Source organism: Amycolatopsis sp. MtRt-6, from assembly GCF_017308975.1.
GTDB lineage: Bacteria > Actinomycetota > Actinomycetes > Mycobacteriales > Pseudonocardiaceae > Amycolatopsis.
In genome coordinates, this window is record NZ_JADWPD010000045.1 from 1 (window position 1) to 54,461 (window position 54,461).

A 54,461-nucleotide genomic window follows, 5' to 3' on the forward strand; every position below is an offset into this window, starting at 1 on the left:
CTGCCCCCAGCCAGCCCCTGAACCACCGCCAGTTCCCCAACCGACGCGCTCGCACACCGCCATCCACATCGGACACACGTCAGTTCCCTCTCAACCGGCCTTCAGAATTCGTGAACTCACGGTGGTTGGCTCCGTACCGATCGATCGGCGAGCGGAACTCCGAGCGAAGAGTCTTCGAGCCGATCCCCGGAACGAGGTCGACGAGAGCCACGACGCAGGTCACCGTGGCGATGACGTATCCCGTCTCGCCGAGTGACTTGGCGAAGTCGCGTGCGTCCACGTTCACGCTCAGACTGCTGCACGCCAACCTCTGCTCGACCAGCACCTCGCGGGCGCGCCGGTCCGCCGTGATCGCTGCCGCCTGACCGTCGTGGGCTATCGATGCTGCCCGACTTGCTGCGCGGGCTGCATCGTCGATGGCTGCGTCGGCCACGAGCACCCGCAGACCGACCACGCCCAGTTGGAAGATCAGGAAGAGCGCAACGACGCCGACCACCGCTTCGATGGTGATGTCGCCCCGCTCGGACGGCTTCATGGCCGCAGCTCCTCGATCGGGCCGGACGAGGTCTGGCTGATCGGGAACTGCGCGAACGGCACCAGGGACACGGCTTCCCCCGTGACCGTCACCGACACGTTGCGTCCGTCGGTCTCGGCGTGTGCGGCAACCTCGTTCAGCCATGAGCCCGTGGCTCGGGTGACGTAGCCGGCCGCTGCCGAGGCGGCGGCCGCGGTGTCCACCGGTGGGAGCCGGGCCGCGTGGACGCCGTCGCGGGCAGCTTCGAGCGCGACGCCGCGGCCGACCAGTACGACAGCGACCTGGAGGATCGCCCAGGCGATCAGCAGGATGGCGCTGAAGATGATGGCTGCGGTGACGTTGTCGTCGCCGCGTTCGCCCGCCAGCATCAGTGGCCGCCGATCAGCGGGAGTTTGCCGTTGACGAATGCCGTGATGCCGGCGCCGATCAGCGTCGCGACCGTGATGCCGAGCGCGGCGTAGAAGGCCTTGGTGATGTTCTCGTCGCCGCGTTCGCCCTCGTCGGCGAACTGGCTCAGGCGAGTCTGGATGTAAATCCACCAGAACGTGATCTTGCCGAGCATGATCTTCTCCTCTCAAGTGTGGAGCATCAGGTAGAGGCCGGGGAACGCGAGGAAGGCGATGAACGCCAGGCCGAGCAGGGCGACGGGCATGTCCATGCGGTCCGAGCGGACCGACGAGCCGGTCTTGCGGTCGGCGAGCTGCTTCTCGTCCAGCGCGGCGGCCTTGGCGCGGAGAGTGTCGACGATGCCGGCGCCGTCCTGGCCGGCGCTGGCGATGATGTGCCCGATGTCCTTCAGCTCGCGGACGCCGGTTTCCTCGGCCAGCTCGGCGAAGCCGTCCCAGGGCATCCGGCCGCGCAGGGTGGCTTCGTCGATGGCCAGCTTGATCCGCCGAAACGCCCAGCCTGAGCCGAGCGTGGCCGGGTAGCGCAACGCCTCGACCGGCCCGCGGTCTCCCAGGCGTCCCAACGCGACGAGCCGGCAGTAGGCCGCCAGAGCGCCGGCGAACGCCGCCCGGGCGTGCTTGACCTTGCTCTTCAGCACGATCACCGGCAGCTGCCAGCCGAGGAGCGCGCACCCCACGGACGCCGCGCCGGTCAGCACGATCGGCGGTGCCGCGCCGACCAGCGCCAGGACGAGGGTCAAGACTGGGATCCACAAGGCACCGATGAGCAGCAGTCCGATCCGCTGGACCACAAAGGACTCCCGGGACTGCCCGACCAGCGCCAGATCAGCGGGTTTCGCGACGAGCTTCATCCGATCCGCACGCGCGATGAGGGCATGGCGCAATCCCTGCGGCGTCTCGTGCAGCACGTCGGCAAGCCGCGGCCGCGTCGGCGCGAAGGCTGCCACGATCAGTGTCACGCCGATCGCCGCCGTGATCGCCAAGACGATCAGGGCCGCTTCGGTGCTCATGGCCGTTCCCGGGGAAGGAACCGCGGCGCCGGGGGCTCGACGCCGAGCCGGCGCAGCCACACCACTGCGGCGCCGACGATGCCCAGCACCACGGCGAGCACCAGCTGTCCGCCGACCGAGCTGTACACCGAGGTGTAGCTGTCGCTGCCGAAGGCGGCGAAGCCGACGAACATCACCGCCCAGAGCCCGAGCAGGATCCGGGCGGCGAACCGCCGCCGGGCCCGCTCTGTTTCCGCGTCTCGGCGTGCCGCGACGTCGGCGGCGATTTGCTTGGCCAGAGTGGTCAGGAGCTCGGCGGTGCCGGTGCCTTGCCGGTAGGCGACGCAGAGGCCGGCCGCGGCGGCGTCGCCGATCTGGTCGTCGAGGTCGTCGGCGAACTGCAGGAGGGCGTCGGCGACGTCCCAGGTGCGGAGGCGCTGCCCCAGCGTGGTGATCTCGGTGCTGATCGCGGGCGGCGCGTCGTGAGCGGAGCTCTGCAGGGCTCCGACGAGGCCGGCGTTGCCCGCGCGCAGGACGTCGGCGAGGCGTCGCAGCCAGTCCTCGAGCGCTTCCAGCCGCTCGATCCGCTCGGTGGCGACCTTGCCGGCGCCGAACAGCCACGGCAGGAAGACGCCGGCCGCGGCGATGGCAAGACCGGCGACCGGCCAGCTGCTGACCAGCCAGACCAGCGCACCCGCACCGCAAGCCACCGCCCATCGTGCCGAGCTGCGTCGCCGAGCCGACCACCAGGTGAGGAACCGCCGGCCGCGCCGGAACGCCGGCACGTCGTTCGGCTCCAGGCCGTGGATGCCGAGGACGGCCAGGGTGAGACCCAGGCCGGCACCTGCGCCGGCCAGGGTCAGGACGAACTCGGTCATCGCGGGCTCCGATCGGTCAGCCAGCCGCCGTCGCCGCTGCTCGTCAGCCAGCTGCGGTCGAAGCCGCCGCGCTCGTAGTCCGCGATGTCGGTCGGCAGGTTCCCTGTCGGCTCGGAACGCCGGCCCTCCGCCGGGACGAAGAGGAAGGTCTTGGCCGGGCGCCCGTACTCCCCCGGCTCGACAGCAACGATCTCGGCAACGTGGCGATCGAGACGACCGGGCTCGTGCACCAGATCGACGTGGACGATCAGGTCGATGGTGTTGGCAACGACCTCGTAGGCGAACTCGGACGTCCAGGCCGCGTTGGTCTCCAAGCAGAGCAGGACCATGCGGTGGATGGCCTGCGCGGCGCTGCGCGCGTGCAGGGTGGACAGCGACCCGGCGCCGCCGGCGGCGAGCGCGTTGAGCATCGGGACGATCTCGCCCCCGCGGACTTCGCCGACGACCGTGCGCGCGGTGTGCATCCGCAGCGACTGCCACACCAGCCGCGGAAGATCGACGCCGCCGACCGGCCGGCCGTTCTCCCAGCGCTCGGTGTTGCCCTCCCGCTCCTCGAACGCGACCACCGCGGGGAACCGGTCCCGGTGACGGTGCAGGCCCAGCTCGAACTCGGTCTCCAGCGTCGCGAAACGCTCGGTGGGCGGCACCTCCCAGCACAGTGCGCGCAGCAGCGTCGTCTTCCCGGCCTTCTGCCGCCCGCAGATGACGATGTTCTTCTCCGCCCGGACCGCCGCCCGCAGGAGCGCCAACTGGGCGGTCGAGAGCATGCCTCGCTGCTGCAGCGCTTCCAGGCCCGCGGTCGGCAGCCGGTGCCGGCGGATCGAGACGTGCGGCCGGTCGGTGACGCCGATCGCCGCGGCCAGCCGTTCACCGCCCGGGAGCTCCATGTTGAGCAGTGGCCGGGCGTCGTTGATCGTGTGCTCGGTGCGGCCCATCCGGGCAGCGATCCGCTGCAGCCACTGGACGACGGCCTGGTCGGTCGCGGCGATCCGCGGGGCCCGGCCGACGCGGCCGTCCTGGTAGGACAGCCAGACCGGGTCGCTTCCGATGATGTCGATGTTCTCGACCTCGTCGTCGGCCAGCAGCGCCTCGAGCCGGCCGAGGCCGAACATCTCGGCCAGCACGGCCGACCTGACCGTCTGCTCCTGCTCGAAGTCGAGGAACGGCCGCCCGGAGCCTGCCCACTCCTTGATCACCGTCGCGAGGACGTCGTCGAGCAGGATCTCCGCGACCGCGCGCTCGTCGCCCTCCCCGGCGGCGATCTGCTGCTGCACGAGCGGGGCCAGCCGTTGCTGCACCCGGTCGACGACCTCGTCGATGCCCGCAAACGCGGCGACGTCAACGGACATGGCCGTTCACCACCGGCGGTGGCTTCCGCAGCCAGCTCATGCGCTCCATCGCGCGGCGGCCGATCTCGTCCGCGGCCCGTCGTGCGTGAGTCAGCAGGGGCGACGTCTCGAACTTCCGGCCGGGCCGATGCAGGTCGGTGAACTGGGCCGCGGTGCGCGGGTCCCAGGGCAGCGCTCCGACGACGTGCAGACCGAGTTCCTTCCCGATCTCGCCGTGCGGGAAGCGCTGATGGATCCGCGGGTCCGGGTCGGCGATCAGGACCACGAGCCCTTCGTGGTCGAAGACGCCGTGCTCCTCGCGGACGACGTCCACGGCCTTCGCGAAAGTCTGTAGCGAGCCGCGGCAGTTGCGCACGACCGCCACGACGAGGTCGGCCTCGGACAGCACTGCGGCTGGTGTGGCGCGGCTGCGGAACCGGCCGCAGTCGGCCAGGACGTCGACCGTTTCCAGGTCCAGGAACAGCGAGGTCAGCCGCCGCCAATCGAGGCTGTCGGCCTCCCGCGGGGAACTCACGCCTGCCAGCAGGTGGCGGCGGCCGGTGCCGTCCGGGAGGACGAGCAGCTGGCTGGACATCGCCCGGTGTAGCGGCATGTTCCGCGCCTGCAGCATCAGCTCGAAGACGCCAGTCCGGCCGTGGTTGCCGTCCGGGTCGAAAACACCGAGCGCACGCCCGCCGGCCGGGTCGCACTCGGCGACCACCGCATGGCGCGGCCAGGCCCAGGTCAGCGCCAGCGCAGCCGTCGAGACTCCCGGGCTGCCGTTGACCGAGACGAAGGAGATCAGCACGTCGATCACCGGCCCTTCGGCAGCACGACGATCGCGACACCGCCGGCTGAGGCTCGAGAGGCCAGCTGAACGCCGCTTGCCTCCGGTACGACCACGTCCACCACCTGCGTCGAGGTGGCGTCACGTTCGCTCACGCTGATCACCGCGCCGCGGACGGGCGGCCACGCCTCGGCGCCGGCAGGGACGAGCAGGATCGGCTGGCGGGGTTGCAACGGCGCCGCGGGCAGCTGCCCCGGCTTGACCGGGACGCCGATCAGCTGCTGGCCGACAGCCGGCACCGTGGCCGCGTCCGACACCGCGTCGGGCGTCACGATCTCGCCCGGCTGCAGATCGGTCGGTGACGTCCGGCCGACGACGTCGAACCGCCGCTCCCAAGGCAACGGCCGAACTCCGGGATCAGGCCGGACTCGGACTTCACGCAACGCCTCGGCGGAGATGGTCTCGCCGTACCGGACCGGACGGGCTACGCCGACCGCGGCGACCGCGTCATCGGTCGCGCGGAAAGCCCAGACCACACCGGCGGCCGAGAGCGCGGACAGCACCACGCCGAACAGCACGAGCAGCTTCGACCGGCGACGGCGCGGCGGCCGGAGCGGAACCGGCGCCGGCGGCGGGGTGTCGGGCACTCCACGCAACTGCTGCACCCGGGTGGTCATCGCACGCTCCTGGTGTTCAGCGTGCGGATCTCGCGGACGGGCAGGCTGGCCGACGAGGTCAGCGCCATCGTCCGGAACGCGCTCTGGCCGCCGCCGGACCAGCGGATCTCCCAGCGGCTCGTCGCGTTGATCCCGGCCACTCCCCCGGCGACGAGGCCGCGATAGACGTGACCGCAGGTCGGCGACGGCTGCCCAGCCCGATCATCGCTGAACTCGGTGCCCGGCCCGGCGCAGGTGGCGGTTGCTCCATCGCCCATGGACCAGTCGATCTTGGCCAAGGTCGCCGTGGCGGTCACGGTGATCGAGCCGGCGCTCGCGGTCCGCGTGATCGGGCCGACGGTGGCTTCGCGGCGGGCGGTCCACATCCAGACCGGGAAGCCGATCGTCGCACCGCGCGGGGAGTCCGCCGGGGGCGCGAGCCGGATGTCCGGAGCCGACAACCCCATCTCCGAGATGGCCTGTTCGGCCAGCTCGGCGGGCGACACCTGGGGAACGACGACGGGTTGTCCGTTCGGCGCGAAGACGACCCGCGGCCAGCCCTGCAGGGCTCCCCCGCCCTGGCAGATCAGCAGCTTCAACGAGCCTTGGGACGGCGAGTGGCCACCCCACAGCGGGTCGCCGGCGGGCGGCGGTGTCCACGGCTGGTCGACGCAGGCGAACTGCGGCCTTCCCGCGGTGTGGCCGCCGGCCCGCTGGCCCGGACCGTTCCCGCGCTGCGGGACACCGCCGGCCGGGCTGCCCGGGCGTCCGGGGTCGGTGGCCTCGACCCAGCACATCCCGCGGGTGCCGGCCGACTTGCATCCTCCGGGGCCGGTCTGGCCGTGCGCCGCCGTAGGCAAGGTGGCGACGACCAGGCCGGCGGCCAGGAGGCAGCTTCCTTTCAACATGGTTTCTCCAGGCGTGGTTGGACTTGCTGCACCAGCCAGCGGTCGGGGTTCGGGTAGCGGACGATCTGCGCTTCGAACTCGTACCGCCGCGGCTGGTCGGGATTGTCGAGATTCCGGCCGGACTCGCCGGCCTTGTCGCTCACGAGGTGCTCGTCGGTGGCGTCGAGGCAGTCGGTGACGACCACCCGCGGCGGCTGGCCGAGGGACACCGACGTCACCTTCGGGGCGCGCCCGTACCGGCCGACGGTGTGCGCCGGGACGGAGGCGAGGTTGGCGACCTCGTTCACGTAGTCGGTCAAGGCCGGGTCGGCCATGGCCTTCGCCAGCTCGGGCCGCCAGTCCTTCTGGCGGGGCGCGTGCCCGGCCTGCTCGCTGATCTGCCAGTAGAGCTCGTAGGCGGCCAACGCGGCTTGGGCGGCTTCATCCTCGGGCCGGGCGGTCTTCGAACCCGGCGGCAACGACACCGCGGAAGGCGATGCGTGCGGCGCCGTCTCCGGTGGGTTTCCCGCACAACTCGCCAAACCCGCCGACACGAGAATGAGCGCCGCAACCGAGAACCAGCTTTGCACCATTGTTCAACCTTCCTGATGAGCGTTGATCAGGTTCATCAAACCGGGCAAGCGCGACGACTTGAGCCGTCGCAGTTCTGTTCACTCGAATGTGTGTTTCACGCCGGCCCGTAGTAGCCGGGCGAACAGCCCACGCCGCCGTTCCACCAGGCTCCGGTGACGCGCCATCTGATGACCGGCTGGAGGTCAGTCACGCCCGGCCCGACGCAGTAGCGGTAGATGTTGCCCCAGATGTCTTGCACGTCGAGCATGATCGTCGACCCCGTGCCGCCGTCGCAATGCCGGTACTGGCCCCAGCCTTGGTATCCGCACGGATCCTTCAGATCGTGGCGCACAGCAGCATCCGCGGCCGGCGCCAGTACGGCGCCGAGCATGGCGATCACAACCGACCCGACGGCGATGCCCCGGCTTGCCCAGTGGAGATTATTCGAATTTGACATTGGACCTCCAGATCAGTTGTTGTTCTGCACTGAATCCGGTCTACAGGCGGAGGTCCCACGCACTGCAAACGGCGCATGAAGCGGACTTTGAAGTACGTATGAACAACCTGACTGAATTCACTCGATCACGTCGAACCCGCCACGGTTGCCCAGCCGGACAAACGGAAAGCGCCCCAGTGGGTACTGGGGCGCTTGGGTTGGCGATCGAGCTGCCGCCTCACGGTCAGGCAGCCTTGCGATGCCGCCCATGTGGCTTCCGATGCTTCCTGGCCCGCCGATCGTCCAGGCGGACGACCACTGCGATCTCCTGGCCGCGAACGAGCGGTTCGGGGTCCGGGTCCGGGTCAGTGGTGCCATCCTGGATGGTGTCCAGTTTGGCGCAGATCTCCGCGAACAGTCGAAGCGCCCGCTGAACGTGGTGAGCCACGTACTTGACAAACCACAAAACCAGGAGGCCAGAGGAGCATCCCAGCGGCTTCACAGCGGCAAGATCGTGGACCCCGAGCACTTGATACGCGTGGTAGCCGACGCTCGCGGCGAGACTCACCCACGTTCCGACTTCACGCCACTGCGACGTTCTGGTTACATCTGATTCCTTGAGTCTCGCGCGCGCATCGGTGTACTCCGTCAAGAGAAGACCGGCGAGCGTCACCAGGCAATAGGCCAGCCACGACTGCGGGACACCGACCGCCGCCAGCGCGAGCCAGCCCGCGCCCACCACCGGCCAAGCGTGCATTGTGGGCATCATGACGGTCCGGATGACGTGCCCGCTGCCGGTCACGGTGACGTTGAGACCCATCAGACCCCAAAGGGCCGATTCCCAGGGACTCGTTTCGATCGTACGATGAAGCTTCGACATGTGCTGCTCCCTCCACGGGCGGCGTGTCGAGGCCGCTCCGGCGAGCACCGGGGTGGCCTGCGGGTGCGGCCATCGAGACGGGATGGCCGCACCGCAATTTCAAGGTTGCCCTCGACTGTAGCCGCAGCCCAAGCTCCGAGCAGGCGTTCTTGGGATCTTTCTTCTGACCTCTCGCCCAGTATATGAATAGCTGCCCAACGGTGCAGATTTCAAGAATCCTCCCAGCCGTGCCAGTGTGCGAAATCTTGCCAAAGCCGGCAGTGTCCGAAAAGTTGCCGACATCGCGAAACATTCTGACGCCTCGAACGACTCCGAAGGACATGACAGAACTCAAGTACAAGATTCCGGACCGAGTCACCCTGGACAGACTGGCCACTTTGGTGGCTCTCCACGACCACGCCGGCTCCGTGGCGGACACCGCGGGCGCGATCAAGCGAAGCGAGTCCAGCGTGAAGAACCACATTCGCGAGCTGGAGCAGGACCTCGGTGGCGGCCACCTGGTCGTCCGCACCAACGGCTCGATGCCGATCACGCCGCACGGCGAGGAAATAGTCCGCCGCGCCAAGGAGCTTCTGGAACGCGCCAGCGGCCTGGCACGGGTGGGGCGCAAGGAGTGCACAGTGGCGTTCCTGCCGCAGCACGCCCACATCGTCGCGAAGGCAATGAAAGAACTGACACGGACAACCGACATACTCCTGCGCCTGGAAGTCCTCGCGGAGCACCACCGCTCCCGAGTCGGTTTCGAACAGCACGTGCTTGCTCCGTTGGCGCATGGGGCGCTCGACCTGGTCATCGGCCTTCCGACCACGGGGAAAGGGCTCGCGACGCGCCCGCTTTACCGCACCCGGCTCGTCGCGATGGTCCCCCGCCGGAATGCCCCCGAGCATCTGCCGCTGGCTCGGCTCGTCCGCGAGCACAAGCTGCTCGTCCCACCGGCTGATACACGGTCAAGGGTGCTTCTCGACGGTGAAATCGAAGCACATATTCCGGCGGAGCTGAGGAGCCGGAAGCACATAGAGCTGGAAGCTTATGGCACCAAAGTGCTGACAATCTTCGCTTACGAGGGACACGGAACCGTCGTGGCGCCCGAAGACATAGCTCAGCCGTTCATGTCCGACAAGGCGTTCGGGGGCAGCCCGGCCGCGGACTTCGCGTGGGTACCCGTCACCGTGGACGAGTCCGGCGAACCACTCACCCACCGCGTCGTGGTAACGATGCCGGCCAACGCAGGTCAGCGCCAACGAGACCTGGAGAGCATCGTGAAGGCGCTCCAAGATGCGTCCGCCGCGCTCGATGTGGGCACCGACGGCCACAGCTGCAACCGAACGCCTGGACTCCGGCGCGATCCCCAGGGGTCACAGGAATGACAGGATGCTTGGCTGGAGAATTTGCCGCTCGCACGAGGAGGTCTACTGGCCGTCCGTGATCTCCGTATCCCAATCGATGTGGTACTGAGTCAGCCACGCCGCCGTGTTGCGCGGGCCGCCCTTGAGCCGCTTGGAGATCGCCATGTCGCGGATGAGCCGCTTGATCGGTCCGGGTGTGGCCGTGCCGCCCATCCTCGCGCTGGTCGCCACCAAACGCTCGACTCGCTCCCGGCGCTGCTGCTCGTAGGCCCGGAACGCCGCCGCCGGTTCCCGTAGGTCGCGCAGGCACTTGGCTAGGACGACGGCGTCCTCCATGGCCATCGACGCGCCATGCCCGGCGTTCGGCGCCGCAGCATGGGCGGCGTCGCCGATGACGATCATTCGGTCGGCGTGCCACCTCGGCGTGGATGCGATGTCGTAGCCGTTGCTCGCGCGGATCTGCTCCGACGCCTCGACGATCGCCGCCGCCGGCGACCGATCTCGCCGAAGCAGCGTCGTCGCCTGCCGTTTCCACTCCTCGAGCGAGGTCGACGCGAGTTCGGCCTTGGACAGTTCCGGGCGCGGCAGGTTGACGAACCACCAGGTCTCGCCGTCCGGCGCGGTGGTGTAGGCGAAGAAGACACGCTTGCCGTAGATCATCCGATACACCCCGGGCAGCGGGTCGACCGGCGCTTGCCGGGCATAGCCGCACAGCACGACCGTTCCGGTGTAGCGCGGCTCGGGCGCCTCCGGGTCGATGAGGATTCGGGTGGCCGAGTGGATGCCGTCGGCACCGATCAGCAGGTCGCCTTCGCGGCGGGAGCCGTCTGCGAAGATCGCCGCTATGCCGTGGTCGAGGTTGGTGTCGACGTCGTCGAGGCGCTCGCCGTGCGCGATCTGGACCCCGCGCCGGGTGGCTTCCTCGTGCAGCACCCGGTACAGCTCGGCCCGTTTGATGGTGTGCGGCCCGTACGCCCCGGCGGTGCCGCCGCCGATGGGTGCTTCGCCGAGCTTCTTGCCCGAGCCGCTCCAGAAGAACGCGCGATCGGCTGGGAAGGACGCCTGCAGCACTGGCTTGTCGGCGTCGATCGCGTGCAGGGCGTCGAAGCCGTTGTTCATGATCGTCATGAACGCGCCGACGTCGTCCGCGCCCGTCTCGTAAGCCTCGTAGACGACGGAGTCGATGCCCGCCTTCTGCAGGGCCATGGCCGTGACCGGACCCGCGATGCCTCCGCCGATGATCAGCGCCTTGGTCATCCTGCTCCCTTCGTCTCCAGGCCCCGGGCCAGTTGCACCAGCTCGCGGACGTCAGCGTCGAGCCCGTCGCCTTCCGGCAGCGCGACCGGGACCGCCTTCGCCGGAACAGGCTCACCGGCCGCGTGCGCGGCGAGCGCCTGCCGCAGACGGCTAGGCAGGCCGTCGGCGCTGTCGGTCTGGGCCAGGTACGGGCTGATCCGCACCAGGCCGTCGCGGCATTCGACGACCCGGCGGTAGTACCGACGGTGCGTCCCACGCAGACGCAGCGCATCACGCCACGGCGCGGCCGGCACCCGGTCCAGCGCGTCATCCGGAAACTCCGCGTGCAGCACCGTCCACAGTGGTGCCAGCTGCCGATACCCGCGGCGATGCCGCCACCAGACCCGCACCGCACCCACCCGGGTCATCACGGCGGGATAGCTGACTCCGGCCAGGAACAGCAGAACACCCGGCATCAACAGGACCGTGACGGCGATCGCGCCCGCCACCGTCCCGGCGGATCCGCCGCGATCAGCAACCCCGACGCGGTAAAGCAAGCCCAACACGATCGCGGGCACGAAGACACAGTTCGCCAGCACGATCGCGACCAGGCCGACGGCCGCGATCCGCAGTCCCCGGCCGAGCCTGCCGCCCGCCTCGCGGGCGTACCGCCAAGCCCAGACCGCCGCTGCGGCGAAGCCGAGCGCCATGAAGACGTCGGCCGCGATGAAGAAGACCGCCACGCTCGGCACCGACTGGTCGTTGGTCCGCGCCGACGCCGACGTCACCAGCGCGGCGACGAGAAGCACGATCTCGGCGGCCAGCAGCAGGCCGGCGTACCAACCGGCGCGTCGCCGCGCGACCGCGCGCTCCCGCGCCGAGAAAAGGAAGAAGCACACGAGGCTGTACACGCCGACCAGCAGAAGACCGTGCTGAATCAGCCGCGCGATCATCGGCGGCAGGCCCAGCACGTAGGCCCCCTTGTTAGCCGCGGCACCGAACGGGAACGCCACGGCCAGGCACGCCACGAACGCCGTCACGGCGCGCAGGGCGGCGTTCCGCGGGTTCCGCGCGAGTCTCCCGGCCAGCCACAGCAGCAAGGCGGCCGACGTGATCCCGTACGCAAGGACCAGAGGTGTCACAGCCACCCCAAGCGGCCTTCGAGCGCGGCTCCCATCTCCTGGGCGGCATCGCCCGATCTTCCGCGGGCACCGACCTGGTCGAGGACCGATGCCCACTCCAGGATGATCGTCGCTGTTGTCTCGGCCTCGCGCTCCTGGTCGGTGTCGTAGGAGGTGCGCCGCAGAGCCCGGCGAACGGCGTCCGGCTCGAGATCCGGGTACCGCTGGCGCAGGCTGTCCGGCGACATGTCCGGGTAGAGCCCGGCGAGGAGTTCGTCGTCGCACGGATCGCTTTCGTGGCCGGCCAGCAGGTGGCCGAGCTCGTGCAGGATGATGTGGTTCTGGTGCGGTCGGCTGGTTTCCCGCTGGTACAGGATGTAGTCCGCCGGGCGGGTGCTGATCCACACGCCGAACGGGCCGGGCACCGGAATCGAGTGGGCGAGCAGGCGAATCGGCTTGCCGCGACGTTCGCCGACGCGCCGGCACAGCTCGACGACGTCCAGCGGAGGCCGGATGTCCAGCTCCTTCAGCAGCCGCCGGCACCGGCGGCGCAGCAGCCGCTCGTTCACTGCTCCCCTCGCTCTCGCGCTGCCTGCTGATCGCGGTAGACCACGTCGAGCAGGTCCATGACTAGCTGACGGCGATCCGGAGTCAGCTCGCCGGCTCGCATCGCGATCCGCTGTGCTTCCTGGTCACCGACGTTCGCCTTGAGGCGTTCCTGTTCCGCGGCCAGGTCGCGCAGCTGCTGGTCGACGCGGTCGGTCACGTCGTCGTCGAAGAAGTAGTTGACCGGCACCCCGAAGAACTTGGCCAGCCCCTCGACGTGCTTGATCGTCGGGTTGTCCCGCTTGCGCTTGCGCAACTGCCAGATGTACGTGCCGGAGATCTTCGTGCCGGCGACCGTGATCGAGTCCGCGGCGAAGTCGTTGCTGTACTCGTCGCCTTCCGGCGATTTCGTGACGGCGAACAGGTGGTTCAGCTTGTCCGCGAAGTCACGTCCGCGTTCGGCCATCACCCCTCCTCAGCTCCCCTCGAAACTACCGCCGAACAGGCCTCTTAACTCAGATTAAGACCCGATCAGGTGAACACCCGTCCGATAGTTGAGACACGACCTGCGGAAACTTAAGATCAACTGCCTGGGGTGATCGAACCGGGGAGGGAACGATGACTCGACCGAGCACACAGGCGATCACCGCCGAGGACGCCGAGCGCCTGCGCAAGCTGCACGACGCGAAGCAGCTCTTCGGCGGCGACTGGATGACAGCGATCCTGCTGGCGTTGAAGAGCGGTCCGAAGCATTACACCGAGCTGCTCGACATGGTCGGCTCGCTCAACGATGCCGCGGCCGCGAACAACTGGTCGGGACGCCCGCGCGTGCTCCACGCCAGCGTCCTGACGCGCACGCTGAAGACGATGACAGCCGACCGCCTGATCGTCCGCAACCAGGAAGCGGGCGTCTTTCCACCGTCGGTCGTCTACTCGCTGGCGCCGGCAACCCGGGAAGCGCTCGAAGCAATGCAGCCACTGGCCGACTGGGTCAGCCGGCACACGGACATCGTCGACCAGGCGCGACACCGCCGAAGCCCGGATGCGGAGAACGGCCGCCGCTCAGCCTGAGATCGCGGCAAGCGTGCCGCAGGCGAAGGCGACCGCGATCATGGACGGCCCCATAGGCACCTGCCCCTCCCGGAACGAGTACCTGCGAAGCAGCACGCCGACCAATCCCGCCACCGCGGTGAACACGTACGTCGCGAGTAAGCCGCCCAGGACCCACGGCCAACCGAACCAGCCGAGCAGGATGCCGACGCTCGGAGCGAGCTTGACGTCGCCCGGTCCTGGCTGACCGGTGACTAGGTAGGACAGCAGCAACGCGGCGCTCCAGGCCGCGCCGCCGGCGACGGCTCGCAAGCCGCTGCCGAGGTCGTTGCCGACGATCGCGGCCGCGAGGGTGGTGACGACGGCGGCTCCGCCGAGCGGCAGGCTGAAGCGGTCCGGGATGCGGTGCTCGACAGCATCGACGACGGCCGCGGGAATACCCAACGCCACGAAGGCCGCTCCGAAGGCGATGGTGGCCGGCACCCACGCCGCCACCGCGGCTCCGGCAGCCGGGACAGCTACAGCGGCCACGACTACGGCCCAACGCGGCAGCCTCGTGTCCGCAGCCCGGCGCACGAGAAGGATGACCACGGGCGTCAGCACCAAGCCCACCGCCAGCCCGACAGCCAGACGCAGCATCCGGCACCCACCCCACGATCGTAAGACCCAGAGATGATCATCGTAGGGATCAGACCGCGGGTCCGCCTCCGCGTCAGCCCTTACAGGCCGAGGCCAAGGGCGAGCCGTCGGGCGCTCCGCTGACGTCCTCGTCGAGAACGTGCAGCTCGAACCGTGCCGTGTCGTAGCCACCGGCTTCCCAGGCGAGGTCGCTGTCGCCGAAGCGCCACTCCCGGCCGCTCGCCCGTTCCCTCAGCAACCACGCCACGGCAACCTCCCGGCTCAGCGATCCCGATCTCGGCTCCGACGAACCTATCAGAGTCATAGAACATGCGTTCGATGAACGTTCCCGAGCCTCCCGAAGCCCTAAGCTGACGAGCGTGAGCTCGAGCGACGGCGGAACGACCGGCCTCCCTCGCTTGCCGTCGCCGCTGCACGAGCTACCGGACGAGCGGCTCGAACGCCACGGCGTCCACCTCCAGCTCAAGCGAGACGATCTCATCGACCCGGAGATACCCGGCAACAAGTGGCGCAAGCTTCGCTACAACCTCCAGGCTGCCCAGGAGCAGGGCTACACCAGGCTTCTGACCTTCGGTGGCGCGTACTCGAACCACATCCGAGCGACAGCCGCGGCCGGGCGGCTATGGGGCTTTGACACGGTCGGCATCATCCGAGGTGAAGAGCACGAGCCACTCAACGACTCCCTTGCCCACGCTGCCGAATGCGGCATGACTCTGACGTACCTGGACCGGACGACGTATCGTCGCAAGACCGAGCCCGATGTACTTGCGGACCTCGCCCGGCAGTTCGGCCCCTGCTACGTCTTGCCCGAAGGCGGCAGCAACGGCCTGGCCGTACGCGGCACCGCCGAACTCGTCGACGAGATCACCACGGAATTCGACGTCATCTGCTGCGCCACCGGGACCGGCGGCACGCTCGCCGGCATCGCCTCCGGCATGTCCGGTCCAGAACGAGCGCTCGGCTTCGCAGTCCTCAAAGGCGCGAGGTTCCTGGAAGAAGAGGTCCGCCGACTTCAACAGGAGGCATACGGAACGGCTACCACGAACTGGGCAGTCGACCTCGACTTCCACTTCGGCGGCTACGCGAAACGCAACACCGTGCTCGACGACTTCGTCATCGACTTCACCGAACGCCACGGCGTCACCCTCGACTGGGTCTACGAGGCGAAGATGATGTACGGGATCTTCGCCCGAACCGAAGCAGGCGACTTCCCGCCAGGTACCAGGATCATCGCGGTGCTGAGCTAAGGACTACGCCTTGCCGTGGTACGCCTGCTGGGTGGCCGGCGAGACGTCAGTCTCACACCGCTCCAGACGCCATTCGCCGCTGTTGATGGCGAAGTCCCGCCCGAACCCGAGCCACATCCCGCTCATCCGGCGCCCCGCCGGGTCGATCACCATCTGCAGTGTGCCGTGGTACGAGGCTCCTTTGTAGTAGCCGGTCGGTGATGTTTCTTCACGCCACGTGCCGGTGGCGACCGCCATGTCCCTGCTCAACTCCAGCCGCAGGCGCGAGCCGGTCGAATGGGGCAAACTCTGCCCGGCCAGCCGGCCGCCGTGCGCACGCAGCACAACGTAGTGCTCCCCGGTGAATACCTTGCGACGGCCGGAACTGGGGTACTTGTATTGGCTGTGCCAAATCCCGGACAGGTCGGTCTCTGCCTCGGTGCCACCGGGCAGCGAATCGGCCCCCGCAGCATCGGTCGTCAACGCCCATCCCGCTGACGCCAGCGAAAGCGCCGCGCTCACCTTCAGCAGCACAGACCTCCGGCTGACCGCGTTTCCACCGGATTGAGACCATGTCGAGGCCATCTGCGCCAGCTCCCGCACGTCGATACCGTCAAGCCGAGCCACGAGTTCCTGAAACCCGTCCTCGTCCGTCGGCTTGAGTTCAACGAGCTGCTGCCGTACCCGCTGCGCGTCGTCTGCAGCGCGGAAATCGGCAGCGTCTGCCACCAGATCGGCAACGCTGCACTCGTAGAGCTCAGCCATCTTTTGAAGCACCCCAAGGGAAGGCGCATGCCCGGTATCCGCCGGCCACAACTCCCAGTACGAGAAGTTCTTGAACGTCTTCGGTTCGTCGGGCCATCGCTTGTTCCAGTGCTCGGCAACGTCCCGCTGGCTCCAATCGCGGACAAGCCGCAGCGCCACACGCATGTTGACGTGGTAACGCCCGGCGAACACTTGCGCGATCTCGACCCAGGTCTTTGACTGGGCCCGAAGCTCGGCAGCCAATTGCCGCTGCTCCTGCCGCAGGCTGCGCGTCGCGGATGGCATCTCGTACAGGCCCCTTCTCCTGGGTGCTGCGCACCGTACCCAACCTGAAGTGTCTCCCAGAACGTCCCGGTTGAACAGGGACATCCTGCCCGTCAAGATCACGGTAGAACTGGGTGGTTTGGTCGTCTGATCTGCGGTTTTCTGGTTTCGGACACCGCGACAAACCGGTCTACGCAATCACCCGACCGAGTCGGTGGACACCCACTCGACTTCGACCTCGAAGGCTTCAAGGAGGTACAGGACATTGGACAACACGTCACCTGTGGAAGTCAGCCGCGTCGGCTCTCCGGTGACGGCCACCCCGCGATGGCCCACTGCGGCCGACCTGGCCATGGCCGAGGAACCGTATTACGTCCTCCTCAGCCGCGTCCTCCACGGCTTGCGTCACCTTCCGCGAACCCGCGAACGGAGCTACGAGCCCGCTACAACCGCGGTACCGACGGCCGCATGACCTGGACCGGCAACTCAACAAGGAAAAACCATGACAGCGCACGAAATTCGCACACCGGCATCACTTACGATCAGCAACGGCCTGCGCGAGGTCCGAGACCGCCAGGGTATCGGTCTGCGCGAACTGGCCCGGCGGCTGGAAATCAACCCGTCGAAGTTGTCCGGCATGGAAGTGAACGGGAGGCGAGCCAAGCCGACGACCGTCTCGCGCATCCTCGGCTGCCTTCAGGTCAAAGCCACCGAGTACGAACAGCTGATGAACGTCGCCGAGCACGTCGACGTCAAGAACTACATCGACCAGTCCACGTCACCGGTCGCCGACCTGTGGGCGATCTACGAACAGCTGTCGACTTCCATCCTGGAGTGGGCGCCGTTCCGCATTCCCGACTTTCTCCGGACACACAGGTGGCTCGAAGCGACAGTACACGGCGACGTGACGCCGACGACGAAACTGGACCAAGAGCTGTTTCACCGGCGATGCCGCCGGCTCCCGGCGAACCAAGGCGAGCGTCAGTATGTTTTCCTCCTCGGCGACCAGGCTTTGCGCATGCTCAGCGAGGAGTCTGGTCACGCGGATCAGCAGATCGACTTCATCCGCGAAGTGAGCAAACGCAGGGACGTCTCCATCCGGATCATCCCCTCGACACCGGCGCCCCGGCATCCGACTGATGCGTTCACGGTCTTCGCAAGCGAAACGACACCGATAGCCATCGCTCTCCAGCATGACCACTGCACCGCATACCTGACCAGCACATCACTGCGAACCAGCTACCACCAGGCGGCAAGGGCTCTCCTACGACACGCTTCCGATCACGGCTCAACGATCGACGCCTGGATGTCCGCGGTTCGCGCCCGGGCGTCGTGATGATCGTCCTCGGCCCGCAGCTCCGGGCCCGGTTCCCGCCATGACCGCCCCGCGCTGGACATCCGACCCGGAACACATCACCGCGGCACTCCAGCGCGGAAAGTGGATCGTCACGCCCTGGGAACACCTCGGCCCGGACAACGACCCCGCACGATGGCAGACCGCCCTACGTGAACTCTGCGAGCACACCGACATCGATCCGCTATTCATCGACATTCGCCGACGCAGCCTCACGGTCGTGGTCAACGCGGCCCTGCCCGTCCCAGACGAGGAAGAGATTCACGACTCGATCGCCTTCGTCGAACAGCGCCGCTTCACCGGACACCCGATCCGCTAACCGCGAGAAGGAGTTCTCCGTGTTCGAACTCATCGTCAGCCCCTTCCTCGACGAGTACCTCGTCCTGCGTCCTGGCAGCGAGTCCGGCATCCGGCTGCCGGCGCGGTTGTGGACCGAGTTGTCGTCCGCCGAAGGCGGAAGTCCGTGTCCGGGCTGGCTGGTCGACGCGGCCCGCCATCGCTGGCCGGATCTGGATCTTTCCGGCCGCCGACTCACCGACGTGGTCCTGGTGCGCGCGCCATCCGGCCACGCCTACGGTCGGGCCTCCTACGAGCTGAACCTGGGCTGCAACTACGACTGCGAGCACTGCTACCTCGGCCTGAAACGCTTCGAAGGCCTGCCCTGGAGCGATCGGGAACGGCTGCTGCAGCTGCTCGCGGACGCGGGCGTGCTGTGGCTGCAGCTCACCGGCGGAGAACCGCTGATCGACAAGCTGTTCACCGCGGTCTACCAGCGAGCGTTCGAGCTGGGGATGATGCTGTCGATCTCGTCCAACGGCTCCCGCCTCGCCCAGCCGGACATCCTCGAGCTGCTGACCCGGTACCGGCCGTACCGGCTCCCGATCAGCGTCTACGGCGCCACTGCCGAGGCCTACGACGGGCTGACCCGCCGCCGCGGGTCGTTCGAGAAGTTCTCCCGCGGCCTGGCCGCCGCGCACGAGGCCGGGCTACCGCTGAACCTGAACCTGATCGTCACCCAGCACAACGCCCACGAGCTGGACGCGATGAAGGCACTCGCTGAGCGCTTCGAGCTGCCGCACCACGTGTTCTCGAACATGTCGCCGACGATCTACGGCGGCGCAGAGAGCCTCCCGGCGCAGTCGCAGGAGTACCTGCGCAAACGGAAGCCGTTCACCGGCTGCAACGCCGGGCACACGTTCTTCCACGTCGACCCGCACGGCATGGCCAGCATCTGCAAGGTCGGCCGCGACCCCCAGATCCCGCTCCTGGAGGAAGGCCTGGCCGGGCTGGCGCAGCTGGGCGGGATCGCGGACCGGCTGCTGCTGCGCCAAGGCGGCTGCACCGGCTGCCAGCTGCAGGGCAGCTGCGGCACCTGCATGCCGCTGGTCACGCTCTACCGGAAAGCCAAAGCCCCGCTGAGCAGCTACTGCCAGCACTGATCACCCGAAAGGAGGAAATCATGACCGCTGTCCTCGTCCCGCTCGAACGGCGCGAGCCGAGCGGCGCCACCGTCCCCGTGCCGCTCACCGCGCCGACTGGCCCGGTCGAGATCGAGTTCGTCGAGCACCTGGACGATCTCGTCGAGTCGTCGAAGTGCAGCTGCAACGCCGGCGACGACAACCCGTACTAGCCGCGCGTCCACCCGCTCGGTGACCTCCGGCGTGTCTCCTACCGGGGGGTCACCGAGCGGCCTGCTGGCGGCAGGTAGCGTGCCGGAATGCGATTCCGGCCCAGCTGGTTGCGCCGCGTCCTGCAGGTGCCCGTCGTCCCCACCCTGGGGCTGGTACACCCGGACACGCTCGGGCCGGAGATCTTCGAGGAGGTCGTCGCCGCCGCGCGCACCGGGCAGATGCTGCCGTTCGACAAGGAGCGCCGCTGGTCGGCAACGAAGTCCGAGACCGTCTTGGTCGGCGAAATCGTTCACCGCCCTGACCTGACGATCATTCCCACGCTCAACCACCGCGGAACCGGCATGATCAAAATCCACGTCTACGGCCCCGCCGAGCCCGACACCACAGCTCTGCGCGCGGCGACACACCGATGGTGCGCCGGCTACGGCGCGGCGACCGGCCGCGTCATCTGGTTCACCCCCGAGCCACCTCCGACCGACACCGCCACAGGAACACGGGCCCTAATCAAGACGTTCGCCCAGGAGGACAGATCCGGCGCTGCCGAACGAATCCGCGAACTCGACGCCTGCCCTCCGTCCACCCAGGACACGTTCGTCCAGCTGGCCCAGCAGGTACCGGAAACCGGGCTCGGGTTTTTGTGCCGGCGCTGGCGTGAAGGCCGCGTCGACGGGCCGATCTTCGCCGCCGTCGACGACGGCGTGGTGCTCGGAGCGATCGGTCCGCTCGCCGTGATGCCCGATCGAGATGGGGCAGCGGTCCTGCTGCCGCAGTACTTCGGGGTCGCTCCCGGGCACCGCGGCCGCGGGCACGGCCGCGCCCTGTGGCGGGCTGCCATGGCCTGGGGCGCCTGGCACGGCGCGCACTACCAGCTGCTGCAGGCCGCCGCCGGCGGGCCGTCGGAATCGCTGTTCTGCTCCGAAGGGCTGACCACCCTCGGCTTCACCTGCGCGGTGGCCGCGTGAACCAGCTCGGCAGCACAGCGGCGTCCATGGGCACCCGCGACCGCGTCACCCTCCCTCCGGCAGTCCGCGCCGCGGTCGAGGCCGAAATCGGCGAGATCCGTCACGTTGAGCCGGTAAGCAGTGGGTTGAACTCCGCGTTCGCCGCCGTGCTGCACACCGCCGACGCCGCTGTATTCATCAAAGGCATGCCGGAGGACCACCCCGGTGTCCGCGGCCAGCACCGCGAAGCCGCCATCGCACCCCACATCGCCGGGATCGCTCCCCGGCTGCGCTGGCACCTGAACACCGCCGGCTGGGACCTGCTCGGATTCGACCACCTCCCCGGCCACACCGCAGACCTCTCCCCCACCTCCCCCGACCTCGCCGGCCTGGCACGCACCCTCGCCCGGCTGCGCGAACTCGAACCACCAACGCTGCCCCTGCCCCGGATCGAACAACGGTGGACCGGCCTGGCCGACGACGCCGACCTGGCCCTGCTCTCCGGCGAGCACCTGCTGCACACCGACCTCAACCCCAACAACATCCTCATCAGCGTCGGCCAAGCCTGGCTGGTGGACTGGGCCTGGCCCACCCTCGGCGCACCCTGGATCGACACTGCCTGCGCCGCACTCTGGCTCATCGCCGAAGGCCACACCCCCACCGCCGCAGAAACCTGGGCCCGAACGCTTCCTGCCTGGAGCCGCGCCCCGCGAAACGGCCTCGACACCTTCGTCGCCGTCAACGCTCGCCTCTGGACCACCATCGCCGCCGACGACCCGCAGCCGTGGAAGCTCGCACTCCGCAACGCCGCCAATCTGTGGTTGACCCACCGGAGCTCATGAACGCCGCTTCGCTCGGGCACGCAGACAAACGTTGACGCGCGCGAATGGCAGGTCGGGCGGTGCGGGGTAGGACCCGGATCGTGTGCCGGGCGAACCGTCCGTGGCCGTGTCGGTGCGGCTGCCAGCGATCGGGGGCGTTGCCAGGAAGGGCGTCGGAGGCGTCGAACAGCGCACGCCGATTCTCCTTGACCGGGAACACGAACTGGCCGCCACAGGAGTGGATGAGCTCGGCGGTGGCCAAGACCTTGTGCAACGCGTCCGCAGTGACTGTGCTGCCCTCGATATCGAGGGTTCCAGCAGGTCACGGGCCGGTTCGGCGCGACCGCCACCGCGGCCGGCAGTTGCACCTGGCCGCCGTCAGGGGCGACAGCCCTACGTAGGGTCTTGCCGTCCAGACGCAGCGGGTCTGCCGGCGGCTGCGGTACCTGGTTATGGATGTCCTGCGGGCCGACGGCCGGCCTACCGGCGAAGCACCAGCCCGCAGGTACAAGTGCGTGACCCCTGCTTGCGGGACACGGGACCGCCAGTCTGGATCTCAGAACTCGATCACCAGGCGCGCCGGGACGCGATTGGCCAGCACCTCCTCAAACGCGTCGTTGACGTCCTCCAGCTTGCGCGCCTCGGCCGTCACGGTCGTCCGGCCCGCCGCGTGCAGGGCGAACACCTCGGCCAGATCCTTCCGGGTACCGACGATCGAACCGATCACCGAGACGCCCTTGATCACCGCCTCGAAGATCGGGACCGGAAGCACGCCGCCCGCCGGGATGCCGACGCAGACCAGGCGGCCGCCGCGGCGGAGGGAACGCAGTGCCTGCTCGAACGCGCTCGGCGCTGCGGCCAGCACGATCGCCACGTCCGCCCCACCCTGGGCCTGGATGGCTTCGGCCGGGTCGCCGTCGCTCGCGTCGACCACGCGGTCCGCACCGAGCTCGCGGGCGAGGTCGAGCTTTCCGGGCTCGATGTCGACTGCCGTGACGAAGCCGCCCGCGATGCGCGCGTACTGGATGGCGAGGTGACCGAGGCCGCCGACGCCGAAGATCGCGACGCGGTCCGCCGGGCGGACGTCACCGACCTTGACGGCCTTGTAGGTCGTCACGCCCGCGCACGTCAGCGGGGACGCCTCGATCGGCGGGACACCTTCGGGCACCGGGACCGCGTAGTGGGCGTTCGCGACGGCGTACTCGGCGTAGCCGCCGTCGATCGAATAGCCGGTGTTCTGCTGCGCCTCGCACAGCGTTTCCCAGCCGGAGACGCAGAACCCGCACTCACCACAGGCCGAGCCGAGCCACGGCAGCGCGACCCGCTGCCCGATCCGGGTCTCCGGCACGCCGGCACCGACGCGTTCGATGATGCCGACGCCTTCGTGGCCCGGAATCAGGGGCAGCGTCGGCTTCACCGGCCAGTCCCCGTGAGCGGCGTGGATGTCGGTGTGGCAGATCCCGCAGGTCTCCAATCGGACCAGGATCTGCCGCGGGCCGGGCTCCGGGGCCGGTACCTCGCGCAGCTCGAGCGCGGACGAGAAATCCGTGACGACTGCAGCCTTCATGTTCGCTCCCATTGCGACGGGTGATTTTGTGACCGTGTCGACGGTCGCGGATCGGTGGATGCGCCGCTGTGGCCGACGGTCACGAGCCGGCGGGACTTTGGTCATCCCGCCGGGTGCGGCCGGGCTGGCGGGCGAACCACTCCCGCTGCCAGCGGGCGAGGCGGAACCGGTCGAGTGCGAAGACGAGGCCGCGGTAGGCCAGGGCGAGGACGAACACCACGCCCACCCAAAGCCCGGTCGCGACGACCACCGCGTCGACGGCCGCCGAAATCGGGGTGAGCGGGCGGTCGACTGGCCTGCCTGTGCCGTCGAGCCAGACCGGAATCTCGTTGCCGGCGACCGTTCCGGCCGCAGCGTCCACCTCGCCGGTGTGCCGCTGCCCGTCACGTGTCAGCCAAAAGGCCTTGGCTGGACCGGATTCGCCCAGGGTGCCGCTGCGGCCAACGGTGCCGGGCGCCGGTCCGTCGGCCAGCAGAACCGCCGTCGCCTCGTAGCGCGAGGCGATCTGGTCACGGGACTCGGCCGCTTCCGCCGAGTGAATGCCGATTCCGAGTAGGACCGCACCCACGCCGGCGAGCAGCGACGCCAGAACCACGACGAGCAGCACGGCCGCCTGGATCCGGTCCGACGGCCGGGCCACGGTGTCACGCCCGGGCAAGAGACTGTGTCGCAACCGGGTCAACCACATCGACGCGTACATCGTTTCCTGCCTTCCGCAAGGTCCGGAGAACGTGGGGTGCGCCCAGCATCACGGACGCCCACGGTCACGGCGCAGGGCACACAGTCCCGCGTCCGCGGGCCTTGCGGCCGTTTCCGCCGCTGCCGATCCGGTGACTTTGTGCCCTGGCGGCACCGGTTCGGCGGACCGACGCTGGAACCCTCCGGCCCGCCGAGCGAGAGGTCTCCAGATGCAGACGGTCGACGTCGGTGAACTCTCTTTGTCCGCGTACCGGAAGGTGGCACCGGACTGGGTCGTTGAGCCGCTGCTCACCGTGGCGGACCGGCTCCGCGGCGCGCGCGTGCTCCACCTGAGCGCCACGCCCTACGGCGGTGGCGTCTCCGAACTGCTGCGGTCGGCGGTCCCTCTTTACAACGACCTCGGCATCCGGGCGAGCTGGAAAATCATCAGCGGCGAGCCGGCTTTCTTCGCGGTGACGAAGAAGCTGCACAACGCTCTCCAAGGCGGCACCGAACCGATCACGGACGCCGAAATCCGGCTCTACGAGGAGACTTCTCGCCGCAACGCCGAGGAGCTGTCGGCCGATCCGGATTTTGCGGACTGTGACTTCGTGTTCGTGCACGATCCCCAACCAGCGGCGGTGTTGTCCTTTTCGGAAGCTCCGCGGGCCCGGTCGGTGTGGCGGTGCCACGTCGACACGTCCCAGCCCGCGGCCGGCGTCTGGGACTATCTGGGGAAGTTCGTCGAGGGCTACGACGCGACGGTGTTCACGCTGCCGGAATTCGTGCCTCCGACGCTTTCGCGCGACCGCGCCGACATCATCTGCCCGGCGATCGACCCGCTCAGCCCCAAGAACATGTCCCTGGACGACCGGACCGCGCACGCGGTGCTCAACTGGATCGGAATAGAACCCGACCGACCGCTCGTCACGCAGGTGTCCCGGTTCGATCCGTGGAAGGACCCACTGGGCGTGATCGAGGCCTTCCGCTTGGTGCGGCCCGAAGTGCCCGGCCTGCAGCTGGCCCTGGTGGGATCCATGGCGCTCGACGACCCGGAGGGCTGGGAGGTCTACCGCAGCATCGGCGACGCGAGCCTGGACGACCCGGACATCCACGTCTTCACCAACCTGACCGGCGTGGGTAACGTCGAGGTCAACGCGTTCCAGCGGTTTTCGTCGGTGATGATCCAGAAATCGATCCGCGAGGGCTTCGGGCTCGTGGTCTCCGAAGCGCTGTGGAAGGGCACGCCGATCGTCGCGGGCCGGGCCGGCGGGATCCCCCTGCAGGTCGCCGACGACGCGGGCGGGGTATTGATCGACTCCACCGAAGACTGTGCGCGGGCGCTGCTCGACCTGCTGAAGGACCCGGGCCGCGCGGCCGCGCTGGGCGCGTCCGGCCGCGAACGCGTCCGGCGGCACTTCCTGCTCCCCCGGCTCCTGCTCGACGAGCTGACGCTCCTCGACGGCCTCGCCCATGGCGATCCGCCCGGCGCGCTGATGACCCGGTCCGACCACCGCGACCCCGTCTGCGGGCTGGCGGTTCCGCCCGGCGGCGGAACGCCCACCGTCGTCGACGACGGCCGCACCTACTCCTTCTGTTCCCAGCGGTGCCGCACCGCCTTCCGCCCGGGGACAGCATCGTGACAACCCATGCCTGGCACGGCGGTGAACTGCGCTGGAACGCCGAGACCGAGGACTGGACGATCCTCGCGCCCGGCCGCCGGGCGCGCCCGCACAGCGCGGCCGGCGCCGCGTGCCCGTTCTGCCCGGGTACCGAGGACACCCCGCCCGAGACCTGGCGGCTGCCCGGCGACGGACCGGGCTGGCGTGTCCGCGCGGTCCCGAACCGGTACGCGCTGTCCGACAAGCACGAGATCGTCATAGAGTCGCCCCGGCACGACTGGGACCTCGCGACCGGTACCGACGCCGAGGTCGCCGACGTACTCACCGCCTGGCAGCACCGGTACCGCGCGTTGCGGTCCGCGGCCGCCCAGGTCATCGTGTTCCGCAATCACGGCCTCGCGGCCGGCATTTCGCTGGCCCACCCGCATTCGCAGGTGGCAGGCCTGCCGGTGCTGTCCGCGGGAACGCGGCGCGAGCTGGAGACGGCGCGCGTCCACCACCGCGACCACGGCCGTCGGCTCGCCGACGAGCAGCTTGAAGCGGCGTTGAGCGACGGCAAACGCATCGTCTTCGCCGACGACCACGTCGTCGCCTACACGCCGTTCGCACCGATCGCCGCCTACGAGGTCCGGATCCTCCCGCACCGGGCGGAACCGGACTTCGCCGCCGCGAGCGCCGAAGAGATCCACGCGACGGCCCGGTGCCTGCGGGCGGTCCTCGCCGCCTTGCGCGCCGAGCTGGGTGACCCGGCCTACAACATCGTCGTGCGGACCGCGCCCGGCGGGTACGAGACCGCGCCGTTCCTCGCCTGGTCGCTGCAGCTCGTGCCGCGCCTGGAAATCCCGGCCGGGCTGGAGCTGGCGACGGGTGTCCCGGTGACGACCGTGGCCCCGGAACACGCCGCCGCGCGCCTGCGCGCCGCGGTCGAGGCGGCCGCGCTGAGGTGACGCGCTCAGCAGCCGAATTCGCCGCGGATCGCACGGACGACCTCGGGCACCGCGGCTTGCACGGCGGGCGTGAGCCCGACTCCCAAGTCCAGCTCCGCGGCTTCGATCGCGTACACCACGAGTTCGTCCGGCACCCGGCCGAGCGCGGCGCCGAGGCGGACGGCGTCGGGGATGCCGAGCGCGTGGGAACTCGCGGTGCCGCGGCTGGACGGCAGTCCGTCTACTGTGGACCGCCAGATCCGGCCCGGCGTGCTCGGTTCGCACAGCACGGCGTCGACGACGACGGCGAGCTCGGCCCCGGTCCACGCTTCGAGCAGGGCCGCCGGCTCGCCGTCGCAGAGCACGGTGACGACGCCGGGGATCGGGTTCGCGTCGAGTTCGGCCAGCACGGCGAGCCCGACGCCGTCGTCGTGGCGGTATTCGTTGCCGACGCCGATCACCACCGCCCGGCTCATCGGCGCTCCCACGTGATGTCGAGGAAGTGGGCCGAGCAGGAGATGCACGGGTCGTAGTTGCGGATGGTGCGCTCGCAGAGACCGGTCAACGCCGCGTCGTCGAGATCGAGGTTGCCGCTGACGACGCGGCGCAGGTCGTCCTCGATCGCGGCCTGGTTCTGCGAGGTCGGCGGCACGATGTCCGCCGCGCGGATCAGGCCGCCGTCGTCGAGTTCGTAGCGGTGGTACAGCGTGCCGCGCGGCGCTTCGCTGATCCCGTGCCCGATCCCCGCTCGCGGTGGGACATCGACGGATGGGCGTGCTGGCTGTTCGTACTCGTCGATCAGCCGCAACGCCTCTTCGACGGCGTAGACCAGCTCGACGCCGCGGACGAGGATGCTGCGGAACGGGTTGCGGCACTCGCCGCCCAGCCCGGCTTCCGCGGCGACCTGCCTGGCCGTCGCCGAGAGCTGCGCCGAATTGAGGGTGTAGCGCGCCAGCGGTCCGGTCAGGTACCGGTGCCCGTCGAGCGAGGCGTGCAAGGCGGTCGAATGCGGCACCTGTGCCTCGACGACGTGCGCGGAGAAATCGCGCGGCGGAAAGGCCAACCCCGACGTGGTGCGCAGGGTTCCGTCGGCGATGGCGTAGCGGCCGGGCTCGTACGCGGCGAGGAAGTCGTGGTCGAGCTCGAGGTCGGGGTACTCGAACCCGGCCGCCCAGCGGACGGTGCCGATGGCGTCGTCGAGGGCCCGCCGCAGCACTTCGGCCAGTGGCGTCAGCTCGGCGCGGGTGGGCAGCGAATAGAACCCGCCGACCCGGACGTTGACCGGATGGATCGCCCGGCCGCCGAACGTTTCGAGCAGCGTGTTGCCCGCCTTCTTCAGCGCCAAGCCTCGCTCGACGATCTCGCGGTGGCGGGTGGCCAGGCTGATCGCGTCCGGGTGCCCGAGGAAATCGGGGGCGTGCAGCAGGTAGATGTGCAGCGCGTGGCTGGAAATCCACTCGCCGCAGTACAACAGCCTGCGTACATCCGCGAGCTGCGGGTCGAGGGTGACGCCGCAGGCCTGCTCGATCGCGTTGCACGCGCTGGTCTGGTAGGCCACCGGGCAGATGCCGCAGATCCGCGCGGTGATGTCGGGTGGTTCGGTGTGCGCGCGGCCGCGCAGGAACGCTTCGAAGAACCGCGGTGGCTCGTAGATATTCAGTTCGACGCGCTCGACCTCGCCGCCGGTGATCCGCACGTGCAGCGCGCCTTCGCCTTCGACCCGGGCCAGCGAGCTGACCTTCAATTGCCGGCTTCGGTGGCTCATCGTTCCTCCCGCCGGGTTTCGGCGACGGTGAAGGTGCTGAACACGCGGTCCACCGCGTCGTCGCTCATCCCGCGTGACCGCAGCAGCGGGATCAGCACCGGCGTGTTCGGCTGCGCCATGGGACCGAAGCAGCCGAAACAACCCCGGTGGACGCCGGGGCACAGCGCGCCACACCCGGCGCGGGTGACCGGGCCGAGGCACGGGGTGTCCTCGGCGACCAGCAGGCAGGTGAGCCCGCGACGCTTGCATTCGGTGCACACGCTCGTGTCGGGCAGGTCCGGCTTGCGTCCGGCGAGCAACGCCGTGATCGTGCCCAGCAGCTGGCCGCGATCAATGGGGCAGCCGTGCAGCTCGTGGTCCACCGGGACATGGGCCGCGATCGGGGTCGACGTTCCCAGTGCGTCGATGTACTGCGGGTTCGCGTAGACGACGGAGGTGAATTCGGTGACGTCGGCGAAGTTCCGCAGCGCCTGGATGCCACCCGAGGTGGCGCAGGCACCGATCGTCACGAGGACCTTCGACTGGGCCCGCACTTCGTGGACGCGCCGCAGATCCGCCTCGGTGGTGATGGATCCCTCGACCAGGGACACGTCGTACGGGCCGGGTAGGACCGTGCTGGAGGCTTCGGGGAAGTGCGCGATCCGCACCTGCCCGGCGAGTGCGAGGAGTTCGTCTTCGCAGTCGAGCAGGGTCAGCTGGCAGCCGTCGCAGGAGGCGAACTTCCAGACGGCGAGAGTCGGGGCGGGCATCACAGCTCCTTCACGGCGAGCAGGGGTCCGGCGACCGTGTAGTCCACGACCGGGCCGTCCCGGCAGACGAGCAGTGGGCCGAGCTGGCAGTGCCCGCAGAGCCCGATCCCGCACTTCATCGCCCGCTCCAAGGAAACCCGGATGTGGTGTGCGGACATCCCTTTCGCGAGCAGGATTTCCGCGCACGCCCGCATCATCGGCTCCGGCCCGCACAGGAAGGCCCGGGTGCGCTCGGGATCGAGCGCGAGACCGGCCAGGGGTTCGGTGACGAAGCCGACGGGCCCGGTCCAGCCCGGCGCCGGGCGGTCGATGGTCCGCAGCAACTCGACGTCGTGGCGGCCGGCCCAGGAGGCCAGCTCGTGCGGGAACAGGAATTCGTCCGGCTTCCGGGCGCCCGCCACCACGACGACCCGCCCGTAGTCGCCGCGGTGGTCCAGGACGTCGGCGAGCACCGGGCGCAGCGGGCAGAGCCCGGCGCCGCCCGCGACGATCACTACGTCGTGGCCGGCCGCGTCCTCGACGTCCCAGCTGGTCCCGAACGGCCCGCGCACTCCGACGAGGGTGCCCGGCGTGAGGTCGTGCAAGGCCCGGCTCACCGCGCCGACGGCCCGAATGGTGTGGGTCGGCCCGGGGCCGCTGACCGAGATCGCCACCTCGCCGACGCCGTGGCAGTAGAGCATCATGAACTGGCCGAGCTTCGCTTCGGGCAACGGCTTTCCGCGCGGTTCCAGCCGGAGGCTGACCGAGTCCGCGGTCTCCACCACCCGGCCGGCCACCCGGTACGGCACCGGCAGCATGGGTTCGGTCACGGCCTGCCTCCGGGGTACGCGACCAGTTTCGCCGCCTCTTCGGTGATGTCGATCCCGGCCGGGCACCACGCGACGCAGCGGCCGCAGCCGACGCAGCCGGACGTGCCGAACTGCTCGTGCCAGGTGCCGAGCTTGTGGCTGAACCACTGCCGGTAGCGGCTCGAGCCGGACGTCCGGACGCTGCCGCCGTGCACGTAGGAGAAGTCGAGTTCGAAGCAAGACGCTGAGCGCTGCCAGCGTTCGGCGTGGTCGCCGGTCAGGTCCGTGACGTCCTCGGTCGTCGTGCAGAAGCACGTGGGGCACACCATCGTGCAGTTGGCGCAGGTGAGGCAGCGGCTGGCGACCTCCTCCCACTGCGGCGACTCCCGGGCGTCGCGGATCTTCGCGGGCAGGTCGGCCGCCGGCATCGCCCGTCCCATCCGGCTCGCCGCGGCGGTGACGTCTTCGCGTGGTGACCGGACTTCGTCCGAAGCCGCCGGGCGGGCCGCGACCTTGCCCAGCAGCTGCGCACCTTTCGGGGTGCCGACATCGACGACGAACCGGTGGCCGTCGCCGTCGGTGCGTTCGGTGAGCCCGAGGTCGTACCCCGGACCAGCCGCGGGCCCGGTACCCATCGACGTGCAGAAGCACAGCTCGCCGGGCTCGGTGCAGTTCACCGCGACCAAGAACAGCTCCCGGCGGCGGCGCTGGTACGAGCCGTCCGGGTGCGCTCCGGCCCCGAGCACCCGGTCGAGGATCGCGATCGCGGCGAGGTCGCAACCACGGACGCCGAGAAAGGCGTAGCGCGTGTCGTCCTCCGGGGTGGGGGTGAACTCGCCGTCGCGGCTCACCTCGAAGAGTTTCCGGCGCGGCGGGTGCAAGTAGCTCTTCCACGACTGCGGCCCGGACGAATGCCCGAACACGGCCTCGTCGTCCCGGCGCCGCAAGCGGTACCGGCCGGGTGCGGTCGTGACGCCCCACCCCGCGGGCAGTTGCTCCGCGGAATCGAGTTCGGCGAGCACGATGGCGTTGTCTCGCACGGTGGGGCCGATCACCCGGTAACCGTCGTCGCGCAATGCGCCGACGAGTTGGCCGAGTCCGGTCCGGTCGAGTACCTGAGTCTCCATCGAAACCAGCACCTCCAGGAAGCCCACTGAACCGGTTGCCCGGGTGAAGGGCATAGGGCCGAAGGTCATCGACCGGGCGTGAGGACCAAAGTCCCTTCGCCGGGTACTTCATGCCCTGGCCGTGGCAGCCCGCCCACAGCACGGTGGTGATCGACGGGCACGAGCGGGGAGGCGGGATGGCGGAGATCGGGGGCGTCGGCCGCCGCCGCGTCGTGGTGCGGGGAACCGTGCAGGGCGTCGGGTTCCGGCCGTTCGTCCACCGCCTCGCCGGGGAACTCGGCATCGGCGGCGAGGTGCGCAACGCGGGCGGGTACGTGGTGATCGACGCCGAGGGTGACCGGCTCGACGACTTCCTCGCGCGGCTGGTCCTGCGTGCGCCTCCGCAGGCGAAGGTCACCGGTGTCGACGTTGCGATGCTCCCCGACGACGTCGTGCTCGCGCCGGGATTCCGGGTCGGCGCCAGCACCGGCGGCCGGACCGGCGACGTACCGCCGGACCTGGCCACCTGCGCGGAGTGCGTGCGGGAGCTGTTCGACCCGGCTGACCGGCGTCACCGCTACCCGTTCCTCAACTGCACTGATTGCGGTCCGCGCGCGAGCATCGTCGAACGGCTGCCCTACGACCGGCCGGGCACCGCCATGCGCTCGTTCCCGCTGTGCCCGGACTGCGAAGCCGAGTACCGGGACCCGGCGAACCGGCGCTTCCACGCCGAACCGATCGCCTGTCCAGCGTGCGGTCCCCGGCTCAGCTGGTCCGCTTCTGTGCAGGGCGAAGAAGCGCTCGCGGCGGCCTGTGCGGTCATCGCCGAGGGCGGGATCGTCGCGGTGAAAGGCCTCGGCGGTTACCAATTGGTCTGCGACGCGGCGAACGAGGCCGTGGTCCAGCGGCTCCGGCGGGAGAAACCGAGGCCGACCAAGCCACTGGCCGTGCTGGCCGCCGGCCTCGACGGCGCCCGGCGGCTCGCGCTCGTCGACGAGCCAGCCGCAGGCTTGCTGACGTCGGCCGCGGCCCCGATCGTCCTGCTCCCCCGCCGTCCCGGCGCGCCGCTCGCCGAGGCGATCGCCCCCGGGCTCACCGACATCGGCGTCTTCCTCGCCACGACCCCGCTGCACCACCTCCTGCTCGCCGAGCTCGCCCGGCCTCTGGTCGTCACCAGCGGCAACCGCGCGGGCGGGCCGATCGTCATCGACGACGCGGACGCGCACGCCACGCTCGGCCCGATCGCCGACGGCGTTCTCGGCCATGACCGGCCGATCTGGTCCCGCTTCGACGACTCGGTCGTCCGGGTGAGCCGCGGCCGGACGACCATGGTGCGCCGCGCCCGCGGCTACGCCCCCGGTCCCCTGCCGCTACCGCATCCCGCTTCCGAACCGGTGCTGGCCCTGGGCGCCCAGCTCAAACACACCTGCGCGCTCGCCCACGACGACGTCGCCCACCTCGGACCGCACACCGGCGACCTCTCCGACGCGCGGACGCTCGTCGCGTTCGAGCGGGCCGCCGACGATCTCCGCCGTCTGCACGAAGCCGATCCGGCGTGGTGCGCGCACGACCTGCACCCCGGGTACCTGTCCACCCAGTACGGCCGACGCTGGCCGGCCGAACGCCGGATCGCCGTCCAGCACCACCATGCGCACGTCGCCGCGACTGCCGCCGAACACGGCGTGCGCGGGCCGTTCGTGGGGGTCGCGCTCGACGGGCTCGGCTTCGGTACCGACGGCACCCTCTGGGGCGGCGAGATCCTGCTCGCGGATTACCGGGACTTCCGGCGGTTCGGCCGGTTCGGCACCGCACCACTGCCCGGCGGCGAAGCCGCAGTCCGCCGCCCGGCCCGGATGGCTCTCGGTTACCTCTACGGCGCCGAAACCTTCGGCGCGCCCCTGCCCGGCGAACTCGCCGGCAGCCTGTTGTCCAGAATGGACGATCGAGAGGTCGCCTTCGTGCGGACGATGATCGACCGGAACGTCAACTGCCCGATCGCGTCGAGCGCCGGGCGGCTGTTCGACGCCATGAGCGCGCTTCTCGGCCTCTGCGACGACAACGGCTACGAAGGCGAGGCTGCGGCGCGGCTGGAGGCGGCGGCGAACGGCCACGAGCCGGACCGGGCGCTGGACTGGGCGCTGCGCCACCGGGACGGCCTGTGGGTCTACGACCCGATCCCGACCCTGCGTGACGCCTTGACCTCGACGTCTTCACCCGGCGAGATCGCCGCGCGGTTCCACCGGGCCGTCGCCGAGGTCGTCGTCGCCCTCGCCGAGAAGGCCGCCGCCGCGCTGGGCACCGACATCGTGTGCCTCGGGGGTGGCGTGTTCCAGAACTCACTGCTCACCGCGAGCTTGCTCGACGGACTGGCCGACGCGGGCCTGCGGCCGCTGGCCGGCGAACGCGTGCCGATGAACGACGGCGGCATCAGCTACGGCCAGGCCGCGATCGCCTGCGCCCGGATGAACGGGAAGTGAGCCGCGATGTGTCTCGGGATACCCGGCCGGATCGTCGCCGAGTCCGACGGCGATCCGGGCCTGCGCATGGGCACCGTCGACTTCGACGGCGTCCGGCGCCCGGTGTGCCTGGCCTACACGCCTGACGCGGGCGTCGGCGACTACGTGATCGTGCACGTCGGTTTCGCGATCAGCCAGGTCGACGAGGCGGAAGCGGCGAAGACCCTGGCCGTGCTCCGCGCGATCCCGGACGCCCTCGCCACGGAACTCGGCCCGGAGGTGGTGTTGTGAAGTACCTCGACGAATACCGCGATCCGGTGCTCGCCCGGCGGCTGCTGGCCGAGCTGCGCGCGGTCGCGACCACGCCGTGGGCGATCATGGAGGTCTGCGGCGGCCAGACGCACACCCTGGTCCGCCAGGGCATCGACGAGCTGCTGCCGGCCGGGATCCGGATGATCCACGGCCCCGGCTGCCCGGTCTGCGTCACCCCGCTGGAGACGATCGACAAGGCGGTCGCCATCGCCGCGCGCCCGGATGTCATCTTCACCAGCTACGGCGACATGCTGCGTGTGCCCGGCACCAGCGGGGACTTACTCGGTGTCAAGGCTCGTGGCGGTGACGTCCGGGTCGTCTACACCCCGCTCGACGCGGTCAAGATCGCGCGCGAGAACCCCGAGCGGCAGGTCGTGTTCTTCGCCGTCGGGTTCGAGACGACCGCACCCGCCAACGCGATGGCCGTGCTGAACGCCGCGGACACCGGGGTGCGGAACTTCTCCGTGCTCGTCAGCCACGTCCTCGTGCCCCCCGCGATCACCGCCGTCCTGGACGCACCCGACAACCAGGTCCAGGCGTTCCTCGCCGCCGGACACGTCTGCGCGGTGATGGGCTGGACCGAATACGAGCCGATCGCCGCGCGCTACCGGGTGCCGATCGTGGTCACCGGCTTCGAGCCCCTGGATCTGCTCGAAGGGATCGTGCTGGCCGTGCGCCAGCTCGAGACCGGCCGGGCCGAGGTGGAGAACCAGTACGCGCGAGCGGTGCGCCGGTCCGGCAACACCGCCGCGCAGGACGTCGTGCGCCGAGTCTTCCGGGTGACAGAGCGGACCTGGCGCGGGATCGGCCCGATCCCGGCCAGCGGGCTCACCCTCACAGAGGAGTTCTCCGCGTTCGACGCCGAAGCGCGGTTCGCCACCGACGGCGTGCGGACCGCCGAACACCCCGACTGCATCGCCGGATTGATCCTGCGCGGCACGGCGGTCCCCACGGACTGCGCCGCCTACGGCACCCGCTGCACGCCCCGCACCCCGCTGGGCGCGCCGATGGTGTCGGCCGAAGGCACGTGCGCCGCGTTCCACCACGCCGGCCGCCGACAGTCCACCGTGGAGGTAATCCGATGACGACGATCGACCCGGCCCGCACCACCTGCCCGGTCCCCGCCACCGAGACCGAACGCGTCCTGCTGGGCCACGGCTCCGGCGGGCAGCTGATGGCCGAGCTGCTCGACGAGGTGGTCACGGCGCAGCTGGGCGAACCAGGTCCGCTCGAGGACGCCGCGGTGATCGGCGTCGGCGACACCGATCTCGTGTTCAGCACGGACGGCTTCGTCGTCACACCGCGGTTCTTCCCGGGCGGCGATATCGGTTCACTCGCCGTGTACGGCACGGTCAACGACCTCGCGATGCGCGGTGCCCGCCCGGTCGCGCTCGCCCTGGCCTACGTCCTGGAAGAAGGGCTGCCGCTCGCCGAGCTGCGCGAGATCACCGCGTCGGTCGCCCGGGCCGCCGGCGAGTGCGGGGTCCGGGTCGTCACCGGGGACACGAAGGTGGTCGGCCGCGGCGCCGCCGACGGCTGCTACCTCACCACCACCGGCATCGGCGTGCGGCTGCGCGGTGCCTTCCCGTCCGCCACTCGCGGAGAGCCCGGCGACATCGTGCTGCTGTCCGGCCCGATCGGCGCGCACGGCACCGCGATCATGAGCGCCCGCGAAGGGCTGGGCTTCGAGTCGGAGATCCGGTCCGACAGCCGGCCGCTGCACGGGCTGGTCGCCGCGATGATCGCCGCAGGTGGACCGGCCGTGCACGCCCTGCGGGACCCCACTCGGGGTGGGTTGGCAAGCGCGCTCAACGAACTTGCCGAGGCCTCCGGCGTCACGGTGGAGATCGACGAAACCGGGCTGCCGGTGCCGCCCCAGGTCGCCTCGGCATGCGAGCTGCTCGGGCTCGATCCCTTGCACGTGGCCAACGAAGGCTGCCTCGTCGCCTTCGTCGCGGCCTCCGCCGCCGACGCGGTGCTGCGGGCCATGCGAAATCACCCGGCCGGGTACCAGGCGCAGGCCATCGGCGTCGTCGGCGAAGCCGGCGACTTGGCGAAGGTCACGGCCCGCACCCTCGTCGGCTCGACCCGAGTTGTCGACATGCTGGTCGGCGAGCAGCTCCCCCGGATCTGCTGAGCCGGCGGCGCGTTCTCGGCGGTCAGGCGGCACGGCGCTGGTCATACAACGCCCACGCCCGCTCGATCATCCTGCGCGCCATGACTGCGCTGAGGCGCAACTGGGTCGACCCCGCCGTGACCTGCCCTTGGCTGACGGTGACGTCGTCCGTCGCCACCAGGTTCGCGCGGTCGATCTTGGTGATCGCCTCCCACTGCTTGCCGTGCGCCGACCCGCTGTTCACCATCCAGATCGTCAACGCCAGGGGGCCGACCTTGTCGCCGAAGGCCTCGGCACCTGCCGTCTTCACGATCATCGAATACGACAACGCCCGGGCGGCGATCTTCGCGACGTCCGCCTTGGTCATTCCCTGAGCCTTGGCGAGGTTCTGCAACTCGGTCTTGTGGGCTGCAAGGGACTTGCGCGGTGGTTGGTTCACGTTGTCCAGCAGATTGTGCTGATCGACCACGTCGCTCCAGGCGATGCGCAGAGCGCGGAAGATCCTTTCCTGACTGTCGTCGGGCCCCAGCATGAACACGGCCGTTGCTGCGTTCTCCAGCGCCGCCCGCAGCAGGGTGAATTGGGCATTCATATGGACAACCCGACCGGTCGAGATCAACAAGCTCGAAGCGTGGAAGTGGTCCACCGCCGCCCCCACCGCGGTCAGTGCGAGATGAGACAAGCGGCGCGGGTCGGTGGCCTGGTCGTCCACTGCCAGCTCGCTACCCGGAGCCGGCAAGGTTGCCGGACGGCCGACCCGCTCGATCCACGACTCAGCCGGCTCGAAGGTCCGGCCCAGCGCCTCCGCCGTCTCCATGTCCAGTTGGCCACCTGCCTCGACCGACATACCGCACCTCCGCTCGCGCGATGCGAAAGCCTACGACGCCGCACCGGCTTGTCAGGAGCGGATTTCCTTCGACGTACCCGACTGAGTGAAGTACGCGACGACGGTGCCGGCTGAGGTCTCAGTCATCGGTCGCCGGCTCGGCCACGATACGGAAGACCGGGATGTCCGGAGCGATCCGGGCGAAGTCCTCGACGGGGGCGCGCCGGTCGACCGGGATGTGGGGCCGCGCTCCGGGTGCGCAGGCGAGATAGCGCCTGAGTACCGGCGGACGCCGTTCGGTCGCCACGTCTTCGAGCCGGACGGCTTCGCGGCGGCCGTGCCGGAGCACCACATGGCCGTCGGCCGCACGGACGTTGCGCACCCATTGGGTTTGCGCGCCGAGCATCGCAACGAGGTAGCGCTCCCCGTCGTGGTCGGCGACGACGAGCGGCACCCGGACGAGCCGGCCGGTGCGCCTGCCGGGCACCTCCAGCGTCACGACCCGATGTGGCAGCAACCCGGCCGCGTAGCCGAACGCGGCACCGCGGTTCAGGGCCCGGGCCAAGGCGTGTGGCCGGCCGCCTCGGTAAAGCCACCGTTTCACCCGCCCGCCCGTCGGCGACGCCTCGTCCGGATGGCCGTCGACGAGCGATCCGGCGTCCTCGCGGAGGGTGCGCAACGTTGCTTGCATGACGGTGCGCACGAACGGCCGCACCAGCCACCAGTAGCGCGCGAACCGGCGCGCCGAGCTGGAATCCGTGGTGACCGTCCGCGCCTCGTAAGTGACCAGAGTGCGGGACGGGCCGTAGGGACGCAGCGAGAAGCCCGCTGCGATCCGGCCCCAGCCCGGCTCGGTGAATCCGGCGAACTCGTCGGGGGTCATGCCCTGCACGTCGAGCCACTCGATGTCGGGCTGCCAGAACTTTCCGACGGCGCCCAGGACGACCTCGCGGCCCGGGGTCTCACCCAGCGGCAGCCATCCCGGCAGCGGAGTACTCCCCCCGAACAGTTTCAGCTCCGCGGGCGGCTCGGCGGGCGTGGAGCGCCGGGTCAGTGCAGCAGGCATGCTTCGCACGAACATGGCCGCGTCCATCAACGGCGAGTGGACCCGCATCAAGTCCAGTTCGCGCAGCGCCTGCCAGGTTTCGGCGATGTCCGCGTCGGCGACGACGTGTTCGATCAGCGTGACGTCGAACCGGGGCAGGAACCGATCGATCAGCAGGTCTTCGCCGGCGAGCGTCTGCTCCCGGCGTTCATCGGCGGCGTGCACGGGATTCGTCATGGCCGGACCTTTCTCCACGGGGAACGAGACCATCTGCGGTGCCTGCCCTCACTGCCGCCGCACGGCGGACCGCGCCAGGGTCAGCAGCTGGACCAGGAGCCCGATCGAGGTCCCGGCGAGCCCGACGACCAGCACGACCCGGGCCACCAGCGCCCAGTCGAACGACGCCCCCGCGAAGTCGAACGGGAAGACCTGCCAGAGCCGGACCAGGGCGGCCAGACCGGCGCAGGCCGTCACGACGCCGTTGAGTGCGACAAGCCATCCGGGGTCGTACCAGACCTGAACGAACGCCGTGACCAGGCCGGCCACCAGGACAAGATCGACCAGTCCCACCACCGAGGAGAACGCCGGGGTCAGGAACGGCACGGCTTCCCAGCCCGGCCGGCCGTTGACAAGGACCAGCAGAACGCCGTTCAGCACCGCCCCCAGGAGGTAACCGGCGCGCCGGGACCGGACGGGTGGGCGGGTCTTCACGCTGGTTGTCATGGTGACCTCCGTTCCTGCCTCGAGCATCGACCCGTGACCCCGCGAGGGGGCAGGGTCCTGAGTCCACGAGTGCAGAGCCGAAAGGCCGCCGTTCACCCCGCTTCGCCACACACCAGGTCCAGCTCGGCGCTCAGGCCGTCGGCGAGCACCTCGAGATCCGGGCACCGGCCGTGGTCGGCGAGCACCGAGATCGTCAGGCTGCCCGCGTAGGAGAGCACTTCGAAGACGACGGTCAGGTTCCCGGTTTCGCCCACGCTGAGCGGGATGGCCGCCCGGACCGGCGCACCGCCGAAGGTGACCGGCTCGGCGGGACCCCGCACGTGGCTGACGAGCGTGTGCATCCGGTGCTGGTGGTTCAGGTACCAGCGGTAGCCGCCGAGCGCGGCCAGCGGCCGGAACAACGGGCCCAGCAGGGCGATCGGCGCTGGCCCGGTCGCGGTCGCCTTGGCGGCACGGACCTGCGCCGCGACGCTCTTGAGCCGCCCGGACAGGTCGCCGGTGGCCGGGACGCTGACCAGCGCCGGGCTGACCATGTTGCCCAGCGCCGGGCCATCTTCCGCGGCCCTGCCGGACACCGGGACAGTGATCACGAAGGTGCCGACGTCCTCTCCGCGAGCCAAGAGCAACCGGCGCAGGGCACCGGCCACCACGACCAGGACGGCATCGTTCACCGAAGCCCCGTGCCGGTGGGCGGCCGCCCGCAGCGGCTCGAGATCGGCGCTGACCACCGCGACCCGCCGGCTGGGCCCGGTCGGCGCAACGAGCGAGCACGGGGCCGCTCGCGGCGGGTGCAGACCTCCGCCGGCAGAGGTGGACGCCCGCAGTGCCCGCAAGGCCGGTCCGGCCCGGCGTACCGCACGCAGCCTGGCCGCCAAGGCGTCCCGCAGCAGAGGTCCCGTTCCGGGTGGCGTACGTGGGAAGGGCTCACTGGCCCCCACGACGCCCTCGTCCACCAAGTGGGCCAGGACGGCGAGACCGCCGACGCCGTCCGCGAGCACGTGGTCGAGCACGACCACCAGCGCGGCTTCCCCCTCGGCCAACCCGGTCACGAAGACCACGGACCACAACGGGGCATCACGCGGCAGCGGAGTGGAGACCAGCGACAGCGCGGTGTCCAGGACAGCCTGCCGGTCCCCCGGCGGTGCACACACCGCGGGCCGGACGTGGCGGCGGATGTCGAAGGCGACGTCGTCGACCCAGATCGGGCCGCCGCACCCCCGCGGCGGCCGGACCAACCGGCGACGCAGGCGCGGGACGGCCGGAATCCGCTCGGCGATCAGCCGCCGGACCCGCGCCAGGTCGAGTCCCCCGGCCTGGCCGAGCGGCAGGAGCACGCCGAACTGCACCGGCACGTCAGGCGTTTCCATGGCGAGGAAAGCCCGATCGGCGGAACTTGCGCGTTCGACGACCGGCCGCGATGCGCGGGTCATCGTCCCGGTGGGCGGACAGCCGGTCCCGGTCCGCCGCGCAGGACCTCTTGCTCCCCCCGCCGCGGCGAAGGCGGGTCGGCCTCCGCGGCGTACCCGATGCGCAGGAGCGCCTGCGGGAAGCCCGGGAGCTCGAGGTCCTCGCACAGCGCAGAACGCACCGGCTCCAGGTGCAGCGGCTGCGTCAGCACCCCCGCCGCCAGGCCGAGGTCGACCGCGGCGAGCCAGGCTCGTTCCAGCGCGTACCCGGCGCGGACGTGGTCGAGCGGGGCGTCATCCGCCGTGACGAAAACCAGCAAGGTCTCCCCGGCGAGGCGACGCTCGAGTTCCGGCGTGTCCGGGACCTCCGTGGCGCGCCGGACCAGCCCGGCCCACGGCACCGAACCCGACGGCACCCGGCTGGCGGGGATACCCACGCCGTGCCGGTGGGCGTCTTCGTCCCGGATCGTCCAGAGGGACAGCTCGCGCTGGTAGCCGCGGTCGGTCCGGAAGTGCTCCGCGGCGAAGTGCAGCAGCCGGGCGACGACGGCGACCTCACTGCCGGGCCGGACGGGACGTACTTCGACGCCCGGCGCCCCACCCGCGTCGGCGAGCTTGTGTACCACTGGTGCCGGCACGGCCACGCCGTTGAACGGCGCCCGGTGGCTCGCCCGGCGAGCGATCGCCCCGTAGCGGCGGAGTTCTTCGGGGGTGGGTGCAACCTCGGCGCCGACGGCGATCCGCGCCACCAGATCCGGCTGGCGTGCGTCGGGCAGGAACGCGGTCTCCGCGGCCCGGCCGAGGGTCCGGACTGCGAGTTCGAGATTGGCCACCGCCGCGCCACACGACGCGGCGCGGTCACGGCCGTGCGGGTCGTGGTGCGGGAGGGCCGGTTCGGCGCGTTCGCGGACCCGCAGCTCGTCCGGCTCGACCTCCAGCAGCCACGGCTGGGTGTTGTGCACCGACGGCGCGCGCATCATCGACCGGAGCAGTACTTCGGTCTCGGCCGTCGTCCAGGGCCTTCCCTCTGCGGTGGACATGCCGGGTCACCCGGTCCGGCTCAGAAAGGACTCGGACCACTCGTCGCGGCGGTAGCGCAGCAGACGGGCCGCCAGTTCGCCCGGGTCTCCGCGCAGATCCACCGGAACCGGCGCGGAGACGGGCCCGCCGGTGGCGTGGATACCGGCCACGAAGCGGCGGACGCGGGACGGCGCCGGCACGAGCTCACCGCCGAGGTAGGCGAGCACCAGCAGGTCCTCGCCGGAGTGAGTCTCCATGGCGAACGCCCACCCGTGGCGCTCGTCCCACAGCAGAGCCATGTCCCGGCCCGGGTGGCTGCGCAGCCGCACGTCCAGCGCGACGTAGCCCGACACGGGGGTGCCGAGGTCCACGGTGCAGGACTCCTCGCCGACACCGACTGCCGCGCTCACCGCGGCCAGGTAGCCGGTCAGCCCGCACCGCAGCCCGTGGTCACGGTCGATACCGGTCAGCAGGGGAATCACCTTCCCTCGTCGTGGGACTCCTCTCCGGCCGCGTCGGGCCGGATTCCCCCTCGTTCCGACGGTACGGCTCCGCCGCCGCGTGGGGATGGCGTCGTTCGGCCCCCAGCGGAAGGACTTTCGTCACCTGAACGTCGCAGGGCCCACAGCAGAACTCACGGAGTGCGGCGGCGCAAAGTAGCCGCGCCGAGCAGCAGGGCCACGACCGCGCAGCCGGCGACGATCGCGACGTTGCGGACCAAGGTGCCGTCGACCGCCGCGGAGCGGGTCACGTGGGTCAGCGCGTCCACCGCGTAGGACAGCGGCAGCACGTCCGAAACGGCGCTCAGCAGCCAGCCCATCTCGTCGCGCGGGACGAACAGGCCGCACAGCAGGAACTGGGGCAGCACGAACACCGGCAGGAACTGGATCGCCTGGAACTCCGTGCGCGCGAACGCGCTGACGAAGAGACCGAGTGCCGTGCCCAGCAGCGCGTCCAGCACCACGATCAGGAGGAGCATCCAGACCGAGCCGGCGATGTCGAGGCCGAGCCAGGTCAGGCTGATCCCCGCGGCCACCAGCACCTGCAAGGTCGCGAGCAGGCCGAACGCCAGCGCGTAGCCGGAGAGCAGGTCGAGCTTGCCCATCGGCATCGTCATCAGGCGTTCGAGCGTTCCCGTCGTGCGCTCGCGCAACGTGGTGATCGAGGTCAGCAGGAACATGATCGTGAACGGGAAGATGCCCAGCAGTGCGGGCGCGATCGCGCTGAAGCCCTGTTCGGAGTTCAGCACGTACCGAAGCAGGATCATCAGCAGGCTGGGCACGCCGATGATCAGGCCGACCGTGCGCGGGTCGTGCCGCAGCTGGGTGAGGATGCGGCGGGTCGTGGCGAACGTGATCGAGGCGCTCATCGCGCCGCTCCTTCCCGGCCCTTGATCAACCGCAGGAACGCCTGTTCGAGGTCCGGCGCACCAGTGCGCTCGCGAAGCACGTCCGGCGTCGCCTGGGCCAGCAGCTTCCCGTGGTGGAGCAAGAGGAGCTCGTCGCACCGGGCGGCCTCGTCCATGACGTGGCTGGAGATCAGCAGCGTCACCCCGGTCGCGGCGAGGTGGTGGAACAGCTGCCAGAGCTCGTCCCGCAGTTCGGGGTCGGAGCCGACCGTCGGTTCGTCGAGCACCAGCAGTTCGGGGGTGCCGAGCAGAGCGACGGCGAGGTTGGCCCGGCCACGCTGGCCGCCCGAGAGGCGGCCGATGACGGTCTTGGCCGAGGCGGTCAGCCCGGTCTGCGTGATCACCCGGTCCACATCGGACGGCGGAGCGCCGAGCACGGCGGCGAAGTAGCGCAACGCCTCGGTCACGGTCAGGTCCGCGTAGATCGCCGGGTCCTGGGTCGCGTAGCCGATCCGCCGGCGCAGCTCGGGGCTCCCGGCCGGGCGCCGGAGCACGGTCACCCGGCCGGACTCGACGATCTGCACGCCGACGATCGAGCGCATGAGCGTGCTCTTGCCGCAGCCGTTGGGTCCGAGCAGGCCGGTCACGGTACCGCGCCGGACGGTGCACCCGATGTCGCGCAGAACGTCCTGCCCGCCGCGCCGGACCCGCAGGCCCTCGACCTCGATCGCCGGTTCCTCCACGGCGTGCTCCTTCCGTCCGCCTCCATGCTCGGCGGAGGCCGGCGGCGAGTCAGGTGCCCGCGGTCCCGGCTTGCGGTGACTTTCGTCCCCGGTCCGGGACTTCCGGCTCCCGACCGGTGACCTAACGCCCTTCGGCGACACGTGCCGACCGGCGATCCTCGGGACATGAACGCGCCTTGGGCCGATGTGCACGAAACCCACATCGGTGCGGTCTTCCTCGTCGGGGACCTCGCCTACAAGCTGAAGAAGCCGGTCGACCTCGGCTTCCTCGACTTCACCGCCCGCGAGACGCGGGAGCGGGTGTGCCACCGGGAGGTGGAACTGAACCGGCGGCTGGCACCCGACGTCTACCTGGGCGTCGCCGACGTCACCGGCCCGGACGGCGCGGTGTGCGACCACCTCGTGGTCATGCGCCGGATGCCCGAGGATCGCCGGCTGTCGACGCTGGTTCGCGGGCACGAGCCGCTGCACGTGACGATCCGGCAGCTGGCGCGGCAGCTCGCCACCTTCCACGCTCGGGCCGAACGCGGCCCCGGGGTCAGCGCCGACGAGAACCGCGACGCGGTCCGGAGCCGGTGGCGCGCGAGCTTCGAGCAGGTGCGGCCCTTCCACGGCGAAGTGCTGGACCCGGCCATGGCGCTCGAGATCGAAACCCTGGCCGAGGACTTCCTCGCCGGCCGCGAGGCGCTGTTCGAGCGCAGGATCGCGGAGGGACACGTCGTCGACGGCCACGGTGACCTGCTCGCCGACGACGTCTTCTGCCTCGACGACGGTCCCCGCGTGCTGGACTGCCTCGAGTTCGACGACCACCTCCGGCACGTCGACGTCCTCGACGACGTCGCCTTCCTCGCCATGGACCTCGAACGGCTCGGCGCGCCGGAGCTGGGCCAACAGCTGCTCGCCGACTACCGTGAGTTCGCGGGTGACCCCGCTCCCCCGGCCCTGGTACACCACTACCTGGCCTACCGGGCGTTCGTCCGGGTCAAGGTCGCCTGCCTGCGCCACGCCCAAGGCGACACCGAAGCGGCTGGGCTCGCGGGCGAATACGCCGAACTCACCCTCGAGCACCTCCGGCGGGGACAGGTGCGGCTGGTCCTCGTCGGCGGAGAACCAGGCACCGGCAAGTCGACGGTCGCCGGCGGGCTGGCCGACCGGCTCGGCGCGACGCTGCTGCAGTCGGACCGGCTGCGGAAGGAACTGGCCGGGCTCGTCCCGGTCAGGCGGCCCGCCGAGGGCTACCGGCAAGGCCTCTACGACGACCACCACACCGACGCGACCTACGCCGAACTCGTGCGCCGAGCCGAGCACCTGCTCGCCTTGGGCGAGACCGTCGTGCTGGACGCGTCTTGGAACGCCGCCCGGCACCGCGAGCTCGCCGCCGAGACCGCCGGACGGACGAGCAGTCTGCTGGTCGCCGTCCACTGCCAGGCACCGGAAGCGACAGCAGCACACCGGATCACCGGCCGAGCGGACACCCTCTCCGACGCCACCCCGGACATCGCGCACCGGATGACCGCCGACGCCGACCCCTGGCCCGAGGCACACCCGCTCCCGACCACCGGCGCGCCGGCCGAATCGGTCGCGCGTGCCCTGGCCTGGCTGGCGCCGGGGCACCGAAAGTCCCCGATCCAGAGGCATTCCGGCCCTGCTGCCGACGAGCTGGGCGATGCGAGGCTCGACTCAACCGAACACCCGGACCACGAGGAAGGCCGATGATGGAGCGAGCATTTCCGGACGAGTTCACCGTCAGGACCGCGGTGGCGATGGCCGTCCGCGCGCCGTCGGTGCACAACTCCCAACCGTGGTACTGGCGGATCGGGCACAGCTCGCTGCACCTCTACGCCGACCCGGACCGGCTCCTGCACGAAACCGACCCGGACGGCCGTGACCTGATCCTCAGCTGTGGCGCCGCGTTGCACCACCTGCGGATCGGCTTCGCCGCGCTCGGCTGGACCGCCGAAGTGCACCGGCTGCCCAACCCCGGCGAGCCCGACCACCTCGCCGCCATCACCCTCGGGCAGCACCAGCCGACGCAGGACGAAGTCGCGATGGCGGCCGCGATCCCCCGGCGGCGCACCGACCGGCGCCGGCACAGCTCCTGGACGGTGCCCCGCGGGCACGTCGAAGCCATGGCCAAGGCCGCGGCGCTGGAAGGCACCGTGCTCCAGGTCGTCGAGAACTCCGCGCGATACCACCTCGCGACCTCGATCGAAGAGGCTTCCCGACGGCACGGCGACGATCCCGCCTACCGCACCGAGCTGGCGGCCTGGAGCGGCCGTCACGTCTCTCCCGACGGCGTCCCGGCCCGCAACACCCCGGCACCGGACGACACCCCGGGTGCGCTGCGCGCCCGCCCGTTCGCCGACCCGCTGCTGACCCAGCCGCCCGACGCCAAGGCCGAGGACGACGAGACCGTCCTGCTGGTCCTGAGCACCGCCTCCGACGACCGGATGTCGCGGCTGCGCGCCGGCGAAGCGACCAGCGCCGTGCTGCTCACGGCGAACGCGTTCGGCCTGTCCTCGTGCCCGCTCACCGAGCCGCTGGAACTGCCCGACGTCCGCGAGACGGTGACCGAGCGGGTCACCGGCGGGTCGTACCCGCAGATGATCCTGCGCGTCGGCTGGGCCCCCGCCAACGCCGACCCGCTGCCCGCAACCCCGCGCCGTCACCTCGCCGACGTGCTGCAGCCGCTCGAAGCGGCCCCGAAGCATTTCCAGGCCCACTAGGAAAGGAGCCGGTCATGCCGTACTGGCGCTACCCCACCACCACGATGGCCTGGGCGGGGGGGCATCGGCATGCTCGTGCTGATGGCGCTCGTGCTGGCCGCTCTTGTCGCCCTCGTCGTCGTCCTCGCCCGCAGGGCACCGCAACCGCCGACGCCGGGCGACACCGCCCGGCGGATCCTCGACGAGCGGTTCGCCCGCGGCGAGATCGACCAGGAGGAGTACGAACGCCGCCGTGACGCCCTGGCCCGAACGTAAAACACCGCCACGTGCCCGCGCCGACCGCCTCGTCCCGGCGGCCGGCGCGGCCCTTGGTGGGTGACCCATTGAGAGGACGTCATGGACCGCCTGAGCCCGCTCGACGCAGCCTTCCTCGAGATCGAGGACGAAGACCCCAGTGCGTCCCTTGCCATCGCCTCGATCGCGATCGCCGAAGGACCCGCCCCGGAGCAGGAGGAGTTCGTCGCCGCCGTGCGAGCCCGGCTGGCCGGCATCCCCCGATACCACCAAAAGGTCCGCACGGTGCCGTTCGACCTCGGCCCGCCGGCCTGGGTCGACGACCCCGCATTCGACGCAGGGGCCCACTTCGGCCGGATGGCGCTGCCCGAACCGCACGACGAGCAGGCACTGTGCGAACTGGTCGCCCTGCTCATGGGCCAACGGCTGGAACGCGACCGGCCGCTGTGGGAGTTCTGGGTCATCGAGGGCCTGCCGGACGGGCGCTGGGCGATCCTGGCCAAGGTGCACCACGCGCTGGCCGACGGGCTCGCCGCGACCCGGCTGCAGACGATCCTCTTCGGAGACACACCCGCGCCCGCTCGATGCGAGGAAGCACCCGATCCCGGCTCGGCCAAGCTGCTGCTGGACTCGGTGGGTTCGATCATGCGCGCACCGTGGGATCAGACGCGTCTGATCGCCCGTGAGCTGCTGCACCCGAACCGGCTGGCTCGCCGCGTGAGCGATGCCGCCCGCGGCCTCGCCGCGCTGACCTCCGCGCTGCTGCCCGCATCGCCGACTCCGCTGACCGGACCGCTCGGCCGCGACCGCCGGTACGCCACCGCGTCGGTGGCCCTGGCCGATGTCAAGGCCGTGGCGAAAGTCTACGAAGTCACGGTGAACGATGTCCTGCTGGCCGCCGTCGCCGGCGGATTCCGGGAACTCCTGCTCCACCGCGGCGAAACACCGGCCGCGGACAGCGTGCGGACCTTGGTCCCGGTGTCCGTGCGCACCGGAACCGCCCTCGACAACGAGGTCTCCCTGCTGCTGCCGTTGCTGCCGGTCGATCTGAGTGACCCGGTGCAGCGCCTGATCCGGGTGCACCACCGCCTGAGCACGCTGAAGGCGAGCAAAGAGGCCGACGCCGGCGCGCTGCTGACCTCGACCGCCGCGCACGAGCCGTTCGCACCGATCGCCTGGGCCATCCGGGCGGCCACGCACCTGCCGCAGCGCAACATCGTCACGGTGACGACCAACGTGCCCGGTCCGGTCGAACCGCTGTCCGCGCTCGGCCGCCGGATCCTCGAGATCTACCCGTACGTCCCGATCGCGCTGCGGGTCCGGACCGGGGTCGCGATGCTCAGCTACGCCGGCCGGATCACGTTCGGGATCACCTCGGACGCCGACACCGTCCCGGAGACAGGTGTGCTTGCCAAGGCGATCGAGCGGGAGGTCCAAGCCCTGCGAGCCGCGGTCCGGTGATCACCGGATCGCGGCGAACTCCGCGGCCAGCCCGGCGACCAGCGCCTCCGGATCCGGGATGAGCTTGCGATCCGTGCCGAAGCCGAACCGGACCTGGCCGGCGTAGCTGAAGATGCAGATCGTGATCGCCTGTCGCCCGCTGCACGGCGCCCAGCCGACGACGCCCTCGACCTCGGCACCGGCCAGCGTCATCGGCGCTCGCGGGCCGGGCACGTTCGTCAAGACCCCGACCGCCTTGCCGGCGAAGAACCGGCTCAGCGCCAAACCCAGCGGTGCCGGGCTCTGCGCGATCGCGTACTGCATCCCGAACGTGAGCACCGGTTCGTAGGAGTCCCGGATCCGGGCCACCCGGCGGTGCACCTCGGCGAGGCGCTCGGCGAACGTCCGGCGCCCCAGTGGCAACTGGGCCAGCACGAGCGAGAAGTGGTTGCCCAGCGTCGCGGGTAGTTCGTCGTCGAACGACGACAGGCTCACCGGAATCAGCCACCCCAGATCGGACGGGTCCGGACGGGCGGTGCCGTGGGCGGTGAAGTACCGGTCGAGCGCGCCGGCGACCAGCGCCGTGCAGACGTCGTTGACCGTCGTCCCGGTTTCGTGGCCGATCCTGGCGAGCTCGGCCAGCGGGATCGGCTCGCCCCACGCCGCGGTCTTCTCGACCCCCGGCTCGCCGTCCCACAGCCCGGTCGCGGTAGACGGCCCGAGCAGGTCCGCGGCGCCGGTGGCGCTGTGCCAGACCGTCGTCGTGGCGCCGGCGACCGTGTCGACCACGCGGCGTGGGCCGCCGACCAGCGCCGAGGCGAGGAACCCGGCGACGGCGCTGGTGGCGCCCACTGTCGCGGTCGCTCCCAGTATCGGCAGGGCCACCGCGGTTTCCAGTACGGGGTGCACGCGGGCCGCCTGCTGCTGGGCCTTCGCGCCCGTGTCGCCGAGCGCGCGCAGGGCGGCGGCACCGAGCCGGGCCACCGGCTGTGCCACGGCTTCCCGGTGTGGTGCCGCACCGCCGACCTTCGCGTGCGGGGCCGCGGCATCGCCGTCCACCGGGTCCAGAAGGCTGAACAGCACCTGCGTCAGCCGGATCCCGTCGGCCATCGCGTGGTGCGTGCGGCAGACGAGCGCGCTGCCACCGCGGTAGCCCTGCAGCAGATCGATGGTCCACAGCGGACGATTCAGGTCGAGCGGGGTGCTTCGCCGAGCAGCGACGAAGTCCTCGAGCGCCGCCTGGTCCGCGGGTGCGGGCAGCTCTTGCTCCACCACGTGCTTCCCGAGGTCGAAGCCGAGATCGGTTTCCCACGTGACCGGTTGTCCCGGGCCGCCGTGCCGCACGGCTCGCTGCAGGTACACCGGGTACCGCGCGAGCAGCCGGTCCGACACGAGCGACCGCAGCCGGGTCACGTCCACCGGTGTCGTGGTCCACAGCACGGACGTGACGATCATCAGGTTCTCCGGCCGGTCCAGATGCAGCCACAAGCTGTCCTGCGCCGGCATCCGCCGATGCGGCCCGATCAGTTTCCGCGTATTCCACACTGCCATCGCCCGCTCCTGTCGCCCTCGTACCACTCTGCAACCCCGCTGCCATCGGGAAAAGGGCCGGAAGTCACCCTCGGGCAAGGCGGAGTGCCCTGCCCTCGACGATCCCTGCTTCGGCATGGTCAAGACCTCTGCCGAATCACCGAAGCATCGGAGGAATTCATGTCTCCCACCCACGTCGTCGTGCTGGGTAGCGGGTTCGCCGGCCTGGAGACCGCGTTCTCCCTGCGCGCGCTGGCGAACCCCGACCGCGTGCAGCTCAGCGTGGTCTCCGATCGGGACGACTTCCTGTTCCGGCCCAACAGCATCTACCTGCCTTTCGGAGCGGCCGAGGCGCCGCTGCACGTGCCGTTGGGAACGGCGTTGCGGCGTAGGGAAATCGCCTCACACATCGCGACCGCCGAAGGCATCGATACCGAACGTGGCGTCGTCCGCACCTCTCGCGGACCGGTCCCCTACGACAAACTCGTGATCGCCACCGGCGCCGCGATGCGCCCGGAGGAGGTGCCCGGGCTCGCCGAGCACGCCCACACGGTCTGGTCCCCCGGCCGGCTGCACGCGCTGGGCGAACAGCTGCAGTGGGTGGTCCAGCACGCGGCCCACGGCCGGCTGCAGCGAGTGCTGTTCCTCGTGCCGCCGGGGAACAAGTGTGCCGGCCCCCTGTACGAGATCGCCCTGATGCTCGACACCTGGCTGCGTCGCCGTGACGTCCGCGACAACGTCCAGCTCGCGTTCACCACGTCCGAGCAGAACTACGTCCAGGCATTCGGTCCCAAGCTGCACGACGTCGTCGCCACGGAGTTCTCGACGCGCGGCATCGACGGCCGCACCGGCGCGGTCCCCGACAAGGTCAGGGAGCTCGAAGTCGCCTACACCGACGGCACCACGCAGGAGTTCGACCTCCTGGTCGCGTTCCCGCCCTACGTCGCGGCCCAGCGTTTCGAGGGACTGCCCGCCGACGACCGTGGCTTCCTCACGTGCGTGCCGAGCACGCGTGAGGTGGTCGGGTGTCCTGACGTCTACGCCCCCGGCGACGCCGGGGACTTCCCGGTGAAGCAGGCGTTCCTCGCGTTGCTGCAAGCGCAGGCCGTCGCGGGCCAGATCGCCGCCGATGTCGGTGCGCACCTGCCGGGAACCGGCTTCGAGCCGGTGAGCATGTGCGTGTTGGAGATGTTCGACAAGGCAACCTTCGCGCAGGTCCCCCTGTCGGTCACCGGCGACCCGGTCCGCCCGGTCGTCGTCGATCCGGAGGCGCTCGACGCTTACCGAGTCGGTACTTCGGCGGCTTGGCGGCTGGGCAAGAAGGCCCTCGGTACGTATGTCCCGGGGCGGTTCCGCGCCGGGCTGCCGGTGCACGCGGGCGCCGGCTGGGACACCATGGCTCTCGGCTTGCGCGGCGCGACTCGCTGGCTGGCCCGGTGACTCGGCGCCCGCTCCTGGTTCCGGTCGCTGTCGCGGCGGTTGCGGTGTACATCGCCGGGGACGTGCTCTCGGCTCTGCTGTACGACGGATACAGCTACACGGACCAGGCGATCAGCGAGCTGAGCGCCTTCGGCTCGCCCGTCCGGCCGCTGATGGTGACGGTCATCGCCATCCACAACGTCCTGTTGCTCGCGTTCGGGATCGGCGTCCTCCGGGTGTCCCGGAGCAGAAGTGTGTGGTGGATCGGCGCCCTGCAGATCGCGGAGTTCGTCCTCGTGGGCATCGCGACCCACACGTTCTGGGCGATGAGTTCCCGCGGCCGCGCGCCGGGGTTCAACGACACCATGCACATCGCTTTGTCGGGCGTGTTCAGCTTGCTCGTGGTGACGATGATGATCTTCTCCGCCGTCGCCTTCCCGGGCTGGTTCCGCCGTTACGCGCTGGCGACGACGGTCGTGGTCGTCGGCTTCGGCATCGCGTCCTCGCTCGCGATGCGGGGGCTCGAGCGGAACGACACCCCGTGTGCCGGCGGCTTCGAGCGGATCAACGCCTACGCCTATTTCGCCTGGCTCGTGGTCTTGGCCGTCATGGTGACCCGCCGGGCTTCCGGTATTCGTGATGGCCGTTTCGAGTGACGCTGAGTCACTCGAAACGGCCATCACGGCAACGGGTTCACCGAGGCGCCGGAACCGCAGCTTCGCCGTTGGGGACCACAGCCGCCGGAGCGGCAGCGGCCGCTTCGCGGGCCAGGAACGTGCCCAGCTCACCGATCGTGCTCATCAGCGGCGCCGGGAACACCACCGTGCTGTTGTGGTCGACGCCGATCTCCATCAGCGTCTGCAGGTTGCGCAGCTGCAGCGCCAGCGGGTGCGCCATCATCGTGTCCGACGCCGAACCGAGCGCCGCCGCGGCCTGGGCTTCACCCTCGGCGTTGATGATTTTGGCTCGCTTCTCCCGCTCGGCCTCGGCCTGCTTGGCCATCGCCCGCTTCATCGACTCCGGCAGCTGGATGTCCTTCAGCTCCACCAGGGTCACGTCGACGCCCCACTCGGTAGTGGTCACGTCGAGGATCTGCCGGATGTCGGAGTTGATCTTGTCGGTCTCCGCCAACGTCTCGTCCAGGGTGTGCTGGCCGACGACCTTGCGCAGCGTCGTCTGCGCGATCTGGTCGATCGCCGCGTAGACGTTCTCGATCGCGACCACCGACTTCGTCGCGTCCACCACCCGGAAGTACGCCACCGCCGAGACGTCGACGCTGACGTTGTCGCGCGTGATGATGCCCTGCGACTGGATCGGCATCGTGACGATCCGCAGGGACACCCGGCGCAGCACGTCGATCACCGGGATGATGAACCGCAGTCCCGGCTCGCGCACCCCGACCACCCGGCCCAGCCGAAACAGCACCCCCCTCTCGTACTGCTTCACGATCCGGATCGACAGCGCCAGCAAGACGATGACGACCGCGGCGATGATCAGCCAGACAGTCATGAGGCCACTCCTTCCACTCGTCCGCTCCAGCGGTCGGAGCGGCCCGCGGTCATCAGGCCGACGACCGTTTCCTTGGTCAGCTCACCGGTGGCGTACACGCCCGCCATCCGGCCCAGGTACAAAACCGCGATCCGGTCGGCCACGTCGAAGACGTCGTTCATGTTGTGCGACACCACGACCACACCCAGGCCGCGCTCGGCCAGCCTTCCCACCAGCTGCAGCACCACTTCCGTCTGCTGCACGCCGAGCGCCGCCGTCGGCTCGTCCATGATCACGAGTTTCGAGTGCCACAACACGGCTTTGGCGATCGCCACCGCCTGGCGCTGACCGCCGGACAGCGATCCGACCGGCTGCCGGACCGAGGTCACCGTGGTGACGCCGAGGCTGTGCAAGGTCTCCTTCGCCGCCAGTTCCATCCGGTCCTCGTCGAGCACCCCGTGCCGCAGCTTTTCGCGGCCGAGGAACATGTTCTGCACGACGTCGAGGTTGTCGCAGAGTGCGAGGTCCTGGTACACGGTCTCGATGCCGAGCGCGGCGGCGTCCCGCGGACTGCGGATGCGCACGGACCGCCCTTCCCAGGTGAACTCACCGGCGTCCGGCACGTGGATGCCGGCGACGCACTTGATCAGCACGGACTTGCCGGCGCCGTTGTCACCGACCAGTGCGGTCACCTGGCCGGCCGGGATGTCGAGGTCGACCCCGGCCAGCGCCTGCACCGGCCCGAACTTCTTGGTGACGCCCTGGACGCGCAGCAGCGGCGTCCCAGCCGGTTCGGCGGCATCCGGAGCCGCTGCGGACTGTTCGGCGATGGTGGTCACGGCCGGCTCAACGTCGACGCCGGCCACGATCCGGCCCGTTGCGGTTCCTTCCGTCATCGCTGCTCCTCCCGCGGTGCCGACTCCTTCGATTGCCAGCCAACGCCTTCCGGCCGTCCGGCGAAGCTGCCGTTCTGCCCGACCTGCGAGGACCAAGGGCCCTACGCACGAGGACGCGCGGTGCAGACCATCGAAGGGAACAAACGATGACAGGGAGAGACCCATGACGGTAACGCTCGGGATCAACGGCTTCGGCAGGATCGGGCGGGACATCCTCCGGTGTGTGCTGGAAACGCCGGACAGCCCGATCGAAGTGGTCGCGGTCAACGACATCACGTCCCCGGAGATGCTGGCGCACCTGCTCGCGCACGACTCCACCTACGGGCGGCTGCGCACGCCGGTCGAGGTCGTCGACGGCCAAGCGCTGCGCGTCGGCGACCACCTCATCCAGGTGAGCTCGACCGCGGACCCCGCGCAACTGCCGTGGGGCGAGTACGGCGTGGACGTCGTCGTCGAATCGACCGGCAAGTTCCGCACCCGCGAAGCCGCCGGCGTGCACCTGGCCGCCGGAGCGAAGAAGGTCGTGATCTCCGCGCCCGGCAAGGACGTCGACGCGACCATTGTGCTCGGGGTCAACGAAGGCGACTACGACCCCGCGAACCACCACATCATCTCCAACGCCTCCTGCACGACCAACTGCGTCGCGCCGATGGTGAAGGTGCTGCACTCGGCGTTCGGCATCCGGCGCGGCCTGCTCACCACGATCCACAGCTACACCGGCGACCAGGCCCTGCTGGACCGGCCGCACAAGGACCCGCGCCGCGCCCGCTCGGCGGCGGTCAACGTGGTACCCACGAGCACCGGTGCGGCCAAGGCGATCGGCTTGGTGCTGCCGGAACTGGCCGGCAAGCTCGACGGCGTCGCCGTGCGCGTCCCGGTCGAAGACGGCTCGCTGACCGACCTGACGGTCGAGCTCGAGCGCCCAGTGACGGCGGAGCAGGTGAACCAGGCGTTCGCCGAGGCGGCCGACGGCGACCTGAAAGGCATTCTGCGCTACGCCGAAGCCCCCATCGTGTCCCGCGACATCATCGGCGACCCGGCGTCGTGCGTGTTCGACGCGGAGCTGACCAAGGCCGACTCGCACCTGGCGAAGGTGTTCGGCTGGTACGACAACGAGTGGGGCTACGCGACCCGCACGGTCGAGCTCGTGGAGCTGATCGGGCGATCGCTGTAGCGGCCGCTGCCACGGGTGCCCGCCGGTGACCCGGCCCGGCGGGCGCCCGTTCCTCATGCCGGTGTGACGATGTCCTCCGACAACGGCGCGACGGCGCCGATGATCGTCTCTGTGGTCTCCTCCGGCACCCCGGCGGCCAGGAGGGAGTCCGCGAGGTACTTCGCCACGAGGTCGAAGTGGTGCTGGGCAATGCCCCGGCCACGGTGGACGTCCTTCATGGTCCGCCCGCGATACTCGTCAGGCCCGCCGAGGGCCGCCGCGAAGAACTCGACCTGCATCCCCTTCAGCCGGAGCATGCTCGTCCCGGTGAAGAACGGGGCCAGCTCCGCGTCGTCGGCCAGGACCCGCTCGTAGAAGTCAACCGCGGGTTAGATCGTTCTCACCGCGGAGCTGCTGTCGGTCGATCGGGACCGGGAACTGCTTGCCCGCGCGTGGCATCGCACTCGACAGGCCGGGCAGGTCCCGCCCGGGCAGCATGGTGTGCCAGTAGATCCACGGGAACATCAGCCTGCCGAGGTGGTTGAGCCGCGACTCCTTCAGCAACGGCAAACCCGTGTCCGCCGGGTAGTGGCCGGGCAGCGGCTCCGTGTCGTAGTTGAAGTCGATAAGGAGCGCCTTGCCGAACCCGCTTTCGACGAAGCAGTTCGCGTGCCCGTCGAAGCTTCCGTCGAGTTCGCGGCCGTCGAGGAACTGACCGACGTTGCGGGCCAGCACCGCGCCCGCGAAGTGGGTTGCGGAGCTCACCTTGGCAGTGGGCAGCGAGGCTGCGTCCCCCAGAACGAAAACGTTGTCCCGTACCGTGGAACGCAGGGTGTGCTCATCGGCGCGGACGAAGCCGAACTCGTCGCCGAGGCCCGGCGATCGGTCCACATAGGACGCACCACCGTGTAGTGGGACGACCACCGCCTGGTCGAAGGCGACTTCACGACCGTCGTAGGAAACGAGCCGGTTCCGGGTGCCGTCGACTTCGCCGGTGTTGAACCCGGTCACCAGCCGCACGCCCTTGGCTTCGAGCAGACCGGCCAGTGTCCGCGCGGCGACCGGTTTGGTGAACGCGGCATC

Annotated in this window: 60 protein-coding genes and 1 pseudogene (1 of these 61 running past the window's edge); 22 read left to right on the forward strand and 39 right to left on the reverse strand. The window is 70.1% G+C overall.

The features are described 5' to 3' along the window. Positions 1-79 precede the first annotated feature (79 nt). The 12 genes from I4Q55_RS45005 to I4Q55_RS45060 form a co-directional block, all read right to left on the reverse strand. Positions 80-535 (reverse strand): hypothetical protein, encoded by a 456-nt coding sequence (locus I4Q55_RS45005; protein WP_206796976.1) that lies wholly within the window; start codon positions 533-535, stop codon positions 80-82. After that, positions 532-903, reverse strand: a complete 372-nt coding sequence (locus I4Q55_RS45010; protein WP_206796977.1) for a hypothetical protein — start codon at positions 901-903, stop codon at positions 532-534. Before I4Q55_RS45010 ends, I4Q55_RS45005 begins: the two co-directional genes overlap by 4 nt. After that, on the reverse strand, positions 903-1,097 hold the full coding sequence (locus I4Q55_RS45015) for a hypothetical protein (protein WP_206796978.1): 195 nt from the start codon (positions 1,095-1,097) through the stop codon (positions 903-905). The genes I4Q55_RS45010 and I4Q55_RS45015 overlap by 1 nt, the downstream gene beginning before the upstream one ends. A gap of 12 nt (positions 1,098-1,109) precedes the next feature. After that, positions 1,110-1,952, reverse strand: coding sequence for a type II secretion system protein (locus tag I4Q55_RS45020; RefSeq protein WP_206796979.1), 843 nt, complete (start codon positions 1,950-1,952; stop codon positions 1,110-1,112). Then, positions 1,949-2,809: a type II secretion system F family protein gene (locus tag I4Q55_RS45025; protein ID WP_206796980.1), complete on the reverse strand. Its 861-nt coding sequence runs from the start codon at positions 2,807-2,809 to the stop codon at positions 1,949-1,951. The genes I4Q55_RS45020 and I4Q55_RS45025 overlap by 4 nt, the downstream gene beginning before the upstream one ends. After that, a complete protein-coding gene (locus I4Q55_RS45030) occupies positions 2,806-4,158 on the reverse strand; it encodes a CpaF family protein (protein WP_206796981.1) in 1,353 nt (450 codons plus the stop codon). Before I4Q55_RS45030 ends, I4Q55_RS45025 begins: the two co-directional genes overlap by 4 nt. Beyond that, positions 4,148-4,954, reverse strand: coding sequence for a hypothetical protein (locus I4Q55_RS45035; RefSeq protein ID WP_206796983.1), 807 nt, complete (start codon positions 4,952-4,954; stop codon positions 4,148-4,150). Before I4Q55_RS45035 ends, I4Q55_RS45030 begins: the two co-directional genes overlap by 11 nt. After that, entirely contained in the window at positions 4,951-5,601 is a 651-nt protein-coding gene (locus I4Q55_RS45040) for an SAF domain-containing protein (protein ID WP_206796984.1), read from the reverse strand. Before I4Q55_RS45040 ends, I4Q55_RS45035 begins: the two co-directional genes overlap by 4 nt. Continuing rightward, complete coding sequence (locus tag I4Q55_RS45045) at positions 5,598-6,488, reverse strand: hypothetical protein (RefSeq protein ID WP_242547898.1); 891 nt, start codon at positions 6,486-6,488, stop codon at positions 5,598-5,600. The genes I4Q55_RS45040 and I4Q55_RS45045 overlap by 4 nt, the downstream gene beginning before the upstream one ends. Further along, positions 6,482-6,952, reverse strand: a complete 471-nt coding sequence (locus I4Q55_RS45050; RefSeq protein ID WP_307793476.1) for a hypothetical protein — start codon at positions 6,950-6,952, stop codon at positions 6,482-6,484. The genes I4Q55_RS45045 and I4Q55_RS45050 overlap by 7 nt, the downstream gene beginning before the upstream one ends. A gap of 203 nt (positions 6,953-7,155) precedes the next feature. Then, a complete protein-coding gene (locus tag I4Q55_RS45055; protein ID WP_242547904.1) occupies positions 7,156-7,431 on the reverse strand; it encodes a DUF6355 family natural product biosynthesis protein in 276 nt (91 codons plus the stop codon). 289 nt (positions 7,432-7,720) lie between these two features. Continuing rightward, entirely contained in the window at positions 7,721-8,356 is a 636-nt protein-coding gene (locus I4Q55_RS45060) for a hypothetical protein (protein WP_206796986.1), read from the reverse strand. A gap of 320 nt (positions 8,357-8,676) precedes the next feature. On the opposite strand from I4Q55_RS45060, the gene I4Q55_RS45065 reads away from it, so the two are divergent. Then, positions 8,677-9,723: a LysR family transcriptional regulator gene (locus I4Q55_RS45065; protein ID WP_206796988.1), complete on the forward strand. Its 1,047-nt coding sequence runs from the start codon at positions 8,677-8,679 to the stop codon at positions 9,721-9,723. Positions 9,724-9,765: 42 nt separating this feature from the next. Here the strand turns inward: I4Q55_RS45065 and I4Q55_RS45070 are convergent, their stop codons facing one another. Genes I4Q55_RS45070 through I4Q55_RS45085 form a run of 4 tightly spaced genes read right to left on the reverse strand, consistent with a single transcriptional unit; the run spans position 9,766 to position 13,071 of the window. Then, positions 9,766-10,959: an NAD(P)/FAD-dependent oxidoreductase gene (locus tag I4Q55_RS45070; protein WP_206796990.1), complete on the reverse strand. Its 1,194-nt coding sequence runs from the start codon at positions 10,957-10,959 to the stop codon at positions 9,766-9,768. Then, entirely contained in the window at positions 10,956-12,086 is a 1,131-nt protein-coding gene (locus tag I4Q55_RS45075) for an MAB_1171c family putative transporter (RefSeq protein ID WP_307793477.1), read from the reverse strand. The genes I4Q55_RS45070 and I4Q55_RS45075 overlap by 4 nt, the downstream gene beginning before the upstream one ends. Next, positions 12,077-12,628, reverse strand: a complete 552-nt coding sequence (locus I4Q55_RS45080; protein WP_206796994.1) for a hypothetical protein — start codon at positions 12,626-12,628, stop codon at positions 12,077-12,079. The genes I4Q55_RS45075 and I4Q55_RS45080 overlap by 10 nt, the downstream gene beginning before the upstream one ends. Further along, entirely contained in the window at positions 12,625-13,071 is a 447-nt protein-coding gene (locus I4Q55_RS45085) for an XRE family transcriptional regulator (protein ID WP_206796995.1), read from the reverse strand. Before I4Q55_RS45085 ends, I4Q55_RS45080 begins: the two co-directional genes overlap by 4 nt. A gap of 152 nt (positions 13,072-13,223) precedes the next feature. Here I4Q55_RS45085 and I4Q55_RS45090 point away from each other — a divergent pair, with 152 nt between their 5' ends. Further along, complete coding sequence (locus tag I4Q55_RS45090; RefSeq protein WP_206796996.1) at positions 13,224-13,676, forward strand: helix-turn-helix domain-containing protein; 453 nt, start codon at positions 13,224-13,226, stop codon at positions 13,674-13,676. Here I4Q55_RS45090 and I4Q55_RS45095 read toward each other — a convergent pair. Both I4Q55_RS45095 and I4Q55_RS45100 read right to left on the reverse strand, forming a co-directional pair. Next, positions 13,668-14,294 carry a prepilin peptidase gene (locus tag I4Q55_RS45095; RefSeq protein ID WP_206796997.1) on the reverse strand — a complete coding sequence of 209 codons (627 nt, stop codon included), beginning with the start codon at positions 14,292-14,294 and terminating at the stop codon, positions 13,668-13,670. The genes I4Q55_RS45090 and I4Q55_RS45095 overlap by 9 nt on opposite strands. Positions 14,295-14,367: 73 nt before the next feature. Then, positions 14,368-14,541 carry a hypothetical protein gene (locus I4Q55_RS45100; protein WP_206796998.1) on the reverse strand — a complete coding sequence of 58 codons (174 nt, stop codon included), beginning with the start codon at positions 14,539-14,541 and terminating at the stop codon, positions 14,368-14,370. A 112-nt stretch (positions 14,542-14,653) separates the two neighbouring features. On the opposite strand from I4Q55_RS45100, the gene I4Q55_RS45105 reads away from it, so the two are divergent. Beyond that, positions 14,654-15,541 carry a 1-aminocyclopropane-1-carboxylate deaminase/D-cysteine desulfhydrase gene (locus I4Q55_RS45105; RefSeq protein WP_206796999.1) on the forward strand — a complete coding sequence of 296 codons (888 nt, stop codon included), beginning with the start codon at positions 14,654-14,656 and terminating at the stop codon, positions 15,539-15,541. Positions 15,542-15,544: 3 nt separating this feature from the next. On the opposite strand, the gene I4Q55_RS45110 is transcribed toward I4Q55_RS45105, so the two are convergent. Continuing rightward, positions 15,545-16,570 carry a hypothetical protein gene (locus tag I4Q55_RS45110; protein ID WP_206797000.1) on the reverse strand — a complete coding sequence of 342 codons (1,026 nt, stop codon included), beginning with the start codon at positions 16,568-16,570 and terminating at the stop codon, positions 15,545-15,547. 481 nt (positions 16,571-17,051) lie between these two features. Between I4Q55_RS45110 and I4Q55_RS45115 the strand changes: the two genes are divergently transcribed. From I4Q55_RS45115 to I4Q55_RS45140, 6 genes are all read left to right on the forward strand, one after another. After that, positions 17,052-17,885: a Scr1 family TA system antitoxin-like transcriptional regulator gene (locus I4Q55_RS45115; protein ID WP_206797002.1), complete on the forward strand. Its 834-nt coding sequence runs from the start codon at positions 17,052-17,054 to the stop codon at positions 17,883-17,885. Between the two features lie 40 nt (positions 17,886-17,925). Continuing rightward, on the forward strand, positions 17,926-18,222 hold the full coding sequence (locus I4Q55_RS45120; RefSeq protein WP_206797003.1) for a hypothetical protein: 297 nt from the start codon (positions 17,926-17,928) through the stop codon (positions 18,220-18,222). Positions 18,223-18,241: 19 nt separating this feature from the next. Further along, complete coding sequence (locus I4Q55_RS45125) at positions 18,242-19,342, forward strand: radical SAM protein (protein ID WP_206797004.1); 1,101 nt, start codon at positions 18,242-18,244, stop codon at positions 19,340-19,342. Positions 19,343-19,362: 20 nt separating this feature from the next. Then, on the forward strand, positions 19,363-19,533 hold the full coding sequence (locus tag I4Q55_RS45130) for a hypothetical protein (protein ID WP_206797005.1): 171 nt from the start codon (positions 19,363-19,365) through the stop codon (positions 19,531-19,533). 87 nt (positions 19,534-19,620) lie between these two features. Then, positions 19,621-20,496 carry a GNAT family N-acetyltransferase gene (locus I4Q55_RS45135; protein WP_206797006.1) on the forward strand — a complete coding sequence of 292 codons (876 nt, stop codon included), beginning with the start codon at positions 19,621-19,623 and terminating at the stop codon, positions 20,494-20,496. Continuing rightward, positions 20,493-21,317 carry a phosphotransferase gene (locus tag I4Q55_RS45140; RefSeq protein WP_206797007.1) on the forward strand — a complete coding sequence of 275 codons (825 nt, stop codon included), beginning with the start codon at positions 20,493-20,495 and terminating at the stop codon, positions 21,315-21,317. The genes I4Q55_RS45135 and I4Q55_RS45140 overlap by 4 nt, the downstream gene beginning before the upstream one ends. Before the next feature lie 535 nt (positions 21,318-21,852). Here the strand turns inward: I4Q55_RS45140 and I4Q55_RS45145 are convergent. Together I4Q55_RS45145 and I4Q55_RS45150 are read right to left on the reverse strand one after the other, a co-directional pair. Next, positions 21,853-22,863: an alcohol dehydrogenase catalytic domain-containing protein gene (locus I4Q55_RS45145; RefSeq protein ID WP_206797008.1), complete on the reverse strand. Its 1,011-nt coding sequence runs from the start codon at positions 22,861-22,863 to the stop codon at positions 21,853-21,855. 79 nt (positions 22,864-22,942) lie between these two features. Continuing rightward, entirely contained in the window at positions 22,943-23,470 is a 528-nt protein-coding gene (locus tag I4Q55_RS45150) for a hypothetical protein (RefSeq protein WP_206797009.1), read from the reverse strand. Positions 23,471-23,771: 301 nt separating this feature from the next. On the opposite strand from I4Q55_RS45150, the gene I4Q55_RS45155 reads away from it, so the two are divergent. Next, the gene (locus I4Q55_RS45155; protein ID WP_206797011.1) at positions 23,772-25,184 is read left to right on the forward strand and encodes a glycosyltransferase; all 1,413 of its coding nucleotides are present in this window, start codon (positions 23,772-23,774) and stop codon (positions 25,182-25,184) included. Continuing rightward, entirely contained in the window at positions 25,181-26,110 is a 930-nt protein-coding gene (locus tag I4Q55_RS45160; RefSeq protein ID WP_206797012.1) for a galactose-1-phosphate uridylyltransferase, read from the forward strand. Before I4Q55_RS45155 ends, I4Q55_RS45160 begins: the two co-directional genes overlap by 4 nt. Positions 26,111-26,115: 5 nt before the next feature. Here the strand turns inward: I4Q55_RS45160 and I4Q55_RS45165 are convergent, their stop codons facing one another. The 5 genes from I4Q55_RS45165 to I4Q55_RS45185 are packed head-to-tail and all read right to left on the reverse strand — an operon-like array spanning position 26,116 to position 30,518. Next, positions 26,116-26,565 (reverse strand): hydrogenase maturation protease, encoded by a 450-nt coding sequence (locus tag I4Q55_RS45165; RefSeq protein WP_206797013.1) that lies wholly within the window; start codon positions 26,563-26,565, stop codon positions 26,116-26,118. Then, positions 26,562-27,854 (reverse strand): Ni/Fe hydrogenase subunit alpha, encoded by a 1,293-nt coding sequence (locus I4Q55_RS45170; protein ID WP_206797014.1) that lies wholly within the window; start codon positions 27,852-27,854, stop codon positions 26,562-26,564. Before I4Q55_RS45170 ends, I4Q55_RS45165 begins: the two co-directional genes overlap by 4 nt. Further along, entirely contained in the window at positions 27,851-28,603 is a 753-nt protein-coding gene (locus I4Q55_RS45175) for an oxidoreductase (RefSeq protein ID WP_206797015.1), read from the reverse strand. Before I4Q55_RS45175 ends, I4Q55_RS45170 begins: the two co-directional genes overlap by 4 nt. Further along, complete coding sequence (locus I4Q55_RS45180; RefSeq protein WP_307793478.1) at positions 28,603-29,412, reverse strand: FAD/NAD(P)-binding protein; 810 nt, start codon at positions 29,410-29,412, stop codon at positions 28,603-28,605. The genes I4Q55_RS45175 and I4Q55_RS45180 overlap by 1 nt, the downstream gene beginning before the upstream one ends. Continuing rightward, positions 29,409-30,518 carry a 4Fe-4S dicluster domain-containing protein gene (locus I4Q55_RS45185; protein ID WP_206797016.1) on the reverse strand — a complete coding sequence of 370 codons (1,110 nt, stop codon included), beginning with the start codon at positions 30,516-30,518 and terminating at the stop codon, positions 29,409-29,411. The genes I4Q55_RS45180 and I4Q55_RS45185 overlap by 4 nt, the downstream gene beginning before the upstream one ends. A gap of 176 nt (positions 30,519-30,694) precedes the next feature. Between I4Q55_RS45185 and hypF the strand changes: the two genes are divergently transcribed. From hypF to hypE, 4 genes are read left to right on the forward strand one after another with little or no spacing between them, the layout of a single operon-like run. Further along, a complete protein-coding gene (gene hypF / locus I4Q55_RS45190) occupies positions 30,695-32,974 on the forward strand; it encodes a carbamoyltransferase HypF (protein WP_206797017.1) in 2,280 nt (759 codons plus the stop codon). 6 nt (positions 32,975-32,980) lie between these two features. Continuing rightward, positions 32,981-33,244: a HypC/HybG/HupF family hydrogenase formation chaperone gene (locus tag I4Q55_RS45195; protein WP_206797018.1), complete on the forward strand. Its 264-nt coding sequence runs from the start codon at positions 32,981-32,983 to the stop codon at positions 33,242-33,244. Next, entirely contained in the window at positions 33,241-34,350 is a 1,110-nt protein-coding gene (gene hypD, locus I4Q55_RS45200; protein ID WP_206797019.1) for a hydrogenase formation protein HypD, read from the forward strand. Before I4Q55_RS45195 ends, hypD begins: the two co-directional genes overlap by 4 nt. Further along, entirely contained in the window at positions 34,347-35,402 is a 1,056-nt protein-coding gene (gene hypE, locus I4Q55_RS45205) for a hydrogenase expression/formation protein HypE (RefSeq protein ID WP_206797020.1), read from the forward strand. The genes hypD and hypE overlap by 4 nt, the downstream gene beginning before the upstream one ends. Before the next feature lie 22 nt (positions 35,403-35,424). Here the strand turns inward: hypE and I4Q55_RS45210 are convergent, their stop codons facing one another. From I4Q55_RS45210 to I4Q55_RS45245, 8 genes are all read right to left on the reverse strand, one after another. Then, the gene (locus tag I4Q55_RS45210; RefSeq protein WP_206797021.1) at positions 35,425-36,228 is read right to left on the reverse strand and encodes a hypothetical protein; all 804 of its coding nucleotides are present in this window, start codon (positions 36,226-36,228) and stop codon (positions 35,425-35,427) included. A gap of 118 nt (positions 36,229-36,346) precedes the next feature. Beyond that, entirely contained in the window at positions 36,347-37,489 is a 1,143-nt protein-coding gene (locus I4Q55_RS49920; RefSeq protein ID WP_242547899.1) for a nitroreductase/quinone reductase family protein, read from the reverse strand. A 48-nt stretch (positions 37,490-37,537) separates the two neighbouring features. Further along, positions 37,538-37,975, reverse strand: a complete 438-nt coding sequence (locus I4Q55_RS45220; protein ID WP_206797022.1) for a hypothetical protein — start codon at positions 37,973-37,975, stop codon at positions 37,538-37,540. 92 nt (positions 37,976-38,067) lie between these two features. Further along, positions 38,068-39,405, reverse strand: coding sequence for a wax ester/triacylglycerol synthase domain-containing protein (locus tag I4Q55_RS45225; protein ID WP_277992113.1), 1,338 nt, complete (start codon positions 39,403-39,405; stop codon positions 38,068-38,070). After that, the gene (locus tag I4Q55_RS45230; RefSeq protein ID WP_206797025.1) at positions 39,402-40,421 is read right to left on the reverse strand and encodes a nitroreductase family protein; all 1,020 of its coding nucleotides are present in this window, start codon (positions 40,419-40,421) and stop codon (positions 39,402-39,404) included. Before I4Q55_RS45230 ends, I4Q55_RS45225 begins: the two co-directional genes overlap by 4 nt. Positions 40,422-40,427: 6 nt before the next feature. Further along, the gene (locus I4Q55_RS45235) at positions 40,428-40,883 is read right to left on the reverse strand and encodes a DUF6292 family protein (protein WP_206797027.1); all 456 of its coding nucleotides are present in this window, start codon (positions 40,881-40,883) and stop codon (positions 40,428-40,430) included. Between the two features lie 152 nt (positions 40,884-41,035). Continuing rightward, positions 41,036-41,770 carry an ABC transporter permease gene (locus tag I4Q55_RS45240; protein ID WP_206797029.1) on the reverse strand — a complete coding sequence of 245 codons (735 nt, stop codon included), beginning with the start codon at positions 41,768-41,770 and terminating at the stop codon, positions 41,036-41,038. Beyond that, complete coding sequence (locus tag I4Q55_RS45245) at positions 41,767-42,492, reverse strand: ABC transporter ATP-binding protein (RefSeq protein WP_206797030.1); 726 nt, start codon at positions 42,490-42,492, stop codon at positions 41,767-41,769. The genes I4Q55_RS45240 and I4Q55_RS45245 overlap by 4 nt, the downstream gene beginning before the upstream one ends. 165 nt (positions 42,493-42,657) lie before the next feature. Here I4Q55_RS45245 and I4Q55_RS45250 point away from each other — a divergent pair, with 165 nt between their 5' ends. The 4 genes from I4Q55_RS45250 to I4Q55_RS45265 all read left to right on the forward strand — a co-directional run bounded on the left by I4Q55_RS45250 (position 42,658) and on the right by I4Q55_RS45265 (position 46,913). Further along, positions 42,658-44,208 (forward strand): AAA family ATPase, encoded by a 1,551-nt coding sequence (locus tag I4Q55_RS45250; protein ID WP_206797031.1) that lies wholly within the window; start codon positions 42,658-42,660, stop codon positions 44,206-44,208. Then, a complete protein-coding gene (locus I4Q55_RS45255; RefSeq protein WP_206797086.1) occupies positions 44,208-45,218 on the forward strand; it encodes an NAD(P)H nitroreductase in 1,011 nt (336 codons plus the stop codon). Before I4Q55_RS45250 ends, I4Q55_RS45255 begins: the two co-directional genes overlap by 1 nt. Positions 45,219-45,287: 69 nt before the next feature. Continuing rightward, a complete protein-coding gene (locus I4Q55_RS45260) occupies positions 45,288-45,473 on the forward strand; it encodes an SHOCT domain-containing protein (protein WP_206797032.1) in 186 nt (61 codons plus the stop codon). Positions 45,474-45,554: 81 nt separating this feature from the next. After that, positions 45,555-46,913 (forward strand): wax ester/triacylglycerol synthase family O-acyltransferase, encoded by a 1,359-nt coding sequence (locus tag I4Q55_RS45265; protein ID WP_206797033.1) that lies wholly within the window; start codon positions 45,555-45,557, stop codon positions 46,911-46,913. Here the strand turns inward: I4Q55_RS45265 and I4Q55_RS45270 are convergent, their stop codons facing one another. Then, positions 46,914-48,443: a WS/DGAT domain-containing protein gene (locus I4Q55_RS45270; RefSeq protein ID WP_206797034.1), complete on the reverse strand. Its 1,530-nt coding sequence runs from the start codon at positions 48,441-48,443 to the stop codon at positions 46,914-46,916. Positions 48,444-48,602: 159 nt separating this feature from the next. On the opposite strand from I4Q55_RS45270, the gene I4Q55_RS45275 reads away from it, so the two are divergent. Beyond that, positions 48,603-49,862 (forward strand): NAD(P)/FAD-dependent oxidoreductase, encoded by a 1,260-nt coding sequence (locus tag I4Q55_RS45275; protein WP_206797035.1) that lies wholly within the window; start codon positions 48,603-48,605, stop codon positions 49,860-49,862. Continuing rightward, entirely contained in the window at positions 49,859-50,497 is a 639-nt protein-coding gene (locus tag I4Q55_RS45280) for a DUF998 domain-containing protein (RefSeq protein WP_206797037.1), read from the forward strand. The genes I4Q55_RS45275 and I4Q55_RS45280 overlap by 4 nt, the downstream gene beginning before the upstream one ends. Positions 50,498-50,534: 37 nt before the next feature. On the opposite strand, the gene I4Q55_RS45285 is transcribed toward I4Q55_RS45280, so the two are convergent. Together I4Q55_RS45285 and I4Q55_RS45290 are read right to left on the reverse strand one after the other, a co-directional pair. Further along, positions 50,535-51,350 (reverse strand): slipin family protein, encoded by an 816-nt coding sequence (locus I4Q55_RS45285; RefSeq protein ID WP_206797038.1) that lies wholly within the window; start codon positions 51,348-51,350, stop codon positions 50,535-50,537. Continuing rightward, complete coding sequence (locus I4Q55_RS45290; RefSeq protein WP_206797040.1) at positions 51,347-52,225, reverse strand: ATP-binding cassette domain-containing protein; 879 nt, start codon at positions 52,223-52,225, stop codon at positions 51,347-51,349. Before I4Q55_RS45290 ends, I4Q55_RS45285 begins: the two co-directional genes overlap by 4 nt. A 163-nt stretch (positions 52,226-52,388) precedes the next feature. Between I4Q55_RS45290 and gap the strand changes: the two genes are divergently transcribed. After that, the gene (gene gap / locus I4Q55_RS45295) at positions 52,389-53,399 is read left to right on the forward strand and encodes a type I glyceraldehyde-3-phosphate dehydrogenase (protein WP_206797042.1); all 1,011 of its coding nucleotides are present in this window, start codon (positions 52,389-52,391) and stop codon (positions 53,397-53,399) included. 53 nt (positions 53,400-53,452) lie between these two features. Here gap and I4Q55_RS45300 read toward each other — a convergent pair. Together I4Q55_RS45300 and I4Q55_RS45305 are read right to left on the reverse strand one after the other, a co-directional pair. Further along, a pseudogene (locus tag I4Q55_RS45300) lies at positions 53,453-53,746 on the reverse strand (group 1 truncated hemoglobin); the annotation flags it as partial. 10 nt (positions 53,747-53,756) lie between these two features. Beyond that, positions 53,757-54,461: the 3' portion of an NAD(P)/FAD-dependent oxidoreductase gene (locus tag I4Q55_RS45305; RefSeq protein WP_206797044.1), read on the reverse strand. 576 nt of this gene lie beyond the right edge of the window; the window shows 705 of its 1,281 coding nt (coding positions 577-1,281); its start codon lies off the right edge, out of view — the gene reads right to left on this strand; the stop codon is at positions 53,757-53,759.

What these genes read in the sequence shown, in the direction of transcription:
- I4Q55_RS45270 (WP_206797034.1), bottom strand. Translation starts at nt 48,443, where the DNA reads ATGGCAGTGTGGAATACGCGGAAACTGATCGGGCCGCATCGGCGGATG.
- I4Q55_RS45170 (WP_206797014.1), bottom strand. Translation starts at nt 27,854, where the DNA reads ATGAGCCACCGAAGCCGGCAATTGAAGGTCAGCTCGCTGGCCCGGGTC.
- I4Q55_RS45220 (WP_206797022.1), bottom strand. Translation starts at nt 37,975, where the DNA reads ATGACAACCAGCGTGAAGACCCGCCCACCCGTCCGGTCCCGGCGCGCC.
- I4Q55_RS45025 (WP_206796980.1), bottom strand. Translation starts at nt 2,809, where the DNA reads ATGACCGAGTTCGTCCTGACCCTGGCCGGCGCAGGTGCCGGCCTGGGT.
- I4Q55_RS45005 (WP_206796976.1), bottom strand. Translation starts at nt 535, where the DNA reads ATGAAGCCGTCCGAGCGGGGCGACATCACCATCGAAGCGGTGGTCGGC.
- I4Q55_RS45090 (WP_206796996.1), top strand. Translation starts at nt 13,224, where the DNA reads ATGACTCGACCGAGCACACAGGCGATCACCGCCGAGGACGCCGAGCGC.
- I4Q55_RS45115 (WP_206797002.1), top strand. Translation starts at nt 17,052, where the DNA reads ATGACAGCGCACGAAATTCGCACACCGGCATCACTTACGATCAGCAAC.
- I4Q55_RS45065 (WP_206796988.1), top strand. Translation starts at nt 8,677, where the DNA reads ATGACAGAACTCAAGTACAAGATTCCGGACCGAGTCACCCTGGACAGA.
- I4Q55_RS45070 (WP_206796990.1), bottom strand. Translation starts at nt 10,959, where the DNA reads ATGACCAAGGCGCTGATCATCGGCGGAGGCATCGCGGGTCCGGTCACG.
- I4Q55_RS45165 (WP_206797013.1), bottom strand. Translation starts at nt 26,565, where the DNA reads ATGAGCCGGGCGGTGGTGATCGGCGTCGGCAACGAATACCGCCACGAC.
- I4Q55_RS45195 (WP_206797018.1), top strand. Translation starts at nt 32,981, where the DNA reads ATGTGTCTCGGGATACCCGGCCGGATCGTCGCCGAGTCCGACGGCGAT.
- I4Q55_RS45290 (WP_206797040.1), bottom strand. Translation starts at nt 52,225, where the DNA reads ATGACGGAAGGAACCGCAACGGGCCGGATCGTGGCCGGCGTCGACGTT.
- I4Q55_RS45275 (WP_206797035.1), top strand. Translation starts at nt 48,603, where the DNA reads ATGTCTCCCACCCACGTCGTCGTGCTGGGTAGCGGGTTCGCCGGCCTG.
- I4Q55_RS45135 (WP_206797006.1), top strand. Translation starts at nt 19,621, where the DNA reads ATGCGATTCCGGCCCAGCTGGTTGCGCCGCGTCCTGCAGGTGCCCGTC.
- hypE (WP_206797020.1), top strand. Translation starts at nt 34,347, where the DNA reads ATGACGACGATCGACCCGGCCCGCACCACCTGCCCGGTCCCCGCCACC.
- I4Q55_RS45210 (WP_206797021.1), bottom strand. Translation starts at nt 36,228, where the DNA reads ATGTCGGTCGAGGCAGGTGGCCAACTGGACATGGAGACGGCGGAGGCG.
- I4Q55_RS45055 (WP_242547904.1), bottom strand. Translation starts at nt 7,431, where the DNA reads ATGCTCGGCGCCGTACTGGCGCCGGCCGCGGATGCTGCTGTGCGCCAC.
- I4Q55_RS45250 (WP_206797031.1), top strand. Translation starts at nt 42,658, where the DNA reads ATGAACGCGCCTTGGGCCGATGTGCACGAAACCCACATCGGTGCGGTC.
- I4Q55_RS45085 (WP_206796995.1), bottom strand. Translation starts at nt 13,071, where the DNA reads ATGGCCGAACGCGGACGTGACTTCGCGGACAAGCTGAACCACCTGTTC.
- I4Q55_RS45130 (WP_206797005.1), top strand. Translation starts at nt 19,363, where the DNA reads ATGACCGCTGTCCTCGTCCCGCTCGAACGGCGCGAGCCGAGCGGCGCC.
- I4Q55_RS45260 (WP_206797032.1), top strand. Translation starts at nt 45,288, where the DNA reads ATGCTCGTGCTGATGGCGCTCGTGCTGGCCGCTCTTGTCGCCCTCGTC.
- I4Q55_RS45040 (WP_206796984.1), bottom strand. Translation starts at nt 5,601, where the DNA reads ATGACCACCCGGGTGCAGCAGTTGCGTGGAGTGCCCGACACCCCGCCG.
- I4Q55_RS45145 (WP_206797008.1), bottom strand. Translation starts at nt 22,863, where the DNA reads ATGAAGGCTGCAGTCGTCACGGATTTCTCGTCCGCGCTCGAGCTGCGC.
- I4Q55_RS45155 (WP_206797011.1), top strand. Translation starts at nt 23,772, where the DNA reads ATGCAGACGGTCGACGTCGGTGAACTCTCTTTGTCCGCGTACCGGAAG.
- I4Q55_RS45010 (WP_206796977.1), bottom strand. Translation starts at nt 903, where the DNA reads ATGCTGGCGGGCGAACGCGGCGACGACAACGTCACCGCAGCCATCATC.
- I4Q55_RS45265 (WP_206797033.1), top strand. Translation starts at nt 45,555, where the DNA reads ATGGACCGCCTGAGCCCGCTCGACGCAGCCTTCCTCGAGATCGAGGAC.
- I4Q55_RS45285 (WP_206797038.1), bottom strand. Translation starts at nt 51,350, where the DNA reads ATGACTGTCTGGCTGATCATCGCCGCGGTCGTCATCGTCTTGCTGGCG.
- I4Q55_RS45185 (WP_206797016.1), bottom strand. Translation starts at nt 30,518, where the DNA reads ATGGAGACTCAGGTACTCGACCGGACCGGACTCGGCCAACTCGTCGGC.
- I4Q55_RS45225 (WP_277992113.1), bottom strand. Translation starts at nt 39,405, where the DNA reads ATGACCCGCGCATCGCGGCCGGTCGTCGAACGCGCAAGTTCCGCCGAT.
- I4Q55_RS45045 (WP_242547898.1), bottom strand. Translation starts at nt 6,488, where the DNA reads ATGTTGAAAGGAAGCTGCCTCCTGGCCGCCGGCCTGGTCGTCGCCACC.
- I4Q55_RS45095 (WP_206796997.1), bottom strand. Translation starts at nt 14,294, where the DNA reads ATGCTGCGTCTGGCTGTCGGGCTGGCGGTGGGCTTGGTGCTGACGCCC.
- I4Q55_RS45230 (WP_206797025.1), bottom strand. Translation starts at nt 40,421, where the DNA reads ATGTCCACCGCAGAGGGAAGGCCCTGGACGACGGCCGAGACCGAAGTA.
- I4Q55_RS45015 (WP_206796978.1), bottom strand. Translation starts at nt 1,097, where the DNA reads ATGCTCGGCAAGATCACGTTCTGGTGGATTTACATCCAGACTCGCCTG.
- I4Q55_RS45255 (WP_206797086.1), top strand. Translation starts at nt 44,208, where the DNA reads ATGGAGCGAGCATTTCCGGACGAGTTCACCGTCAGGACCGCGGTGGCG.
- gap (WP_206797042.1), top strand. Translation starts at nt 52,389, where the DNA reads ATGACGGTAACGCTCGGGATCAACGGCTTCGGCAGGATCGGGCGGGAC.
- I4Q55_RS45060 (WP_206796986.1), bottom strand. Translation starts at nt 8,356, where the DNA reads ATGTCGAAGCTTCATCGTACGATCGAAACGAGTCCCTGGGAATCGGCC.
- I4Q55_RS45020 (WP_206796979.1), bottom strand. Translation starts at nt 1,952, where the DNA reads ATGAGCACCGAAGCGGCCCTGATCGTCTTGGCGATCACGGCGGCGATC.
- I4Q55_RS45110 (WP_206797000.1), bottom strand. Translation starts at nt 16,570, where the DNA reads ATGCCATCCGCGACGCGCAGCCTGCGGCAGGAGCAGCGGCAATTGGCT.
- I4Q55_RS45120 (WP_206797003.1), top strand. Translation starts at nt 17,926, where the DNA reads ATGACCGCCCCGCGCTGGACATCCGACCCGGAACACATCACCGCGGCA.
- I4Q55_RS45240 (WP_206797029.1), bottom strand. Translation starts at nt 41,770, where the DNA reads ATGAGCGCCTCGATCACGTTCGCCACGACCCGCCGCATCCTCACCCAG.
- hypF (WP_206797017.1), top strand. Translation starts at nt 30,695, where the DNA reads ATGGCGGAGATCGGGGGCGTCGGCCGCCGCCGCGTCGTGGTGCGGGGA.
- I4Q55_RS49920 (WP_242547899.1), bottom strand. Translation starts at nt 37,489, where the DNA reads ATGACGAATCCCGTGCACGCCGCCGATGAACGCCGGGAGCAGACGCTC.
- I4Q55_RS45175 (WP_206797015.1), bottom strand. Translation starts at nt 28,603, where the DNA reads ATGCCCGCCCCGACTCTCGCCGTCTGGAAGTTCGCCTCCTGCGACGGC.
- I4Q55_RS45030 (WP_206796981.1), bottom strand. Translation starts at nt 4,158, where the DNA reads ATGTCCGTTGACGTCGCCGCGTTTGCGGGCATCGACGAGGTCGTCGAC.